This window comes from Cupriavidus gilardii (assembly GCF_017598945.1).
GTDB classification, from domain to species: Bacteria; Pseudomonadota; Gammaproteobacteria; order Burkholderiales; family Burkholderiaceae; genus Cupriavidus; species Cupriavidus gilardii_E.
The window spans coordinates 1-40,946 of sequence record NZ_JAGFTW010000040.1; the positions used below are offsets into that span (position 1 = coordinate 1).

At 67.9% G+C, this 40,946-nt stretch carries 41 protein-coding genes, 1 tRNA gene and 1 pseudogene; 27 read left to right on the forward strand and 16 right to left on the reverse strand.

From position 1 onward, the window contains the following. On the reverse strand, nucleotides 1-1,037 hold a 1,037-nt coding region (locus J5T34_RS14595), incomplete at its 3' end, for a hypothetical protein (RefSeq protein WP_208580348.1). Between the two features lie 560 nt (nucleotides 1,038-1,597). On the opposite strand from J5T34_RS14595, the gene J5T34_RS14600 reads away from it, so the two are divergent. Together J5T34_RS14600 and J5T34_RS14605 are read left to right on the forward strand one after the other, a co-directional pair. Then, nucleotides 1,598-2,851 (forward strand): allantoate amidohydrolase, encoded by a 1,254-nt coding sequence (locus tag J5T34_RS14600; protein WP_208580349.1) that lies wholly within the window; start codon nucleotides 1,598-1,600, stop codon nucleotides 2,849-2,851. Nucleotides 2,852-2,929: 78 nt separating this feature from the next. After that, complete coding sequence (locus J5T34_RS14605; RefSeq protein WP_208580350.1) at nucleotides 2,930-4,198, forward strand: M20/M25/M40 family metallo-hydrolase; 1,269 nt, start codon at nucleotides 2,930-2,932, stop codon at nucleotides 4,196-4,198. Nucleotides 4,199-4,501: 303 nt separating this feature from the next. Here J5T34_RS14605 and J5T34_RS14610 read toward each other — a convergent pair whose 3' ends face one another. Together J5T34_RS14610 and J5T34_RS14615 are read right to left on the reverse strand one after the other, a co-directional pair. Next, a complete protein-coding gene (locus tag J5T34_RS14610) occupies nucleotides 4,502-5,098 on the reverse strand; it encodes a hypothetical protein (protein WP_208580351.1) in 597 nt (198 codons plus the stop codon). Nucleotides 5,099-5,264: 166 nt separating this feature from the next. Continuing rightward, nucleotides 5,265-5,849: a GNAT family N-acetyltransferase gene (locus J5T34_RS14615; RefSeq protein ID WP_208580352.1), complete on the reverse strand. Its 585-nt coding sequence runs from the start codon at nucleotides 5,847-5,849 to the stop codon at nucleotides 5,265-5,267. Nucleotides 5,850-5,964: 115 nt separating this feature from the next. Here J5T34_RS14615 and arsC point away from each other — a divergent pair, with 115 nt between their 5' ends. After that, a complete protein-coding gene (gene arsC / locus J5T34_RS14620) occupies nucleotides 5,965-6,324 on the forward strand; it encodes an arsenate reductase (glutaredoxin) (RefSeq protein WP_208580353.1) in 360 nt (119 codons plus the stop codon). A gap of 72 nt (nucleotides 6,325-6,396) precedes the next feature. Here the strand turns inward: arsC and J5T34_RS14625 are convergent, their stop codons facing one another. The 3 genes from J5T34_RS14625 to J5T34_RS14635 form a co-directional block, all read right to left on the reverse strand. After that, a complete protein-coding gene (locus J5T34_RS14625; protein ID WP_244258915.1) occupies nucleotides 6,397-6,678 on the reverse strand; it encodes a hypothetical protein in 282 nt (93 codons plus the stop codon). A 117-nt stretch (nucleotides 6,679-6,795) separates the two neighbouring features. Continuing rightward, entirely contained in the window at nucleotides 6,796-7,464 is a 669-nt protein-coding gene (locus J5T34_RS14630) for an exonuclease (RefSeq protein WP_208580354.1), read from the reverse strand. A gap of 16 nt (nucleotides 7,465-7,480) precedes the next feature. Continuing rightward, nucleotides 7,481-8,131, reverse strand: coding sequence for an MBL fold metallo-hydrolase (locus tag J5T34_RS14635; protein ID WP_208580355.1), 651 nt, complete (start codon nucleotides 8,129-8,131; stop codon nucleotides 7,481-7,483). 298 nt (nucleotides 8,132-8,429) lie between these two features. Here J5T34_RS14635 and J5T34_RS14640 point away from each other — a divergent pair, with 298 nt between their 5' ends. Then, the gene (locus J5T34_RS14640; protein ID WP_208580357.1) at nucleotides 8,430-9,272 is read left to right on the forward strand and encodes a septal ring lytic transglycosylase RlpA family protein; all 843 of its coding nucleotides are present in this window, start codon (nucleotides 8,430-8,432) and stop codon (nucleotides 9,270-9,272) included. 199 nt (nucleotides 9,273-9,471) lie between these two features. Here the strand turns inward: J5T34_RS14640 and rsmI are convergent, their stop codons facing one another. After that, the gene (gene rsmI / locus J5T34_RS14645; protein WP_208580358.1) at nucleotides 9,472-10,371 is read right to left on the reverse strand and encodes a 16S rRNA (cytidine(1402)-2'-O)-methyltransferase; all 900 of its coding nucleotides are present in this window, start codon (nucleotides 10,369-10,371) and stop codon (nucleotides 9,472-9,474) included. A gap of 18 nt (nucleotides 10,372-10,389) precedes the next feature. On the opposite strand from rsmI, the gene J5T34_RS14650 reads away from it, so the two are divergent. From J5T34_RS14650 to J5T34_RS14665, 4 genes are all read left to right on the forward strand, one after another. Then, nucleotides 10,390-10,809 (forward strand): YraN family protein, encoded by a 420-nt coding sequence (locus J5T34_RS14650; RefSeq protein ID WP_208580359.1) that lies wholly within the window; start codon nucleotides 10,390-10,392, stop codon nucleotides 10,807-10,809. Nucleotides 10,810-10,933: 124 nt separating this feature from the next. Further along, on the forward strand, nucleotides 10,934-11,836 hold the full coding sequence (locus J5T34_RS14655) for a BON domain-containing protein (RefSeq protein ID WP_208580360.1): 903 nt from the start codon (nucleotides 10,934-10,936) through the stop codon (nucleotides 11,834-11,836). A gap of 293 nt (nucleotides 11,837-12,129) precedes the next feature. Beyond that, nucleotides 12,130-12,459 (forward strand): c-type cytochrome, encoded by a 330-nt coding sequence (locus J5T34_RS14660; RefSeq protein ID WP_208580362.1) that lies wholly within the window; start codon nucleotides 12,130-12,132, stop codon nucleotides 12,457-12,459. 28 nt (nucleotides 12,460-12,487) lie between these two features. Further along, a complete protein-coding gene (locus tag J5T34_RS14665; protein ID WP_208580363.1) occupies nucleotides 12,488-13,777 on the forward strand; it encodes an NAD(P)/FAD-dependent oxidoreductase in 1,290 nt (429 codons plus the stop codon). Between the two features lie 41 nt (nucleotides 13,778-13,818). Here J5T34_RS14665 and J5T34_RS14670 read toward each other — a convergent pair whose 3' ends face one another. After that, nucleotides 13,819-14,070, reverse strand: a complete 252-nt coding sequence (locus J5T34_RS14670; RefSeq protein WP_208580386.1) for a hypothetical protein — start codon at nucleotides 14,068-14,070, stop codon at nucleotides 13,819-13,821. A 20-nt stretch (nucleotides 14,071-14,090) separates the two neighbouring features. Here J5T34_RS14670 and J5T34_RS14675 point away from each other — a divergent pair, with 20 nt between their 5' ends. The 16 genes from J5T34_RS14675 to J5T34_RS14750 all read left to right on the forward strand — a co-directional run bounded on the left by J5T34_RS14675 (nucleotide 14,091) and on the right by J5T34_RS14750 (nucleotide 25,973). Next, entirely contained in the window at nucleotides 14,091-14,486 is a 396-nt protein-coding gene (locus J5T34_RS14675; protein ID WP_244258917.1) for an ArsR/SmtB family transcription factor, read from the forward strand. A gap of 170 nt (nucleotides 14,487-14,656) precedes the next feature. Beyond that, nucleotides 14,657-16,033, forward strand: coding sequence for a sulfite dehydrogenase (soxC, locus tag J5T34_RS14680; protein ID WP_208580382.1), 1,377 nt, complete (start codon nucleotides 14,657-14,659; stop codon nucleotides 16,031-16,033). Further along, nucleotides 16,017-17,144: a c-type cytochrome gene (locus J5T34_RS14685; protein WP_208580365.1), complete on the forward strand. Its 1,128-nt coding sequence runs from the start codon at nucleotides 16,017-16,019 to the stop codon at nucleotides 17,142-17,144. Before soxC ends, J5T34_RS14685 begins: the two co-directional genes overlap by 17 nt. Before the next feature lie 129 nt (nucleotides 17,145-17,273). Next, nucleotides 17,274-17,603, forward strand: a complete 330-nt coding sequence (locus tag J5T34_RS14690; RefSeq protein ID WP_208580366.1) for a c-type cytochrome — start codon at nucleotides 17,274-17,276, stop codon at nucleotides 17,601-17,603. A 209-nt stretch (nucleotides 17,604-17,812) separates the two neighbouring features. Further along, nucleotides 17,813-18,268, forward strand: coding sequence for a thiosulfate oxidation carrier protein SoxY (soxY, locus tag J5T34_RS14695; RefSeq protein ID WP_053823237.1), 456 nt, complete (start codon nucleotides 17,813-17,815; stop codon nucleotides 18,266-18,268). A 55-nt stretch (nucleotides 18,269-18,323) separates the two neighbouring features. Continuing rightward, complete coding sequence (soxZ, locus tag J5T34_RS14700; protein ID WP_006577471.1) at nucleotides 18,324-18,635, forward strand: thiosulfate oxidation carrier complex protein SoxZ; 312 nt, start codon at nucleotides 18,324-18,326, stop codon at nucleotides 18,633-18,635. A 105-nt stretch (nucleotides 18,636-18,740) separates the two neighbouring features. Beyond that, a complete protein-coding gene (locus J5T34_RS14705) occupies nucleotides 18,741-19,199 on the forward strand; it encodes a DsrE family protein (protein WP_053822785.1) in 459 nt (152 codons plus the stop codon). Nucleotides 19,200-19,273: 74 nt separating this feature from the next. Then, nucleotides 19,274-20,107, forward strand: coding sequence for a sulfur oxidation c-type cytochrome SoxA (gene soxA, locus J5T34_RS14710; protein ID WP_208580367.1), 834 nt, complete (start codon nucleotides 19,274-19,276; stop codon nucleotides 20,105-20,107). Nucleotides 20,108-20,126: 19 nt separating this feature from the next. Then, complete coding sequence (gene soxX, locus J5T34_RS14715) at nucleotides 20,127-20,837, forward strand: sulfur oxidation c-type cytochrome SoxX (protein ID WP_208580368.1); 711 nt, start codon at nucleotides 20,127-20,129, stop codon at nucleotides 20,835-20,837. Between the two features lie 64 nt (nucleotides 20,838-20,901). Further along, complete coding sequence (locus J5T34_RS14720; protein ID WP_208580369.1) at nucleotides 20,902-21,387, forward strand: TlpA disulfide reductase family protein; 486 nt, start codon at nucleotides 20,902-20,904, stop codon at nucleotides 21,385-21,387. A 70-nt stretch (nucleotides 21,388-21,457) separates the two neighbouring features. Continuing rightward, nucleotides 21,458-23,179, forward strand: coding sequence for a thiosulfohydrolase SoxB (gene soxB, locus J5T34_RS14725; RefSeq protein WP_208580370.1), 1,722 nt, complete (start codon nucleotides 21,458-21,460; stop codon nucleotides 23,177-23,179). Between the two features lie 74 nt (nucleotides 23,180-23,253). After that, a tRNA-Ala gene (locus J5T34_RS14730) sits at nucleotides 23,254-23,329 on the forward strand. Nucleotides 23,330-23,418: 89 nt separating this feature from the next. Then, nucleotides 23,419-24,168, forward strand: a complete 750-nt coding sequence (locus tag J5T34_RS14735) for a helix-turn-helix domain-containing protein (protein ID WP_208580371.1) — start codon at nucleotides 23,419-23,421, stop codon at nucleotides 24,166-24,168. After that, nucleotides 24,165-24,737 (forward strand): PIN domain-containing protein, encoded by a 573-nt coding sequence (locus J5T34_RS14740; RefSeq protein WP_208580372.1) that lies wholly within the window; start codon nucleotides 24,165-24,167, stop codon nucleotides 24,735-24,737. The genes J5T34_RS14735 and J5T34_RS14740 overlap by 4 nt, the downstream gene beginning before the upstream one ends. 283 nt (nucleotides 24,738-25,020) lie before the next feature. Next, nucleotides 25,021-25,200 (forward strand): hypothetical protein, encoded by a 180-nt coding sequence (locus J5T34_RS14745; RefSeq protein WP_023265082.1) that lies wholly within the window; start codon nucleotides 25,021-25,023, stop codon nucleotides 25,198-25,200. Between the two features lie 2 nt (nucleotides 25,201-25,202). Further along, nucleotides 25,203-25,973: a DUF6338 family protein gene (locus J5T34_RS14750; protein ID WP_208580373.1), complete on the forward strand. Its 771-nt coding sequence runs from the start codon at nucleotides 25,203-25,205 to the stop codon at nucleotides 25,971-25,973. A gap of 3 nt (nucleotides 25,974-25,976) precedes the next feature. On the opposite strand, the gene J5T34_RS14755 is transcribed toward J5T34_RS14750, so the two are convergent. Beyond that, the gene (locus tag J5T34_RS14755) at nucleotides 25,977-27,314 is read right to left on the reverse strand and encodes an MFS transporter (RefSeq protein ID WP_208580374.1); all 1,338 of its coding nucleotides are present in this window, start codon (nucleotides 27,312-27,314) and stop codon (nucleotides 25,977-25,979) included. Between the two features lie 296 nt (nucleotides 27,315-27,610). Continuing rightward, nucleotides 27,611-29,221: pseudogene (locus J5T34_RS14760) on the reverse strand (GMC family oxidoreductase); the annotation flags it as partial. A 154-nt stretch (nucleotides 29,222-29,375) separates the two neighbouring features. On the opposite strand from J5T34_RS14760, the gene J5T34_RS14765 reads away from it, so the two are divergent. Beyond that, nucleotides 29,376-30,224 (forward strand): IclR family transcriptional regulator, encoded by an 849-nt coding sequence (locus J5T34_RS14765; RefSeq protein ID WP_208580375.1) that lies wholly within the window; start codon nucleotides 29,376-29,378, stop codon nucleotides 30,222-30,224. A 69-nt stretch (nucleotides 30,225-30,293) separates the two neighbouring features. Here the strand turns inward: J5T34_RS14765 and J5T34_RS14770 are convergent, their stop codons facing one another. Genes J5T34_RS14770 through J5T34_RS14785 form a run of 4 tightly spaced genes read right to left on the reverse strand, consistent with a single transcriptional unit; the run spans nucleotide 30,294 to nucleotide 36,163 of the window. Continuing rightward, complete coding sequence (locus tag J5T34_RS14770; RefSeq protein WP_208580376.1) at nucleotides 30,294-31,388, reverse strand: hybrid sensor histidine kinase/response regulator; 1,095 nt, start codon at nucleotides 31,386-31,388, stop codon at nucleotides 30,294-30,296. 9 nt (nucleotides 31,389-31,397) lie between these two features. Beyond that, nucleotides 31,398-32,039, reverse strand: a complete 642-nt coding sequence (locus J5T34_RS14775; RefSeq protein ID WP_208580377.1) for a chemotaxis protein CheB — start codon at nucleotides 32,037-32,039, stop codon at nucleotides 31,398-31,400. Nucleotides 32,040-32,054: 15 nt separating this feature from the next. After that, the gene (locus J5T34_RS14780; RefSeq protein ID WP_244258921.1) at nucleotides 32,055-32,948 is read right to left on the reverse strand and encodes a CheR family methyltransferase; all 894 of its coding nucleotides are present in this window, start codon (nucleotides 32,946-32,948) and stop codon (nucleotides 32,055-32,057) included. Next, complete coding sequence (locus tag J5T34_RS14785; protein WP_208580378.1) at nucleotides 32,930-36,163, reverse strand: response regulator; 3,234 nt, start codon at nucleotides 36,161-36,163, stop codon at nucleotides 32,930-32,932. Before J5T34_RS14785 ends, J5T34_RS14780 begins: the two co-directional genes overlap by 19 nt. Before the next feature lie 304 nt (nucleotides 36,164-36,467). On the opposite strand from J5T34_RS14785, the gene J5T34_RS14790 reads away from it, so the two are divergent. Next, complete coding sequence (locus tag J5T34_RS14790; protein ID WP_208580379.1) at nucleotides 36,468-37,430, forward strand: DUF808 domain-containing protein; 963 nt, start codon at nucleotides 36,468-36,470, stop codon at nucleotides 37,428-37,430. Nucleotides 37,431-37,866: 436 nt separating this feature from the next. Here the strand turns inward: J5T34_RS14790 and J5T34_RS14795 are convergent, their stop codons facing one another. Then, nucleotides 37,867-38,514 carry a DNA-3-methyladenine glycosylase I gene (locus J5T34_RS14795; protein ID WP_208580384.1) on the reverse strand — a complete coding sequence of 216 codons (648 nt, stop codon included), beginning with the start codon at nucleotides 38,512-38,514 and terminating at the stop codon, nucleotides 37,867-37,869. 222 nt (nucleotides 38,515-38,736) lie between these two features. On the opposite strand from J5T34_RS14795, the gene J5T34_RS14800 reads away from it, so the two are divergent. Continuing rightward, the gene (locus J5T34_RS14800; protein ID WP_208580380.1) at nucleotides 38,737-39,621 is read left to right on the forward strand and encodes a DODA-type extradiol aromatic ring-opening family dioxygenase; all 885 of its coding nucleotides are present in this window, start codon (nucleotides 38,737-38,739) and stop codon (nucleotides 39,619-39,621) included. Nucleotides 39,622-39,637: 16 nt separating this feature from the next. Here the strand turns inward: J5T34_RS14800 and J5T34_RS14805 are convergent, their stop codons facing one another. After that, nucleotides 39,638-40,825: an MFS transporter gene (locus J5T34_RS14805; protein WP_208580385.1), complete on the reverse strand. Its 1,188-nt coding sequence runs from the start codon at nucleotides 40,823-40,825 to the stop codon at nucleotides 39,638-39,640. Nucleotides 40,826-40,946: the final 121 nt, after the last annotated feature.

A 40,946-nucleotide genomic window follows, 5' to 3' on the forward strand; every position in this document is an offset into this window, starting at 1 on the left:
GCGGTCAATTTCTGCAAGCCATACAGGGCGTTGCCGATTTCTTGCGCGTTCAGTTGCGGCGCCCGCGGGATGTGCGCGGCCAGGGCGGTCAGTACGGCTTCGGTGCCGGCGCTGGCGGTCAGATTCTTCAAGCCATACAGGGCGTTGCCGATTTCTTGCGCGTTCAGTTGCGGCGCCCGCGGGATGTGCGCGGCCAGGGCGGTCAGTACGGCTTCGGTGCCGACGCTGGAGGTCAATTTCTGCAAGCCATACAGAGCGTTGCCGATTCCTTGCCCGTCCAGTTGCGGCGCCTGCGGGATGTGGGCGGCCAGGGCGGTCAGTACGGCTTCGGTGCCGGCGCTGGCGGTCAGTTTCTGCAAGCCATACAGGGCGTTGCCAACTTGTTGCCCGCTCAGTTGCGGCGCCCCCGGGATGTGCGCGGCCAGGGCGGTCAGTACGGCTTCGGTGCCGGGGCTGGCAGTCAGGTTGTGCAAACCATACAGGGCGTTGCCGATTTCTTGCGCGTTCAGTTGCGGCGCCCGCGGGATGTGCGCGGCCAGGGCGGTCAGTACGGCTTCGGTGCCGGGGCTGGCAGTCAGGTTGTGCAAACCATACAGGGCGTTGCCAACTTGTTGCCCGCTCAGTTGCGGCACCCGCGGGATGTGCGCCGCCAGGGCGGTCAGTACGGCTTCGGTGCCGGCGCTGGCGGTCAGGTTTTGCAAGCCATACAGGGCGTTGCCGATGGTTTGCGCGTCGCTGATCCAGGGTCTCGACGTATCGCTGAGCAAGGCGGCTACCTTAAACAACAAGGCATCGAGTCCCGCGCTTGTCCCGGTGAATTGCTTCAGGCCGTAGAGCAGGCGCCCCATATTGATGGCCCAGTTACGCGCATTGAGTTGTCGAGCCGGGCTCGCGGCGATCACGCGCTCGAGTTGATCGACGCAGTCGTGCAGCAACGCATCGGGCCACGGATAGGCGCGCCGGACCGCTTTGCTGCTGTTCTGGAACGCCGCGGCATAGTCCATCAACGTGCTGGCGCTGGAGAGCGCTTTACGCAAACCGTCGGCCGGCGCCGAGCATGCGGTATGGGGGGATGCCGGCGGCCGTGCAAGCCCACGCCCACGTGGAGAGCGCGCCGCGTCGGCATGAAGGTAAGGCGCTGACGCACGTCCATCCAGGGCGACGCGATGGGATCGGCCTCGCACTGCAAGATGCCCGCTTGCATCCCGCGCTTGCGGTTGTGTCTGGTATCGTCCTTGCGCTCGTGAACCGGACATTTCAGGTACAGGGAACATGATTGCGCTCCAGTGTTGCCGGAATCGGCGGAAAAAAAACGGTATCGCGGTTTCCCGACGCAGTCCTGACGCTGACAGGTTGTGACTGTTGGATTTCGCCGCCGAGCGGGCGACGGCAACGAAGCAACGCCGCGGCCTGCAGAATGGGACCCCTGTGCCACACGCTGTTTTGTATGCAATTTTTGAATGCGATGTGCTACCATCGTTCGAAAGTAGCGGCGCGGCGCGCGTCATCGCATGCTCGCGCTATAACGTGATCGGGCGGCCGCAATGCGCGGACGCCAGCCGTCATCCGGGCGGCGACCGTCCTGCAGGAGACACGCATGGCAGCACTACCGATATCCGCCAGCGACGTTGGCGCGCGCATCATGAGCTGGGCCGACGCCCTCGCCGTCCATACCGAGCAGCCCGGCATGCTGACTCGCACCTATCTGACCGAAGCGCATCACGGCGCCGCCGCCCAGCTCGCGGCCTGGATGGAGGCGGCCGGCATGACGGTGCGCCGCGACGCCGCCGGCAACGTGATCGGCCGCTATGAAGGCACCGAGCCGGGAGCGCCGGCCCTGCTGACGGGCTCGCATTTCGATACCGTGCGCGATGCCGGCCGCTACGACGGCAATCTGGGCGTGATCCTGCCGATCGCCTGCGTCGCCGAATGGCACCGTCAGGGCAAGCGCTTTCCGTTCGCGATCGAGGTGGTGGGCTTCGCCGAGGAAGAGGGCGTGCGCTTCAAGGCGACGCTGCTGGGCAGCCGCGCGATCGCCGGCACCTTCGACCAGAACGTGCTCGACAACGTCGACGACAGCGGCAAGACCATGCGCGAGGTGATGCGCGCGGCCGGCTTCGATCCTTCCGGCCTGCCCGCCGCCGCGCATGCGCGCGACAAGGTGCTGGCCTTCGTCGAAGTCCATATCGAGCAGGGCCCGGTGCTGCTGAACGAGAACCTGCCGGTGGGCGTGGTCACCGCGATTTCCGGCGCGACCCGCTTCATCGTCGAGCTCGACGGCCTGGCCGGCCATGCCGGCACGGTGCCGATGGACATGCGCCGCGACGCCGCGATGGCCGCCGCCGAGATCGGCCTGTTCATCGAACGCCGCTGCAGCGGCACGCCGGGCCTCGTCGGCACTGTCGGCCAGTTCAACGTGCCTAACGGCGCCGCCAACGTGGTGCCGGGCCGCGCGGTGTTCTCGATCGATATCCGCGCCGGCGAGGATGCGCTGCGCCAGGCCGCCGTTGCCGATGTGCTGGCCGAGATCGAACGCGTCTGCGCGCGCCGCCAGGTCCGCCCGCAGGTACGCAAGACGCACGAGGCCGCCAGCGTGCCGTGCGCCCCGTGGCTGCAGCAGCAATGGGCCGCCGCGATCGAACGCCAGGGCGTGCCGGTGCGCCTGCTGCCGTCCGGCGCCGGCCACGACGCGATGGCGATCGCGGCGATCGCCGACGTGGCGATGCTGTTCGTGCGCTGCGGCAACGGCGGCATCAGCCACCATCCGACCGAGACCATGACGGTCGAGGACGCCGCGCTGGCCGCGCGCGTGTTCACCGATTTCGTCGAACACTTCGACGCGCGTCCTTGATGTCGCGGCTTGCCGCCCCGCTTTTATTCCGAACAAACTCCCGCGCCCAGCGCGCCCTCAGCCAACCAGCGAAGAGCCATGACCGCACGAGACAATATGAACCCCACGCAAACCACGCTGACCACCTTCATCGACGCGCATCGTCCGCAGCAGGAGGCATTCCTCGCCGAGTTGGTCAAGGTGCCCTCGGACAACCCCCCGGGCGACTGCGACGCCCACAGCGCCCGCGCGCGACAACTGCTGGAAGGTCTGGGCTTCCAGGTCGAGGCGCACAAGGTACCCGACGAACTGGTCAAGGCCGCGGGCATGATCAGCGCCACCAACCTGGTCGTGCGCAAGACCTTCGGCAACGGCGGCCCGACCATCGCGATGAACGCGCACGGCGACGTGGTGCCGCCGGGACTGGGCTGGACCAAGGACCCGTACGGCGGCGAGATCGCCGACAGCGAGCACGGCCCGGTGATGTACGGCCGCGGCGTGGCGGTGTCGAAGTCGGATTTCGCCACCTACACCTACGCGGTGCTGGCGCTGATGGAAGCGGAAAAGCGGGGCGCCAAGCTGAACGGTACCGTCGAGCTGCAATTCACCTACGACGAGGAAACCGGCGGCGACATCGGCCCGAAGTTCCTGCTGGATCAGGGCCTGACCAAGCCGGACTACGCGATCTCGGCCGGCTTCTCGTACGGCATCACGTCGGCGCATAACGGCTGCCTGCACGTCGAGGTCACCGTCAAGGGCAAGCAGGGCCATGCCGCGATGCCGCATACCGGGGTCGACGCGATCGAAGCGGCGACGCACATCCTGCAGGCCGTCTACGGGCTGCGCGCCGAGCTGGCCACCCGCAAGTCGAAGGTGCCGGGCATCGACACCGCGACGCTGAACGTCGGCCTGATCAAGGGCGGCATCAACACCAACGTGGTGCCGGACCTGGTGACCTTCCGCATCGACCGCCGCATGATCCCGGAAGAAATCGGCTTCGACGCGGAAGGCGAGATCCGCGCGGTGGTCGAGAAGGCCGCCAAGGACCGTCCGGGCATCGAGGTCAAGGTCGAGCGCATCATCCTGGCCGAGCCGCTGTCCGAGCTGCCGGGCGTGGAGAAGCTCATCGGCGCCCTGAAGAGCCGCGCCGAGGAAGTGTTCGGCGTCGACATCCCGGTGCACGGCGTGCCGCTGTACACCGACGCCCGCCACTACACCAGCCGCGGCATCCCGACCGTCCTGTACGGCGCCGGCCCCCGCACGCTGATGGAGGCCCGCGGCCACAACTCGGACGAGAACCTGCGTCTGAACGATCTGAACCGGGCTACCAAGGTGGTGGCGCTGGCGTTGTCGGATTTGATGTCGTGAGTTCGGTGCGGTGTTCACTGACGAGGGTGAACATCGCCCGCGGACCCGCCAACCCGAGCTCGGTATCGTGCTAATATCGGCAGATCTAAAAAGCCTTCTGCCGCTTCGGTGAAAGCCAACGGCCAGCGGAAGGTCCAGCCCGGCCTTGGGTTGGAAAGGCTTAGCAGCTAGCGGGGTGTTTGCATCAAAAGCTAAGCGCCGCCTCGGCTCTGCCGAGGTCCCACCTGGAGTGGGATAGCCAAGAGAAACCCCGCAACCATTCCTGAACGCCCCCTTTCAAAGGGGGCGTTTGCTTTTTCAGGCCTACTTCGCGCCCATGTCTTTTTTGTTCGGTTTGGGGGCCCGGTCGTTGTGGTCGCGCCCTTCCCAAGCGCAGGCGAGCAATTTGCGAAAGCTGAAAGGTTTTTTCAGCACGGGCTTGTCGTAGTACAGCAAGTCTTCGGGAAATGCGGTCTCGACCCGCACCTTGATGTGTTTGGGCTGCTCAGGCGCGGCGTGCTTCCGGATTTGCATCAAGACGTAGTAGTTGATCGTCGTGCGCCTTCCGTCTGCCTCTTCATCCACCATTTCCACTCGTACAAAATTGTTGCCGGCTACGCTCCAGACCTGGGTCTCGCCGCGGATCAACGCGTCCATGATCAGCGGCAGGTTCAAGGACAGGCGGTAACGGCGCGAGCAGAACATACGCGCTTTGGCACCATCACGAATCAGGTATCCGACAGGGATCTGCTCGTTGACCGCATGGATGGGGCGGCGACTGTAGCAGTGGTTTGTGTAGGCGATCTCGACCGGCATTCGCTTGACGTTTCCACCGCGCAGCGGGACGTCCACAACCGTGCGATACGGTGCCAGATGAGAGATGTCGAAATCAGTGCCAGCAATGTTGATATAGGTCGGCATAGGGAGGTGGCCGCTGGACCCGCTGGCCGGCCGCTAGCCTAACGGACGGCCACCCCACTTGCTGTCGCTGTTCGCCGGGAACTGAAGCTACAGGGCAAGATGTCTGAGGATCCCCGCCTGGCTCTCTGTCAGAGCGGATTCCCAGCGTAATTGCACCTCCAGCCGATCAACGCACCGCAGCCTCCCCTGGCAACGCCGTCGCCCCCGCCCCCAACGCCCTCTGCATCAGCGCCGTATCGATCCACTGTCCATGCTTGAAGCCCACCGCCTCCAGCCGCCCGATCATGCGGAAGCCCATGCGTTCGTGCAGCGCGATCGAGCCGTTGCCTTCGCCGCCGGCCGGGCATGCGATCACGGCGACCATCTGGCGCCACGGCCCGTGCTCGCAGCGGGCGAGCAGCGCGGTCAGCAGCACCGCGCCGATGCCGCGGCCGCGGTGGCGCTCGTCCAGGTAGATCGAGTCCTCGATGGTGTGGCGGTACGCGCTGCGGGTGCGATAGGACGACGCGTAGGCGTAGCCGGCCACCACCGGGCGGCCGTCGATCTGCAGTTCGGCGACCAGATAGGGCAGGCCCTTGGCGAGCACGGCGGCGCGGCGCTCGCGCATTTCGTCGAGCGTGGGCGGCGTTTCCTCGAACGAGGCGCGGCCGTGGAGCACGTGGTGGGCGTAGATCGCGTGGATTGCGGGCAGATCGTCGTCGATGGCATCGCGCACGGTCGGCGCGGCAAGGGTGGCCTGGGTCGTGGTCATGGCGTTCGGAGCGGTACCGGAAAGAGGGGGGCGGCGTATCGGTTCGCCGGCGCTGCTTGTATAGTCCGTCGTGTTCGATGATGACAAACGTTTCAGCTATCCAGGTGACGGACCGATGATCAAGATTTACCACAATCCGCGCTGCTCCAAGTCGCGCGACACGTTGGCGCTGGTACAGCAGGCAGCCGAACGTCTGGGCGAACCGGTCGAGGTGGTCGAGTATCTGAAAACCCCGCCGACACTGGCCACGCTCAAGCAGCTCCATGCGCTGCTCGACGTGCCGGTGCGGCAGATGGTGCGCGACAACGAGGCGATCTACACCGAGCTCGACCTCGCCGATCCGGGCCTGAGCGATACCGAGGTGCTGCAGGCCGTCGCCGATCATCCGATCCTGCTGCAGCGGCCCATCGTGGTGCGCGGCCAGCGCGCGGCGATCGGGCGGCCGCCCGAGAACGTGGCCGCGCTGCTGTCCTGAGCCCCAAATAGAAACCGGCCTCCGTGTGGAGGCCGGCCCGGTGCTGGAGGCGCGGTAGCTTCAGGCGGGTCGTTATTTGACACCCAGCCAGTGCATGGCCTCCTGACCGAAAGCGATGGCCGCCAGCACGATCAGCAGCAGGACCAGCGCCACGGTGCTGACGTAGACCGTGGCCTTGGCGATGTCGGCTTCATCGTCGGCGGGGTGGGAGTGGGCGACACTGTGCGCGGGCGGTGGCCGGTGCAGCCGTTCGGCCAGATGCCGCCAGTGAAGATCGGGATGGAAACGCATGATCGACACCTCCTCGACAGGAACGCGCGTCAGGCGGTCTTGACCATAGCGGTGGACCGCCATGCATGACGAGGCCGCCGCAGTTGCGCACGGCGCGGCGTCGGAACGGCCATGCACGCCTTTACTATAGGCGATGGCGGCATGGTCACCGCCCAGCGTGGCGTGGACGCGACCTAGGGGTCAACCCTGCTCGGCGAGGTCGTCGGGCCGCGTTGGGCTGGTCGCGGATTCGGCCGGGGCCGCCGGCGCGATCGAAGCCAGGGCGGCCTCGCGCTCGCGCAATGCGGCCAGCATGTTGCAGAACATCGCGCCCTGTTCGAGCGCATCGTCCAGCGCGACATGGGTATGCGGCAGCGGGTCCTTCCACGCGTCGGGCATCGTGGCCTTGACGGTGCGGCGGTAGCGCAGGCCGGTCAGCGAGAATCCCAGCGTCTTGATGTCGAGCGCGGCCCAGCCGAACGGCGAGCGGCCGGCGAAGCGCATCATGTACCAGAACATCCAGGTGAAATCGAAGCCGGCGGGGAAGGCAACAAACACGGGTTTCCCCGGCAGGCTTTCGACCCATTCGACATAGCGCACCATCGCCTGCTCCGGCGGCTGCAGATCGCGCCGGCACGCGGCCCAGGCCTCGGGCTCGGTCTCCCACCATTTCATCTGCACCGGATGGCCGACTGCGCCCGGCAGCGTTTCCAGATTCGCCGAGAAGGTGCCGAGCACGGTCTTGTCGGCCAGCATCGCCACCGAGGCGAACGACAGCATCGAGTGCGGGCCCGGGATCGGGCCATCGGCTTCGACGTCGGTGCTGACGTAGATCTCGGGGCGGGTATCGGGAGCCTGTTGTTTCGCCATGGTCGGATGCGCGGGGTTAGCCGACGTCGATCAGATGATCGGCGACGAAGGGGTTGTCGCGCCGTTCGTCGCCGAAGGTCGAGACCGGTCCGTGCCCGGGCACGAACGTCACGTCCTCGCCGAGCGGCCACAGGTTGGTACGGATCGAGCGAATCAGATCGGCGTGGTTGCCGCGGGGGAAATCGGTGCGGCCGATCGAGCCGGCGAACAGCACGTCGCCGACGATGGCCAGGCGGTGCGGGCGCGAGAAGAACACCACGTGGCCGGGCGTATGGCCGGGGCAATGGTAGACCTCGAGTGTTTCGTCGCCGAATTGCACCGTATCGCCCTGATCCAGCCAGCGATCGGGCACGAACGCCTCCGCGTGCCCGAAGCCGAAGCGCTGGGTCTGCTCGGGCAGCTGATCGATCCAGAACTGCTCGTCGCGATGCGGTCCCTCGATCGGCACGCCAAACTCGCGCGAGAGCGCCGCCGCACCGGCGCAGTGGTCCAGATGGCCGTGCGTCAGCAGGATCTTCTCCAGCGTCACGCCCTGTCCCTTCAGCGCGGCCTGGATCCGATCGAGATCGCCGCCGGGATCGCAGACCGCGGCGCGCCCGGTGCGCTCGTCGATCAGCAGGGAGCAATTCTGTTGGAAGGGCGTGACGGGAATCAGCAGGACTTTCATCGTGACGGGTGTGGGACGGTCGCGTGGCAGGCGCGGCGGCGGGATCGAATCGGCGTATTTCGCCTGTGTCGTCGCATTGTAGCGTCGGCCTATCGTTGACATCGGCAGACCTCGGCCGGGGCTTGTTATGTGACTTGTGGTGCTTTTCCGTTGTTGCGGTGCCAAAGGCAGGGAAGTCCCGGGGAATCGCCGCAATCCGTTGTCAGTTCGGGGATTGCGAGCAATTGCACGCTGTAGCCAGACATTTCGTAACAAAATCACTGTAAATCGCGCGGACGACCGATGTTAGACTCGCGCGATGCTTTGGCCGACCCACCCTCTTACCCATGCTCGCCGCGCGCTCCGCTACGGCTTTCACGCCGTCTGTGCGTTGACGCTGGCCGCCTGTGCGGTGTCGCCGAACGACGATCCCAACGGCGCTGCCGCCGACCAGAATGCGGCGCCCACGGCTGCCACGCCGGCGGCGAAACAGGCGCAGGCACGCAAGTCGAGAACCCCGAACAACGGCAATCGCGGCGACGCCCGCGACGAGCCGCAAGCCAGCGCAGCCACCGAAACGCCGGCCCCGACCAACTCGTGGCGCCTGTTCGGGTGGGGCGACAACGATAGCAACGACACCGAATCGGCCTCGCGCGGCACGCCGCGCACGTCCTCGCTGGAAGGCCTGCGCGCGGATATCGGCACCTTCGAGCAGCGCGGCACGGCGTCGTGGTACGGCAAGCAGTTCCACGGCCGCAAGACCGCCAACGGCGAGCGCTTCGACATGGGCGCGATGACGGCGGCCCACCCGTCGCTGCCGCTGGACAGCTGGGTCCTCGTGCGCAATCTGCGCAACGACAAGGTGGCGGTGCTGCGCATCAACGATCGCGGCCCGTATCACGGCAACCGCGTGCTCGACGTCTCGTATCGCGCCGCAAAGCGGCTGGGCTTCGTCGACCGCGGACATACGCAGGTCGAAATCCGCCGGCTGTCGCGCACGGAACTGGCCGCGCTGGGCCCGCTGCGCGAGCCCGGCCTGGACGATGGCGCCACCGACGGCGGCGGCGACGGTGTCGACGACGATGACGCGGCCAAGACGGTCAAGCCGAAGCGCGTGGTGCTGAAGACCCGCAAGACGGCCAGCAAGGGCCATGCTCGCTGAGGCCGGCTTCTCCTTCCTGCCGTCCTTCCTTGCCCATCGGCGCGGCTCCGGCCCCGGCGCCTTCTACGTGATCCGCTTCGCGCGCCCCTTCGCCTCCCGCTGCGTCGCCCTTCGTTCCACCCCGCATCCAGACCGGAGCGCCTGAGCGGCGCCGACCACGATGCCGGCGCGCACGGCTCCGCCTCGCATCTTCCCGGTCTTACTCCTGCTCGCGGCGCGCCAGCGCCACCGCATAGAGCGCCGCGGTATCGGCCCCGGTGATCGCCGCCGCCAGCTTGGCGGCGCGCTTGGCCGGCAACTCCTCCAGCAGCAGACCCAGTACCCGCTGCGCGTTCGCGTCGAGCGCCGCCTCGCCCTTGGCCGGTGCACCCGCACCTTCGATCACCAGCACGAACTCGCCCTTGGCCCGCGCCGGATCGGCCGCCAGCCAGGCCGGCGCATCGGCGACGGTCATGATTTCGGCCTGCTCGAACAGCTTGGTCAGTTCCCGGCCGATCAGCAGCCGGCGCGTCGGCGGCAGTTGCTGCGCCAGCGCGGCCAGCGTGTCGGCAATGCGGTGCGGCGCTTCATAGACGACCCACGCGTGCTCCAGTGTCGCCAGCGCGGCGATTGCCTCGCTGCGTGCCTTGGTCTTGCTCGGCAGGAAGCCGGCGAAGGTAAAGCGGCCCCCGCCGGTATCGAGCATGTCCCCGGCGACCGACAACGCGGTCACCGCGGCGCTCGGGCCAGGCAATGGCACCACGCGATGGCCTGCGGCGCGCACCGCTTCGACGAGCCGCGCGCCCGGGTCCGAGATGCCCGGTGTGCCCGCATCGGATACATAGGCGATGCGCTCGCCGGCGGCCAGCCGCTCGACCACGCGCACGCCGGCCTCGCGCTCGTTGTGCTCGTGGACCGCCAGCAGCGGTCGCTGCAAGCCGAGGCGCGACAGCAGCTGGCCGGTATTGCGCGTGTCCTCGCAGGCGATCGCGTCGGCCAGGCCGAGCACATGCAGCGCCCGCAGCGTCAGATCGGCGAGGTTGCCGATCGGCGTGGCGACGACGTACAGCGTGCCGGTGGGATAGGACTGGCCGGTTGCCAGCGAGATCCAGTCAGTCATGCTTGAGAACTTCCGTTGATGCGCACATTCAAAACCTCGACCCGAGATTCGGCGAAGGAACCGACGAAGGAACCGGCGAAAGACTCGGCGAAAGCGCGCGGCGAGCGCGCCGAGGCGCGGGCGCTGGCCTATCTGCAGGGCCAGGGTTTGGCGCTGGTGGTGCGCAATTATCGCTGCAAAGGCGGCGAGCTGGACCTGGTGATGCGCGCGCCGGACGGCACGCTGGTCTTCGTCGAGGTCCGTTCCCGCAGCAGCGATGCGTTCGGCGGCGCGCTGGCCAGCATCACGATGACCAAGCGCCAACGCATTCTGCAGGCCGCCAACCACTATCTGGCGACGCTGGACCACGCGCCGCGCTGCCGCCTCGACGTGGTGGCGATCGGACCGCGGCGGCTCGAATGGCTGCGCGATGCGTTCGGGGCAGGCGAGACCGAATGAGAGCGCAGTGCGTCCGTCATAATGCGCGTTGCGGCGCACGGCCGACCGGGATTGCCCGAGCGCGGCGCAGGCCGCCCTGCCGACTGCCGAACCTCTTTCGCATTACCGCTACAGCAAGGAACGCATGAAGACTTCGCTTTTTTCGCGCGACGCGCACGCTGAACCGACGCCGGTGCGCGCCCCCGCCAAGGCCCTCCGTGCCGGACGGCTTGCCGCCGTTGCCCGCGCCGCCGCCACCGCCACGCTGATGCTGACCGCCGCCACCCAGTTGAGCGGCTGCTTCCCGGTGATCGCCGGCGCCATGGGGGCCGGCGTGATGAGCGCCACCGACCGCCGCCCGACCTCGATCCAGGCGGTCGACCGCGGCCTGCAGCTCGAGATCGAGAACACGCTGGCCACGCGCTACAGCGGCGCGGCGCGCGTGAACGTCACGGTCTTCAACAAGAAGGTGCTGCTGACCGGCGAGGTCAAGGACGCCAATCTGCGCCAGCAGATCGAGCAGTATGTGCGCGGGCTGCCGAACGCCCGCGAGGTCGTCAACGAGCTGGAGGTGGTGTCGTCGCCGTCGTTCGCCGCGCAGAGCCAGGACGCCTTCGTGACGAGCAAGGTCAAGACGATGCTGATGACCGCCGAAGGCGTGCCGTCGAATTCCACCAAGGTCACCACCGAACGCGGCGTGGTCTACCTGATGGGCCTGGTGACCCGTCCCGAGGGCGATCGCGCCACCGAGACGGCGCGCAATGTCGGCGGCGTCAGCAAGGTGGTCAAGGTGTTCGACTACATCGACGAGGCCGAGCGGGCCCGCCTGGACGCGGCCGCGTCGTCGCAGAACGCGGCGCCGGGCGAACCGGTCGGCGGCACGCCGGCGCCGGTGCAGGGCACGCCGGGCACCTCGGCGCCGACCTCCTCCACCCCCGCCCCGGTCGGCGCCGACCTGTCTTCGCCGGCCACGGCGCCGACGACAGCACCGACCACAGCGCCGGTCCCCGGCCCGGTCGGCCTGCCTCCGGGCCGCAACCTGCCCTGATCGTCTCCCACCTCTGAAGCGCGCCGGCGATCCGGTCCGGCGCGCCTTCTCCGCTCTCTCCGCCGTTCGGCTGCTCCCACCCAGTCTCTGGCTGATCTACGCTGGTGTTGCGGCGGACCATTTGCGTTTGCCGTCCGACCATCTGCGAAAACCGCAGTACGCCCGCACGGGCCGATGTGATAGGGTTGCCCTGCCTTGCGCGTCACACGCGCGCCCCGGCCGGTCGCCCGGTCCGGTCCCATTCCGCGGCCGACCGATGCGCCGATGTGCCGATCCCAGCGAGGAGCGAGACCATGAACAACAACAATCCCCTGCGAGCCATACCGGCGAGCCTGGCCGCGCTGGCGATGCTCGCCATCGCGCCGGCCAGCGCCGCCGAACCCACCATCGAGCAGGCACGCGATTGGGCGGCTGCCTGCGCCAACTGCCACGGACCGTCCGGCCGGGCGCCGGCCGGCAGCCCGGTGCCCGGACTGGCGGGCCGTCCGCAGTCTTATCTGGTCGAACAGATGCAGGCGTTCAAGACCGGCAAGCGGGAGGCCACGGTGATGCACCAGATCGCCAAGGGCTATACCGACGAGCAGATCGCCGCGATGGCCAAGTGGTTCGCCGCGGTCAAATAACGCGCTCAATCCAGCGAGGGAGGCTGACATGCAACGACGCGATTTTCTGGGCGCGGCCGCAGCGACCGCCGGTTCTGCGGTCCTGGGCACCCTGCTCGCCGGCTGCGCCAGCGGCGGTACGGCGCGCGCGGGTGGGGCGAAGGTGGTGGTGGTCGGCGGCGGCTACGGCGGCGCGACCGCCGCGCGCTATCTGCGCGAATGGAGCGACAACACGATCGACGTGACGCTGGTCGAGCCGAACCCGACCTTCATCTCCTGCCCGCTGTCGAACCTGGTCCTCGGCGGCAGCAAGCGGATCGAAGACCTGACGATCTCCTACGATGCGCTGAGCCGGCGCCACGGGGTCAAGGTCGTGCGCGACACCGTTACCGCGATCGACCCGTCGAAGCGCCAGGTACGCCTGGCAAGCGGCGGCACGCTGCCGTACGACCGGCTGGTGCTGTCCCCCGGCGTCGATTTCATGCCCGACGACGTGCCAGGCCTGAAGCGGCCCGGCGGCGATCAGATCCTGCACGCCTGGAAGGCCGGCCCGCAGACGGTGGCGCTGCGCCGTCAGCTGGAAGCGATGCGTGACGGCGGCACCTATGCGCTTACGGTGCCGCTGGCGCCCTATCGCTGCCCGCCCGGACCCTACGAACGCGCCTGCCAGATTGCGCACTATTTCAGCCAGGCCAAGCCGCGCAGCAAGGTGCTGATCCTCGACGCCAATCCCGACGTGACCTCGAAGGCCGCGCTGTTCAAACAGGTGTGGGCCAGCAAGTACAAGGGCATCGTCGAATACCGCCCGCAATACCGGACCGTCGATATCGACCCCGCCACGCGCACGCTGAAGTTCGAGATCCAGGACGACGAGCGGGTCGACGTCGCCAACGTGGTGCCGGCCCAGCGCGCCGGCGCAATCGCCGTCAACACCGGACTGGCGACCGCCAATGGCCGCTGGTGCGAGGTCGACTTCCTGAGCTTCGAATCGAAGGCCGTGCCGAACATCCACGTGCTGGGCGACGCGATCCAGATCGCGCCGCTGATGCCCAAGTCCGGCCACATGGCAAACCAGCACGGCAAGATCGCGGCGGCCGCGATCGTCGCGCTGCTGTCGGGCCGGCAGCCCAACCCGGAGCCGCTGTACAACAACACCTGCTACAGCTTCACGTCGGACCGCGAGGTCATCCACGTCGCCAGCGTGCATCGCTACGATCCGCAGAAAAAGACCATGGTGACCGTGCCGGACTCGGGCGGCGTGTCCACCGCGCCCAACACGCTGGAGGGCACCTACGCCTTTGCCTGGGCCAACGCGATCTGGGCGGACGCCCTCGGTTGATCGCACGGCGGCTCGATCGGAGACTGGCCAGCGCGCCGTGATCAGCGCCTGGCCTTTTCCGCTGCGGCTGCGACGTAGGTGGCTCCTATATCCGGCCAATTGGCCATGCAACGGGTCCAGGCGAGCATGTCCTGGATGGCGTTCGCCGCCTGTTGCGGTTCCTGCGGCGCCTGTTCCTCGATCGCCTTGCGGTACGCGCGTATCGCCGTGGCATACCGTTCTTCTATGGCCCAGAACGCCCGCAGTTCCGGCCTGCATCGGGCCGGGTAAACCTTATATGCGTCCTCACGCATATACGCATATAGTGAATCGCATGAACGAACTGGACCGCGTCTTCGAACAGGTGTCGCACTACTTCGCGCTGCTCGCCGAGCCGACGCGGCTGAAGATCCTGCACGCGCTGTGCGACGGCGAGAAGCCGGTCGGCGCGGTGGTCGAGACGGTCGGGTCTTCGCAGGCCAATGTGTCGCGGCATCTGAATGCGATGTTCCGCTCCGGCGTGCTGACGCGGCGCAAGGAAGCGAACCTCGTGTACTACACGATCGCCGATCCGAGCGTCGTGGAGTTGTGCCGCACGGTGTGCGTGCAGGTTGCCGCGCGGATGGAGGACGAGGCCCAGCAGGTGGCGCTGGTGGATCGCTTCATGCCCACCGAGCCGCAGCGGCGCGCCGCGTCGCGCAAGGCGGGACGCGCCGGCGCCTCCCGCTGAGATCGAAGACGCAGTGCCGGCACCGGTGTCGGACACCGGCGCGCGGGCGCAGTACGAACAGTCCAATACGAACTGCTCAATACGAACTGCTCAATACGAACTACCCAATACGAACAGGCATGCCGACCGCGCCCGCACGGGAGCGCGGCGAGCCGCCGGAGGAGACCGACGTGCCGGAACGTAGCCGCCCGGGTCGCATCGTGCCCGCGCCGGAACACTTCGTCAGCGCCGAGCTGCGGCAGGACATCGGTCGCCACGGTATCGACAGCCGTCGACGCGATCTGCTGCGCGGCAGCCTGCTCGCGGCGGCCGGGGCCACCGCGGCGGCGGTGGGCCTCGGCAAGCCGGCGCGCGCCGCAGCGACCCATGACGCGGCGACCGCCGACGGCGATCCCGCCATCCTGAAGCCGCAGCCCTGGGCCACCTCGCTCGGCCAACCGGTCGCCGCGCGCCCCTACGGCCAGCCCTCCAGCCACGAAACCGCGTTGATGCGGCGCGAGTCGCCGGGTTTGACGCGCGTGTCGGCGGCCTCGGTCAGCTTCGCGCCGCTGCAGGGCCTGTTCGGCATCATCACGCCGAACGGCCTGCACTTCGAGCGGCATCACCAAGGCTGGCACGACATCGATCCGACGCGCCACCGGCTGATGATCAACGGCCTGGTCAAGGCGCCGCGCGTCTATACGATGGACGAGCTGATGCGGCTGCCGTCGGTCTCGCGCATGCACTTCATCGAGTGCGGCGCCAATACCGGCATGGAGTGGGGCAATGTCGCGGTGCCGACGGTGCAATACACCCACGGCATGCTGTCCTGCTGCGAGTTCACCGGCGTGCCGCTGCGCGTGCTGCTCGACGATGCCGGTGCGGACCAGCGTCGTGGCCGCTATCTGCTGGCCGAGGGCGGCGACGGTTCGGCGATGACGCGCACGATTCCGATGGAGCTGGCCGACGAGATCGTCGTCGCCTGGGGCATGAACGGCGAAATGCTGCGGCCCGAGAACGGCTATCCATTGCGGCTGGTGGTGCCGGGCGTGCAGGGCGTGTCGTGGGTCAAATGGCTGCGCCGGCTGGAGCTGGGCGACCGGCCCTGGAACACCAAGGACGAGACGCTGCACTACGTCGACATGATGCCGGACGGCATGCTGCGGCAGTACACCTCGATCCAGGAATGCAAGTCGGTGATCACCACGCCGTCCGGCGGCCAGCGGCTGACCGGCAAGGGCTTCTACAACGTCAGCGGCCTGGCGTGGTCGGGCCGCGGCAAGGTTCGCCGCGTCGACGTCTCGGTCGATGGCGGGCGCAACTGGCGCACCGCAAGGCTGGAAACGCCGGTGCTGTCCAAATGCCTGACCCGCTTCAATCTCGACTGGGTCTGGGACGGTTCGCCGGCGATCCTGCAGAGCCGGGCGATCGACGAGACCGGCTACGTGCAGCCGGCCATCGCGCAGCTGCGCGCGGTGCGCGGCACCCGTTCGATCTACCACAACAACGCGATCCAGAGCTGGCTGGTCGCGGCCAGTGGCGAGGTGTCCAATGTCCAGGTGCGATAGCGTCCGGGCGGGCTGGCGCCATCGCGCCGTGCTCGGCTGCCTGCTGATCGGTCTTGTCGGCGCGGCATGTCTGACGACGGCGACGCGTGCCGCGCAGGGCGAGGCGAGCGCGGTCCCCAAGGACGCCAGAGCCGCCCGTGCCCAACTGGGCCGTACCGCCACGACCGCCGAACTGAAGGCCTGGGACATCGACGTGCGGCCCGACTTCCAGGGCTTGCCGCCGGGACGGGGCACGGTGGCGCAAGGACAGAAGGTCTGGGATGCGCGTTGCGCCTCCTGTCACGGCGACTTCGGCGAGTCCAACGCGGTCTTCACGCCGATCGCCGGCGGCACCACGGCGGCCGATATCGCTAGCGGGCGCGTTGCGGCGATGACAGGCGCCCAGCCCTACCGCACCTCGCTGATGAAGCTGAGCACCGTCAGCACGCTCTGGGACTACATCCGCCGGGCGATGCCGTGGGATGCCCCCAAGAGCCTGACCGTCGACGAGGTCTACGCGGTGACCGCCTACATCCTGAACCTGGGCGACATCGTGCCGGCCGACTTCACGCTGTCGGACGCCAATATCGACGAGGTCCAGCGCAAGCTGCCGAACCGCAACGGCATGACGACGGCGCACGGCCTGTGGCCGGGCCGCGGCAAGCCGGACACGCGCAACACCGCCTGCATGGCCAACTGCGCCGACAAGGTCGAGGTGACCTCGCTGATCCCGGAATACGCCCGCGGCGCGCACGGCGACCTGGCGGCACAGCAGCGCGGCTTCGGCCCGGTGCGCGGCATCGCGACCGGCTCGCCGGAGGACGCTCCCCAGCCCGGCGACAAGGGGCAGGGCAAGGCCGAGGCGACGACCGCCGCCGCTCAGCCCGTCGGCGCGAAGCTGACCGGCCAGTACCAATGCCTGGCCTGCCATGCGCAGGACCGCAAGATGGTCGGGCCGTCGTTCCACGAGATCGCCCAGCGCTATCAGGGCAAGGACGCGCACGGTGCGCTGGTGCAGAAAATCCGTAGCGGCGGGCAGGGGGCGTGGGGGCCGGTGCCGATGCCGCCGCAACCGCAGGTTCCAGAATCGGATATTCAAGCCATGGTGAAGTGGATACTTGAGGCAAAATAGCGTATTGGGCCGCCCTGGCGCCCCCGCGCGAAGGGGCCGGGACGGGCCAATATGCCGCCGTGCCGGACAGCTTCGCTGCCGCGCGGCCGTGCCGTCCCCACGGCTCATTCCAGTTTGGAGAGGAGAACAATGAAGCAGTTCGTGATCGCAGCCATGATGCTGGCCGGTGCGGCCTCCGCCCACGCCGCCGTCGACGCGGCCAAGGCCCAGGAGATCGCCACCAAGAACGCCTGCATGGGCTGCCACCAGGTGGACAAGAAGCTGGTCGGGCCGTCCTACAAGGAAGTCGCCGCCAAGTACAAGGGCGACAAGGGCGCGATGGCCAAGCTGACCGACAAGGTCAAGAAGGGCGGTTCGGGCGTCTGGGGCCCGGTGCCGATGCCGGCCAACCCGAATATCAGCGATGCCGACGTGAAGACGGTGCTGGAGTGGGTGCTGGCAGGTTCGCCGGCCAAGTAATTGCCTGGTGACGGGGCCGACGGCTCGACGGCAAACGCCATCGCGCAGTCGTAGTCGGCCCCCGGCGAGCGCCACAGCAGCAACGACGGAACCAACAACGTAACCAACAACGGCAATAACGGGCGGCGATGCACCGCCCGCGCCATGCCTGCCGGCGTGGCGACCAAACGAATACCGCGGGGCGGGTAGAAGCAGGAGTGCAGGACACCATGAACATCACAAGACGAGAGATGCTGCGGGTCAGCGCCGTCGTGTCGCTGATGGCCGCCGCTGGCCTGATCGGCGAGGCGCAGGCGGCCGAATGGAACAAGGCCGCCTTCGAGGGCAAGAGCGTCAACGACGTGATCAAGGCCCTGGGCGGCGGCGCGCCGGAGAAGAGCGGCGCGATCGCCTTCAACGCGCCCGATATCGCCGAGAACGGCGCCGTGGTGCCGGTGGCGGTGACCAGCAATCTGCCCGACACCGAGCAGATCGCGATCCTGGTCGAAAAGAATCCCAATACGTTGGCCGCGGATTTCGTGATCCCGGCCGGCACCGAGCCGTTCGTCTCCACGCGCGTGAAGATGGGCCAGACCTCCGTGGTGCATGCGGCCGTCAAGGCCGGCGGCAAGTGGTATGTCGCCTCCAAGGAGATCAAGGTGACGCTGGGCGGCTGCGGCGGCTGACACGCCGTTCGCAGGTCCCGCTTTCCCACACTGCCCATCGCAACAGGAGAACGTCATGGCAGACCCGATGCGCGTACGCGCCACCGAGAACGGCGGCGTGGTCGACGTCAAGATTCTGATGAAACACGATATGGAAACCGGCCAGCGCAAGGACGCGTCCGGCAAGACCATCCCGGCCTGGCACATCCAGACCGTCAGCGCCCAGTGCAAGGGCAAGGAGGTCTTCCACGCCAACTTCGGCCCGGCGGTGTCCAAGGACCCGTTCCTGAACTTCAAGTTCAAGGGCGGCGCCAAGGGCGACAAGGTCACGGTGACCTGGGTCGACAATCGCGGCGACAAGCGGACCGACGAGGCCACCATCTCGTGATGCCGGCGCGGACGGCACGTTGCCGGCCGCTCTGGTAAGGTGCCCCTTCGGTAGCCGGGTCGGCGGCCGCGCACGAGGCGCGGCGGACACGGCGGAAGGAAGATCATGCGTCGAGCATTCTTTGCAAAGGCCGCCGCCGCGCTGGCGGCGGTCGGACTCGGAAGCCGGGCCGCGGCCCAGACCGCGGCCGCTCCCCGCAGCGGGGGCGGGCGCCACCGGGTGGTGTACCAGCTGTCGGAAGGCAACGACCAGGCGGTGCGCGCGATCGGCAATCTGCGCAATCACCTGGCCGGCGCACCCAATACGAAGATCGTCGTGGTCGCGCTCGGCTATGGCGTGGATTTCCTGGTCGAGGGTGCCCGCGATGCGCGCGGCAATACCTTCGACGCCGCGGTCGGCGCGCTGGCCGGCATGGGCGTCGAGTTTCGCGTCTGCCGCAACACGCTGACCGCGCGCCAGATTCCCGAGAACAAGCTGCTGCTCGAAACGAAGATCGTGCAGGCCGGCGTGGTCGAGATCGCGCGGCTGCAGCAGGACGAAGGCTACGCCTATATCAAGCCGTAGCGCGGTGCGCGGGGCGATCCGCGCCTAAAACAACATCGGCCCGCCTGGTCGGCGAGACCGAGAGGAGAAACCCCATGAGACCGAACCGACGCCGCCTTGGCTGGGCCGCGCTCGCGGCCGCCGGCGCCGTCGCGCTGACCGGCGCGATGACCGTACAGGCGCAGGGCGAGAGCAATACCACCGACGAAATCGCCAAGTACCGGCAGATGCTGGCCGAGGGCAATCCGGCCGAGCTGTGGGAGGCCGCCGGCGAGGAGCTGTGGAAAAAGCCCGCCGGGCCGAAGAACGTATCGCTCGAGCGCTGCGACCTCGGCAAGGGCCCCGGCGTGACCAAGGGCGCCTACGCCGAGCTGCCGCGCTATTTCGCCGATGCCGGCAAGGTGATGGACCTGGAGCAGCGCCTGGTGTGGTGCCGCATGACGCTGCAGGGCCTGACCGAGGAGCAGGCCAAGGCGACGCCGTTCTCGTCCTCGGGCAAGCGCTCCGATATCGAGCGGCTGGTGGCCTTCGTCACCGGCGAGTCGCGCGGCGTCAGGATGAACGTCAAGCTCGACCATCCGGAAGAGAAGCAGGTCTACGCGCTCGGCAAGAAGATGTTCTATTACCGCGGCGGCGCCTACGACTTCGCCTGCGCGACCTGCCATGCGGTCGACGGCCAGCGCATCCGCCTGCAGGACCTGCCCAACCTGCTGACCGACAAGGGCGCCCAGGCGGCCTACACCACCTGGCCGGCCTACCGCGTGTCGCAGGGCGAGGTTCGCACCATGCAGCACCGGCTCTATGACTGCCTGCGCCAGCAGCGCTTCCCCGAGCCCGCCTACGGCTCCGATGTGATCACCGCGCTCACGATGTTCCTGGCGCGCAATGCCAACGGCGGCACCTACGACGGCCCCGGCCTGAAGCGCTGAACCAGGGGGACAGCACAGAATGATCCAGACAGAACAATCGCGCCTGCATGTCGTGCGGACTGGCGCCGCGGCCGTGGCGCTTTGCGGCGCGCTGGCGATGCTGGCCGCGCCAGCGATGGCGCAGGACAACGCGGCATCGAAGGGCAAGGGCACGTCTAAAGCAGCGGCCAACATCCCGCCCGTTTCCGACGGCGACATGAAACGCCTGATCGCCAATTCGTTCAGCTCCAAGGGCCCGGCCACGCTGCAGGGCGTGCTCGAGCGCGACGAGATGCAGCAGCTGTGCAGCGACTATCCGGACCGCAGCAAGGTCCCGGCCGCGGTCGCGAAGAAGATCGAGGCCGCCGAGCAGCAGAAGATCCGCTACCCGGCCGACAACCGCTGGCTCGGCGACTGGAAGGAAGGCGAGAAGGTGGCCCAGCTCGGCCGCGGCATGCAGTTCTCCGACCCGCCCGGCGGCGTCAACGGCGGCAACTGCTATGCCTGCCACCAGATGACCAAGGCCGAGATCTCGTTCGGCAACATCGGTCCGTCGCTGTATCAGTACGGCAAGCTGCGCGGCAACTCCGAGGCGGTGCTCAAGTACACCTGGGGCAAGATCTGGGACTCGAACGCCTTCGCCGCCTGCTCCAACATGCCGCGCTTCGGCCACAAGGGCATCCTGACCGAGCAGCAGATCCGCGATGTGATGGCGCTGCTGCTGGACCCGGCCTCGCCGGTCAACCAGTAAGGGGCGCGCGATGCGGGCCGCGGGGGCGGTGGCGTTCGGTCCATGGCACGCATGGCGGGCGGCGATGCGCGCCGTCGTGCCGGCCATCCCGCTTGCGTTGGTGATGACGTTCGCCACGCCGGCCGCCGCGCTCGAAGTCGGCGACACCGTCCGCCTGCCGGCGGTCCAGCTGCTCGACGGCCGCACCGTGCCGCCCGAGCACTGGGCCGGCAAGCCGCTGGTGGTGCAGATCTGGGCGTCGTGGTGTCCGTTCTGCGCGCTGCAGAACCCGCGGCTGCAGAAGCTCTACGACAGCACGCGCGGCACGCCGCTGCAGGTGCTGACCATCAGCATCGACAAGGACGCGAAGGATGCCGTCGGCTATCTGCGCCAGCGCGGCTATACCTTCCCCGCGGCGATGGACACGCCGGCGCTGCGCGCCGCGATCGGTCCGCGCAAGGGCCTGCCCGAGCTGTACGTGATCGACGCCAGGGGCAAGGTCGTGCAGAAGGAAGTCGGCGAGATGCTGGAGGAGGAAGTCGCCGCGCTGGCGAAGTACGCCAGGCCCTAGGCGCGGCGGCAAAGCGGCCCGTCCCGGTCTTGCACCGGCCGGCGCGGCCGCCATCGAGAGGAAGACGACAATGAACCGACGCGAGTTCCTGCAGGTGCTGGCCATCGCCAGCGCCGCGGGCATGGCTTTCCCCACGCGCGACGCGCAGGCGGCCCAGGCCGCGGCCCGGCTGTACGACGTGCCGCGCTTCGGCAACGTGCACCTGCTGCATTTCACCGACTGCCATGCGCAACTGCTGCCGGTCCATTTCCGCGAGCCCAGCGTCAATCTGGGCATCGGCGACTATGCCGGCAAGCCGCCGCACCTGGTCGGCCAGGCGCTGCTGAAGCACTACAAGATCGCGCCGGGCAGCGCCGAGGCGCACGCCTTCACGTATCTGGACTTCACCGAGGCCGCGCGCCGCTACGGCAAGGTCGGCGGCTTCGCGCACCTCGCCACGCTAGTCAGGCAGCTGAAGGCCAGTCGCCCCGGCGCGCTGCTGCTCGACGGCGGCGATACCTGGCAGGGCTCGGCGACCGCGCTGTGGACGCGCGGCCAGGACATGGTCGACGCCGCGCTGACCCTTGGTGTCGACGTGATGACGGCCCACTGGGAAATGACGCTGGGTGCGGAGCGCGTGCGCGAGGTGGTCGACCGCGACTTCAAGGGCAAGGTCGCCTTCCTGGCGCAGAACATCAAGACCAGGGACTTCGAGGACCCGGTCTTCGAGGCCTACACACTGCGCGAGATGAACGGCGTGCCGGTCGCGATCATCGGCCAGGCCTTCCCCTACACGCCGATCGCCAACCCGGGCTACCTGGTGCCCGACTGGACCTTTGGCATCCAGGAAGAGAACCTGCAGCGCATCATCGACGAGGCCCGCGCCAAGGGCGCGCAAGCGGTCGTGCTGCTGTCGCACAACGGCATGGACGTCGACCTGAAGCTCGCCTCGCGCGTGCGCGGACTCGACGCCATCCTCGGCGGGCACACCCATGACGGCGTGCCGGCCCCGGTGCACGTGCGCAACGCGGGCGGCACCACGCTGGTCACCAACGCCGGCTCGAACGGCAAGTTCCTCGGCGTGCTCGACTTCGACGTGCGCGGCGGCAAGGTCGCCGACTTCCGCTATCGGTTGCTGCCGGTGTTCGCCGACTACCTGCCGGCCGATCCGGCGATGGAAGCGCTGATCCGCAAGGTACGCGCGCCCTACGAGCAGAAGCTGGGCGAGGTGCTGGCCGTCAACAAGGAACTGCTCTACCGCCGCGGCAACTTCAACGGGACCTTCGATCAGCTGATTCTGGACGGACTGATGGACGTGCAAGGCGCCGAGATGGCGTTCTCGCCCGGCTTCCGCTGGGGCACCACGCTGCTGCCCGGCGAGGGCATCACGATGGAACGGCTGATGGACCAGACCGCGATCACCTACCCGTACACCACGGTGACGCAGATGAGCGGCGAGACCATCAAGACGGTGCTCGAGGACGTGGCCGACAACCTGTTCAACCCCGATCCCTACTACCAGCAGGGCGGCGACATGGTGCGCGTCGGCGGCCTGCAGTACACCATCGACCCGGCCGCGCCGATGGGCAAGCGCATCACCGAGATGCGCCTGAAGGGCAAGCCGCTCGAGGCCGGCAAGACCTACAAGGTCGCCGGCTGGGCCCCGGTCGCCGAGGAAGCCCGCCAGAATGGCGGCCCGCCGATCTGGGACCTGATGGCCGGCTGGCTGCGCCAGCGCAAGGAAGTGGCCGCCGCTCCGCTGAACCTGCCGTCGGTCAAGGGGATGGGCGGGAATCCGGGCATGGCGGCTTGAGTCGTTCGCCGCGCCGCTCCGTGGGCGCCATGGCTTGAAATCGTCGGAAAGCTCACGCTATAATCGCCAGCTACGGGCCGATAGCTCAGCTGGGAGAGCGCTGCGTTCGCAATGCAGAGGTCGGGAGTTCGATCCTCCTTCGGTCCACCAAAATTCAAAGGCCAGAGCGTGCGCTCTGGCCTTTTTGCATTTGGGCCGGCGGCCGCCGTGTACGCCAAAACCTAAACTGCACTGCGGCGTTGAAGTCGACGCTGTGGGATAGGCATGGTCATATTCGGGCGATGGAACGTGGCCATTTCCAGCAGCCCGCATCGGCGCTCCTGCCAAACACCAACGAAACCCGCCAATGCTATGCGCACATGCGTACCCTCAAACCGACGGGTTACTTTGTTGCGCATGGGTGCCTGGCACAGCCGAGAATGGATATTCCGGTCTCGCCCACCGCGGGCGGGCTTCGTTTCGTTTGTTTCGATTGTTCGTTTGTTTCGTTTATACTGGCTCGCACTGAACAGGAGAACGAAATGGCGACGAACACCCCCTTGGCGACTCCCTTGCCTTCTCCCGAAGAAGCCGTACTTGCGCGCGAATCCGGGCGCACCCTGTCGGCCGTCCTTGCCACGCGGGCCGATACGCAGCGAATCCAGATCATCGATGACAAGGGTTCGTCGCATGCCGTACGGCTGCCGGTATCTGCGCTTCGATTGCTGATCGATGTGCTGACGGAGATTGGCGAAGGGAACGCGGTCAGCATCATCCCGATCCATGCCGAATTGACCACGCAGGAAGCCGCCGATGTGCTGAACGTTTCCCGCCCGTTCCTCGTTCAATTGCTCGAGCGCGGGGAGATTCCGTTTCACAGGATTGGTACGCATCGGCGGGTGCGCTATCAGGACGTGCTCGACTACAAGGAACGCATCGACGGGCAGCGCCGACGTTCTTTGGAGGCTCTGGCCGAGCAGGCGCAGAAACTGAACATGGGATATGAATGAGCTCCCACTTCACCGTCGTGTACGACGCCTGCGTCCTCTATTCGGCACCGCTGCGCGACTTCCTGATGTGGCTGGCGATGACCGACCTGTTCCGGGCGCGCTGGACCAACCTGATACACGACGAGTGGATGCGCGCTGTCCTGCGCGACCGTCCCGACCTAAGCGGGGAAGTTCTGGAGCGAACACGCGAGCTGATGAACGCCAATGTACGAGACTGCCTTGTGTCCAACTTCGAGCATCTGATTCCCTCCATCAGCGTGCCGGATACCAACGACAGGCACGTCGTCGCGGCTGCCATCCAGGCCGGCGCGAGCCTGATCGTCACGTTCAACCTCAAGGATTTCCCCGCCGAGAGCCTGCGGCCCTACCAGATTTGCGCGCAGCATCCGGACGACTTCATCTTCGACCTGCTCGATCTGCATCCCTCTCTCGTCTGCCAGGCTGCGGCGAATCATCGGCGCTCTTTAAGAAATCCGCCAAAGAGCGCCGATGAGTACCTCGATGTCCTCCTCAGGCAAGGGCTGACACAAACGGTAGGTGTACTACGGCAGTGGAAGATGGCACTTTGAAGCCGCCCAGACTCTTCCAGGGAGACAGGTTCATCGCCTCTGCCGCGCCGACGCTGTTGGCACGCTTGCCACCGACCCCGGAAGTAGGCGCGGGTGCGGCCGATCCGGTCCGACAAGTGGCCGAAGAACGGGATGAAGAAACACATGACGATGGCCGCGGCCATCACGCCGGTCAGCGCTTCGGTGCGGCTGAGTCTGTTTCTAGGGGCTGATTTCCACGTCCGCTGATCTCCGATGCCGTCCACGGCACGTCGACTATACTTTTCCCATTGGAGGGCAAGCGATGAAAGCCACTGTCAGGACCACGGTCAAGCTGATCCGCAACGATCCCGAGAGCGACAAGGCGCTGCGCGAGTTCATTGCCACCGGGAAGCTGAACTCCACCAGGACGTTCAAGATCCGGGACGCCGCCAAGGGCGTTGAGCGCGAGGTCAAGCTGAAGCTGATTCCCGCGCAGGGCTGATCTTGAACATCGCGCTGCCCGCGATCCTGCTGTTTTTCCTGGTCGCGCCGGGCTTTCTTTACCACCACTACAGTCAAGCCCGAGAGGCGCGCGAAGCCGACATGACGCCCTTCGGGGCGACGGCCATCAAGTCCATCGTGCTGGCGCTGATCGTCGATGCCGCGGTCGGGCTCGCCGCCACCGAATATTTCGGCTACCAGCTTTATCTCGGCGACGCCTTGCGCATGCTGTCAGGCGGTACCGCGGCAGCCAGCGTCCCGCCGCACCGTTATGAATGGCTGAACGAACATCCCTGGCCGGTGTTCGGTTACTTCGCTGGGACGTTCGGCCTCGCCTTCGTGCTGGCCATGCTGCGCCGAGGGCTGGTCAGCCGATTCCAGCTGGACCATCCGAACAGCTGGGCGAGCGGTTTTTTCCGGCAGCAGGCGCCCTGGTACTACCTCTTCAGCGGCATCGATTCCGGCATCAGCGACGGCGCCATGGTGGTCGTCAGCGCCGTCGTACCGATGAAGGACCAGTCGTATCTCTACACCGGCCTGCTGGAAGATTTCGAGTTCAAGAGCGATGGGGAGCTGGAGCGGATCATCCTGTCGGCCGCGTCCCGGCGCAAATTGACCGATGACCGTGGGCGCGGGCTGGAGGAGCACGGGCGCTTCTACCCGATCGAGGGCAATCGGCTGGTGATCCGGTCCAGCGAGTGGACGACCTTGAACGTCAAGTTCCTGGTGGAAGAAAAGGCCGAAGCTGCGGCTCCGGCCCTGGTCGACGATTAACGTTTAACGCATCGGCCTGGCAGGCGCCGCGGCCACCCCTGACGCCTCGCGTACCTCCCCAGACCCCGACGACCGCCCAATCAACGCCGCCGACACCGCCGACACCAACCCGGCAAACATCACGTAAGCACAGATCTGCCACGGCTTGCCTTCGCCCGACTTCAGCAGCGCGGTGGCAATGATCGGCGTGATCCCCGACGCAAAGATCCCCGAGAACTGGTAGACGAACGAGATGCCGGTGTAGCGGACCTTGGCGTCGAACAGCTCGCAGAACAGCGCCGCCTCGGGCCCGTAGACCGCGGCGTAGAAGATGCCGAACGGCACGATGATGGCCAGCCACAGCAGCATCACGTTGCCGCCGCCGTTGAGCATCAGCCAGAACGCGGGGAAGGCCGAGCAAGCGGTGACCAGCGAGCCCCAGAAGTAGACCCGCGTGCGGCCGATGCGGTCCGACAGGTGGCCGAAGAACGGGATGAAGAAACACATCACGATGGCGGCGGCCATCACCCCGGTCAGCGCTTCGGTGCGGGTGATCTTGACGGTCTGGGTCAGATAGCTGATCGAGAAGACGCCGAAGACGTTGAAGAAGACGCCGTCGATATAGCGCGCGCCCATGCCCTTGAGGATATTGCCGGGGTAGCGCCGCATCATGTCGACGAAGGGAATGCGCGTCTCGGCGTTGCGCTGCTTGACCGCGGTGAACTCGGGCGTTTCCTTGATCGATAGCCGGATATACATGCCGACGAAGACCATGCCGGCGGAGATCAGGAAGGCCACGCGCCAGCCCCAGCTGAGGAACTGCGCGTCGGTCAGCGTCAGCGACAGCAGCGCGACCACGCCGGAGGCCAGGCACAGGCCCAGCGACAGCCCGATCTGCGGCAGCGACGCATAGAAGCCCTTGCGGCCCGGCGGCGCGTATTCGTAGGCCATCAGCACCGCGCCGCCCCATTCGCCGCCGAGCCCGATGCCCTGCAGCACGCGCAGCAACAGCAGCAGGATCGGCGCCCACAGGCCGATGCTGTCGTAGGTCGGCACCAGGCCGATCAGGAAGGTCGAGACGCCCATGATCATCAGCGTGATCACCAGCATGCTCTTGCGGCCGATGCGGTCGCCGAAGTGGCCGAAGATGACGCCGCCGAGCGGCCGCGTGATGAAGCCCACCGCGAAGGTGGTGTAGGCGAGCATGGTGGCGACCACCGGATCGCCCGCCGGGAAATACAGCTTGTTGAACACGATGCCGGCGACGACGCCGTACAGGAAGAAGTCGTACCACTCGATGGTGGCGCCGATCACCGACGCCATCGCCACCTTGCGTACCGCCTGCTCATTGGGGCTTGCCATGCTTGTCTCCTTTGGATTGACGGCGCCCTTGGTGGAACGAGTATGCGGGCGCTCTCGCTGCTGGGGCTCGGCCTTCGGTGACGCAGCGAACCGAGCCCGGGTTCGCTGCACAGTTGCGTCGGCGATGCCGTGATGTCGATGGCGGGGCGGCCGAATCAGACGGGTTCGGCAATGCCGCGGGCGGTCTCGCGCTCGGGTTCGGGCTCTGGCTTTGGCTCTGGCTCTGGCTCTGGCTCTGGCTCTGGCTCGCATAGGTTCGCACCGCCCGCCGCTCCACCGACGATCTCGCTGACCGTTTCCGTCCGCGCATCCTCGCGGATAAAGTCTGCCGCGCGCTCGGCCATCATCACCACCGGCACATTGGTATTGCCCGACACCAGCGTCGGCATCACCGAGCAATCGACCACGCGCAGGCCCGCCACGCCATGCACGCGCAGCCGGTGGTCGACCACCGCGAGCGGATCGCTGGCCGGGCCCATCTTGGCGGTGCCCGACGGATGGAAGATGGTGGCGCCGTACTCGCGGCAGAAATGCAGGATCTCGTCGTCCGACTGCACCGCGTCGCCGGGCCGGAATTCCGCCTGCATCAGCGTGCGCATCGGCTCGGTCTGCGCCACGCGGCGCGCGAAGCGGACCGCGGCGATGGCGCTGCGCCGGTCGAGCTCGGCCGACAGATAGTTGGGCTGCATCGACGGCGGCGTGAGCGGATCGATCGAGCGGATCCGCACGGTGCCGCGCGAGTCGGGCCGCAGCTGGCACACCGAATAGGTGCAGCCCGAGAACGGATGGACCTGGCCGCCCGCCATGTCGGCCGACAGCGTGGCGAAGTGGAATTGCGTATCGGGCGTGGCGCTTTCCTGCGGCAGCACGCGGCAGAACATCGCGCCCTGATTGATGCCGATCGCCAGCGGCCCCTGCCGCCACAACAGCCATTCGAGCCCCATGCGCGCCTTGCCGAACAGCGAGCGCAGCTGGTCGTTGGTGGTAATCGGCTTGGCCACCCGATAGATCAGCCGGATCTGCAAATGGTCCTGCAGGTTCTCGCCGACGCCCGGCAGCGCGTGCACCACCGGCACGCCGAATTCGCGCAGCAGGCCCGATGGTCCGATGCCGGACAGCTGCAGCAGCTGCGGCGACTGCAGCGCGCCCGCGCACAGCAGCACCTCGCGGCGCGCGCGCAGCACGTGCTGGCGGCCATTCTGCATATACCGCACGCCGACCGCGCGCCGCCCTTCGAACAGGATCGCGGTGGTATGCGCGCCGGTCTCGATGCGCAGGTTCGGGCGCGACTGCGCCGGCCGCAGATACGCCACCGCGGTCGAGCAGCGCCAGCCCTTGCGCGTGGTCAGCTGGTAGTAGCCGACGCCTTCCTGGTCGCCGGTATTGAAATCGGCCTTGCGCGGCAGGCCCAGCGCCTCGCCGGCTTCGATGAAGGCATCGACCAGCGGATGGCGCCGATCGATCGAGGTCGCGTTCAGCGGGCCATCGGTGCCGCGCGTCGGCCCGGGGCCAAGGTCGTTGTTCTCGAGCTTGCGGAAGTAGGGCAGGCAGTCGTCCCAGCTCCAGCCGCGATTGCCGAGCGCGGCCCAGTGGTCGTAATCCTGGCGCTGCCCGCGCACGTAGATCAGGCCGTTGATCGCGCTGCTGCCGCCGAGCGTGCGCCCACGCGGCCAGTAGATCCGGCGGTTCAGCATGTTGGGATCGGGGTCGGTGTGGAAGCCCCAGTTGACCTGCTTGTGGAACATCGTCTTGCCGTAGCCGATCGGGATATGGATCCACGGATAGCGGTCCGGCGGTCCCGCTTCGAGCAGGCATACCGCATGGCGGCCGTCCTCGCTGAGCCGGTTGGCCAGCACGCAGCCGGCCGAGCCGGCGCCCACCACGATGTAGTCAACGGTTTGCGACATCGTCGCTGTCTCCTGATCGGGTGTTGCCGGCAGGGTTTGCCCGGGGCGGATTGGCCCCGAGGTCTGCCGGCAACGTTCTTATAATGGAACGACTTGTCCCGATTTTATTTGTCGACCCGCAAATGGAAAGGCAATACGCGTGGAGGCGCGGAAAGTGAAACAGAACGTGCAAATTCCGTTTCAGAATCGCAGCGCAGCAGAGGCCGGGGCGGCCGATGAGGACGCGCGCAGCCTGCGCGTGCTGATGGTGCTCGACGCGCTCGCCCGCGCGCAGCATCCGCAGACGTTGGCGCAGCTGTCGCAGCGCCTGCACGTGCCGAAGACCACGCTGATGCGCCTGCTGGCGGCGATGGAGCGCGCCGGCTTCGTGCTGCAGATGCCGGCCGAACGCGGCTTCGTGCCGGGGCCGAGGGCGGCGGGGCTGGCGCTGCAGACCTTGCGCAGTCCGCCGCTGCTGCGCGAATGCCGCGCGATTCTGGGCCGGCTGGTGGCGGCATTGGGCGAGACCTGCAATCTGACCGCGCTGGACGGCGATCGTGTGCTCTACGTCGAGCGCGTGGAAACACACGAGCCGCTGCGGCTGCAGCTGTCGCCGGGCATCCATGTGCCGCTGCATTGCACCGCCAGCGGCAAGCTGTTCCTGTCGGCGATGAGCCGGCTCGAACGGCAGCAGACGCTGCAGCGTTTGGTGCTGACGCGCAATACGCCGCGCACGCTGGCGGATCTGTCGCTGCTGGAGGCCGAGCTCGACCGGCTCGGCGCGCGCGGCATCGGCGTCGACAACGAGGAGTTCGTGCGGGGCATGACGGCGGTGGCGGTGCCGGTGCGCGAGTTTGCGCCGGAGGGAGCCAACGGCACGGCGGGCACGGCCGCGCGTCCGGTGCTGGCCGCGATCGCCTGCCACGCGCCTACGGCCCGCGTGCCGCTGGAAGGCCTGCTGCGCGCGGTGCCGGTGCTGCAGGAGGCCGCGCAGCAGATGGCGCGCGTGCTGCGCGCCGAATGACGGCGCAACCGAAGCCACCCGACAAACGGGGCAGCCGAAAAACGAGGCGGCCGAAGACCGGAAGACCGGCTACGCGGCGCCCTGACGCGGCACCCACACCGTGAAGGTCGTCCCCATGCCTTCGCGCGACACCACCTCGATATCCCCGCCATGCAGCATCGCGAGTTCCCGCGCGATATGCAGGCCCAGGCCGAGCCCCTCCGATTCCGACGCCGAGCGCCCCGAGCGGAAGGCGTCGAACAGATGCGGCAGCAGCTCGGGCGGAATGGTGCCGCCATTGCTGACCGCCACCGTCACACGTCCGTCCGCGCCTTCGATGCGCACGCGCACCGGCACCGCGGCGTCGCCGTGCTGCAGCGCGTTGCCGATCAGATTGGCCAGCACCTGCGACAGCAGCCCCGGATCGACCGATGCCACCGTATCGCCGACGCGCTCCAGCAGCAGCCGGCCCTTGCCGTGCCGGGTCTCGTGTTCGTCGACGATCGCCGCGCACAACGCATGCAGGTCCTCGCGCTGCAGCGCGGGCTGCATGCGGCCGCCGTGCAGCCGCGCCACGTCGAGCAGCTGATCGACCATCCGCACCATGCGGGTGCCGCTGCGGCGGATGCGCTCGACGGCGGGCGCGGTCTTCTGGTCGTGGCAGAAGCGTTCGAGGAACGAGGTCGAGGCGAGGATCGCGGACAGCGGCGTGCGCAGGTCGTGCGCCAGCACCGCCATCAGCATCTCGTTGGCCTTCAGCAGGCGCTGCGTGGTGGCGAGCTGCTCGGCCAGCTGCTGCTTCTGCCGCGCCAGCTGCACGAACACATCGACCTTGGCGGCGAGGATGTTGGCGTCGAGCGGCTTGTAGAGGAAATCGACGGCGCCGGTGGCATACCCCTTGAACGTGCGCTGGCTGTCGTAGCCGGCCGCGGTCAGGAACAGGATCGGGATATGGTTGGTACGGGTGCTGCCGCGCATCAGCTCGGCCAGCTCGAAGCCGTCCATGCCCGGCATATGCACGTCGAGGATGGCCAGGCCGAACTCGTGTTCCAGCAGCAGGTCGAGCGCCTGCGGGCCCGAGTTGGCGTGCACCAGCTCGACGTCGGGCCGCGCCAGCACCGCATCGAGCGCAGTCAGATTGCTGGCGATGTCGTCGACGGTCAGGATCTTGATGGGAGCGGACATGGCAAGGTTTCAGTGGACGGCGAGCCGCAGCCGGCTGCCGATCGCTTCCAGGGTCAGTACCTCGTCGACCGCGCCGCGCGCGATCGCTTCTGCCGGCATGGTTTCCGCCGACGCGGTATCCGGGGCCTGCACCCAGGTTCGTCCGCCGCATTGGCGGATGGTCTCGAGCCCGCGCGCGCCATCGTCGTTGGCGCCGCTGAGCAGGATGCCGAGCAACGCATCGCGCCAGGCATGCGCGGCGGACTCGAACAGCACGTCGATCGACGGGCGGGAAAAGCGCTCGGGCGGATCGACCGACAGCGCGAGCCGCACGCCCTCGGCATGATCTCCGCGAGGGTCGCCATGAAGGCTGTCGCGCTCGACCAGCAGGTGATAGTCCGGGGGCGCGAGATACAGGTGGCCGTGCCGCACGGGCATCTTGTCCTCGGCCTCGCAGACCGGCAGCGCGCAGCGCAGCGAGAACAGCTGCGGCAGCAGGCTGGGCTTATCGGGCCGCAGATGCAGCACCACGATCAGCGCGGGGTGGAAGGCCGCCGGCAACATCGGCAGCAGCACGTTGAGCGCCTCGATGCCGCCGGCCGAGCCGCCGATGACGACGGCTTCGGGCGAACGCGGCGGCGATGCGGTCGGGTGGGCTTGCGCTGCGTTCATGGCGCCTTCATCCGGTCATCGCTTCCGGTACAGCCGGTCCGAAGGCATCACGGCCTCGAACGCCTCGGCGTGCGCGCTGAACTGCAGCGTCTCCTTGCTGCCCAGCCCAAGAAAGCCGTGGCGCACCAGCGCGTCGCGGAACAGGCCGAGCGCGCGGTCCTGCAGCGCGCGGTCGAAGTAGATCAGCACGTTGCGGCACGAGATCAGCTGCGCTTCCTGGAACACGCTGTCGGTCGCCAGGCTGTGGTCGGCGAACACCGCGCGCGACACCAGGCTGGCGTCGAACTTGGCCTTGCCATAGGCGGCGTGATAGTAGTCGCCGAGCGAATGCCGGCCTCCCGCGGCCAGGTAGTTGCGGCCGAAGCCGCGCAGCCGCCCGGCATCGTAGACCCCGGCGCGAGCCTCGGCCAGCGCCGCTGGATTGATGTCGGTCGCATAGAAGGTGGTGCGCTCGTGCAGGCCTTCCTCGGCGAACAGGATCGCCAGCGACCACAGCTCCTCGCCGCTGCTGCAGCCGGCCACCCACACGGTGATCGACGGATAGGTCTTGAGCACCGGCGCCACGTGCTCCCGGATCGCGCGGAAGTACGACGGGTCGCGGAACATCTCGCTGACCTGCACCGTCAGGTACTGGAACAGCCGGGCGAACAGCGCCGGATCGCGCAGCATGCGGTCCTGCAGTTGCGACAGCGTGTCGAGCTTCAGGTCGCGCAGCGCCTGCGACAGCCGGCGCCGCAGCGAGGCGCGCGAATAGCCGCGGAAATCGTGCTGGTACTTGCGAAAGATCCCCTCGAGCAGCAGTTCGAGCTCGATGTCGAAATCGTCCACGGGCACGGCCGCGAAGGCATCGTCGGCCGGTGCCGAGCCGGTCGAAGGCGCGGCGGGAGGGGTCAGCGTCCGTGCAGCCATACCCGGCACAGCGACAGCAGCTTGTCGATATCGATCGGCTTGGCGATGTAGTCGTTGGCGCCGGCGAGCAGGCAGGCCTCGCGATCGGACGACATCGCCTTGGCGGTCAGGGCGATGATCGGCAACTGCGCGTGGCGGCCATCCTGGCGGATGTGGCGCATCGCGGTCAGCCCATCCATCTCCGGCATCATGATGTCCATCAGCACCAGGTCGATATCGTCGCGGCCGTCGAGAATTTCAAGGGCCTGGCGGCCGTTGCGCGCGATCTCGACCTGCGCGCCGAGCGGTTCGATCACCTTCGACAGCGCGAAGATATTGCGCGCGTCGTCTTCCACCAGCAGCAGCCTGCGGCCCTCGAAGGCGTCGTCGCGGCTGCGCACCGCCCGCAGCATGCGCTGGTGTTCCGGCGGCAGCGCCGATTCCACGCTGTGCAGGAACAGCGTGACCTCGTCGAGCAGCCGCTCGGGCGAGCGCGCGCCCTTGATGATGATCGACTTCGAATGGCGGCGCAGCTGCTGCTCGTCCTCGGCCGACAGCTGCCGGCCGGTGTAGACGATCACCGGCGGCATCGAGTACGAGGCGTCGGCCGCCATCTGCTCGAGCAGGTCGTGGCCCGAGCCGTCCGGCAGCGCCAGGTCCATCACCACGCAATCGAAGCGGCGTTCCGACAGCCGCGCCAGCGCCGCGGACACGGTGTCGGCGGTGACGATGTCGATGTCGGCCGATTGCAGCAGCGCGCGGATGCTCTCGCGCAGCGTGGCGTCGTCCTCGACCACCAGCACCGTGCGCATGCCGCCGCGCGCCATGCGCGCTTCCAGTTCGCGAATCACGCTGGCCAGATCGTCGCGGCCGCTGGGCTTGAGCGTGTAGCCGATCGCGCCGCGATGCAGCGCCGCCTCGGCATGGTCGCTGATCGACACCAGATGGGTCGGAATATGCCGCGTGGCCGGGTCGCGCTTGAGCCAGTCCAGCAGCGTCAGGCCCGAATGGTCGGGCAGCGCGACATCGAGCAGGATGCCGCAGGGCTGGTGTTCGCGCGCCAGTTCCAGCCCCTGCTGCGCGGTGGTCGCATGCAGGCAGTCGAAGTCCAGCTCGTGCGCGAGGTCGTAGAGGATTTGCGCGAAGGCGACATCGTCCTCGATCACCAGGATCAGGCGATTGCCGCGCGAGCGGCGCCCGCGATCATCGTCGATCGGCGCCGGGCCGAGCATGGTATGGAGCGGGGGCGCGCTGATGGTGATCGGCGTGGACGGCGTCGCGGGCCTTGGCGCGGGTACCGGCGCGGCGGCGACTGCGTCGGGCACCGGAGCCGGCTGCGGCGCGGTAAGCGCTTCGGTCACGTCGATGCCGCCCTCGGCCGCCATTTGCGCCGCGGCCTCCAGCACCGCCGCGGGCGCCGGTGGCACCGAGGACACCGCGGCCGTCGGCGCGGCCGGGCCGACGAATTCGAGCGGCAGCGTCAGCGTGAACGTGCTGCCGATGCCCGGGTCGCTGTCGACCGCCAGCGTGCCGTTGAGCAGCTGCGCCAGCTGGCGCGAGATCGACAGGCCCAGGCCGGTGCCGCCATAGCGCCGGCTGGTGGTGCCGTCGGCCTGCTGGAACGCCTCGAAGATGATCGCCTGCTTGTCCTTCGGGATGCCGATGCCGGTATCGCGCACCGAGAAACGCACGCCGTCGCTGCCGTCGCGGGCGATCGACAGCGCTACCTCGCCGCGCTCGGTGAACTTGAATGCGTTGGACAGCAGGTTGCGCAGGATCTGCTGTAGCCGCACGTTGTCGGTGACCAGCGTCGCCGGCAGATCGGCGGCGCGCTCGATGCGGAACTGCACCGACTTCTGCGCGGCGATCGGGGCGAACCCTTGCGCAAGGCCGCCGACCACCGCCTCGATATCGACCGGCTCGGGCTGCACGGTCAGATGGCCGGCTTCGATCTTCGACAGGTCGAGGATGTCGTTGATCAGGTTCAGCAGGTCGGTGTTCGCCGAATGGATGGTGGCGGCATAGCGCACCTGCTCCGGCGTCATGTTGCCTTCCTTGTTGTCCTGCAGCAGCTTGGCCAGGATCAGCGCGCTGTTCAGCGGCGTCCGCAGCTCGTGCGACATGTTGGCCAGGAACTCGGACTTGTACTGGTTGGCACGCTCCAGCGCCCGCGCGCCGGCCGCGAGCTCGGCCTGGTATTGCAGCAGGTCGCGCTTCTGCGCCTCCAGCAGCTGGGTGTGCTCCTCCAGCTGGACGTTGCTCTGTTCGAGCTCGGCCTGCTGCGTTTCCAGCCGTGCCTGCGATTCCATCAGCGCGCGCCCGCGCTCCTCCAGTTCCTCGTTGGAGACGCGCAGCTCTTCCTGCTGGACCTGCAGTTCCTCGGCCTGCCGCTGGGTCTGCGCCAGCAGCGCTTCGAGCCGTGCGCGATACGCGGACGCGGTCAGCGCCACGCCGGCGGCCTCGGCGATGCGGCCGATCAGCTCGACGGTGTCGTCCAGCTTCTGCTGCGCGGCGGCGAAGCCGAGCTCCACCACGCCGATCACATGGCCGTCCGAGGTCAACGGCGCGGCCAGCACCGCCTGCGGCACGTCGCGTCCGAGCGCGGAGCCCAGGCGCAGATAGTGCGAGGACAGCCCGCGAGCCATCAGCGGCCGGTTCTCGCTCGCTGCCTGCCCCGCCAGGGTTTCGCCCAGCGCCAGGCGCTCGGGTGTGTCCGCCGGCGCGGCCCAGCCGGCGATGCGCTTCAGGCTGCCATCCTCGAGCTGGTAGACCACGCCGGCCTGGGCCTGCGCCAGCGGTACCAGCGCGCGCAGCAGCGCGCTGCCAACTTCGGCAGGGGTATCGAGGCCGCGGGTCTGCTGCACCACGCGCACCTGGCCTTCGTGCAGCCAGACGAAGCGGCGCATCTGCAGCTGGCTGGCGATATAGCGGTAGATCGCCGCGGCCAGGAACCACATCACCACGACGCCGCACAGGCGGTTGATCAGACCGACGGTCGGGTCGCCGCCGCCCGGCGAGAAGATATAACCGGCGGCGATCAGCAGGGTCGCGCCGGCCGCAGTCCACAGCGGCATCATGGGCCGGTCGACGAACACGCACAGGCAGATCGGCAGCAGATAGAAGATCCATTCGGCCACGCCGAGCGGTGTCAGCAGGTCCGCGACCAGCAGGGCGGCCAGCAGCAGGGGAATGACGAGCGTACGCAGCAGATCGCTGCGCGCAAGGGATAGAGGCATGGGCGACCGGGTGGATGGGAGGGGCGGGGGCGCCGGCGCAAAAGCCGCCCGGTGCCTGCGCATGACGTCCGATGCTAGCAGACCCAAGTGACGTAAAAAAATCAGACAAAATCCGACATGGCCGGCATGCTGGAAGCCCCGCCGGCTATGGCAGTATGGCGCGATGGCGGCGCCACCTCGCATCCGTTGGCGGCTGCCGGCGCAGCGCCCGCCTCGCCGTTTCTCCATCCATATCAGGAGTCCGAACCATGCCGAGTTTCGATCGCCGTGCCGTTGCCGGCCAGTTGCCGCGGGGAGGTCGCTGATGGCCGGTGCCAGCCTGCTTGCGCTGCTCGACGATATTTCGACGATCCTCGACGACGTCGCCACCATGAGCAAGGTCGCCGCGCGCAAGACCGCCGGCGTGCTCGGCGACGACCTCGCGCTGAACGCGCAGCAGGTAACCGGCCTGAAGGCCGAGCGCGAGCTGCCGGTGGTGTGGGCGGTGGCACTCGGTTCGCTGCGCAACAAGGTGATCCTGGTGCCGGCAGCGCTGGCGATCAGCGCCTTCGCGCCATGGGCGGTGACGCCGCTGCTGATGATCGGCGGCGCGTTTCTGTGCTACGAGGGCTTCGAGAAGCTCGCGCACCGCTTCCTGCCCGCCCACGCCGAGCCGACCGAGCGGGCCAGGGAGGCGGTCGAGCGGGTGGCACTGCGGCAGGCTGCCGCCAATCCCGCGGTCGATCTGGTGGCGCTGGAGAAGGACAAGATCAAGGGTGCGGTCCGTACCGACTTCATCCTGTCGGCCGAAATCATCGTGATCTCGCTGGGCACGGTGGCCAACGCGCCGTTCGGCACCCGCCTGGCCGTGCTGACCGCGATCGCGCTGCTGATGACGGTGGGCGTCTACGGCCTGGTGGCCGGCATCGTCAAGCTCGACGATGCCGGGCTCTATCTGAGCGGCCGCGCCAACGGCTTCGCCCGCCGCATCGGCGACGGCCTGCTGCGGCTGGCGCCGATGCTGATGAAGACGCTGTCGGTGGCGGGCACCATCGCGATGTTCCTGGTCGGCGGCGGCATCCTGGTCCACGGTCTGCCGTGGGCCCACCATCTGGAGGAGAGCGCCGCGCAATGGCTCGCAGGGATACCGGGCGTCGGTCCCTTCCTGTCCTGGCTTGGGCCATTGCTGATCAATCTGGTGGGCGGCGTGATCGCCGGAGCCATCGTGCTGGCCGGCGTGATGCTGGTGCAGCGGGGCCGGCGGGCGTTGCGGCCCAGCTCCCACTGAAGGCCACTGAACCATACAGGGTGATACAGGGCCGCCGCAACGGCGACCTGGGGATAACTCCGGGGACAACCCTGTGCCTGTCCTGTGCGTCGCACAAGGGACAAGCGCTGGGCAGCGTGTGGGGCGCCTGTGGACCGCGGGCGGACAAGTCCAGCGCGCATCGAACCCGTTTACCGGAAGGCATCGGGTTATCCCGTATACGTCGGGTTTTCCCCTGGGGCTTATCCCGTCCGCCAGCGCTTGTGCCGCAAGGGCGCGGCGCCCTTATCCACTGCCGAGGGCGCCGTTTACCTACTACTACTATCTACGTATACGTAAACAATCATTAAAGATGATGGGGAACCGTTGCGTCGAGCGGGACCCGGGCGTGCGTTTACGCACGTAATGCGCGCCGCATCGCATCCGGGGCGTCCGCTTGTCCGTTCGCCCGCGTGCTTTAGCGTGGCACCTTGAACGCCGCCCGTCGTCGCTGCGCTTCCTCGCGGGCCCAGCAGCCTTGCTGGTGGTCGTTGACCATGCCCATCGCCTGCATCAGCGCATACATCGTGGTCGGCCCGACGAAGCGCCAGCCGCGCTTCTTCAGGTCCTTGGACAGCGCGGTCGCCTCCGGGCAGGTTGTCATCGTGCGCAGCACTTCGGGCGTCAGCACCGCGGGCCGGCTCCTGGGATCGGGCTCGTAGCGCCACAGATAGGCGGCCAGCGACGATTCCGTCTCCAGCAGTTCGAGCGCGCGCTGGGCGTTGTTGATCGCGGCCTCGATCTTGCCGCGATGGCGCACGATGCCGGCATCGCCCAGCAGGCGCTCGATGTCGCGCTCGCCGAAGCGCGCCACCTTCTCGACGTCGAAGTTGGCGAACGCCTTGCGGAAGGCCTCGCGCTTGCGCAGGATCGTCAGCCAGCTCAGGCCGGCCTGGAAGCCCTCGAGGCACAGCTTCTCGAACAGGCGGCGGTCGTCGTCGACCGGGTAGCCCCACTCGTTGTCGTGATAGTGGCAATAGTCCTCGAGGGTGCCGCACCAGCCGCAGCGCGTCAGCGGCGTGTCGGGCGCCGGTGCGGCTTGCTTTGGCTTGGCGGTGGCGGGCATGGCGGTCATCGTGTCTCCATTGTTTCGGTAGGCGGGCCCAGTTGGCCGCGACAGGCAGCCGCCATGTTAGTGCGAGTTCGCCTCGCTTGGAGGGGGACATCGCCGCAACGCTGAATTTCAAAATTTTTGACTGAGGCGTCCGCAACGCTTCACGCCCGCGCGGTGGGGATTTGTCAAACTACCGCGGTATTCCACGAATCCGCGTTGTCGAAAGGACTCCCCATGCTGCCCGCGCTCTATGTCTCCCACGGTTCGCCGATGCTGGCGATCGAACCCGGTCCGGTAGGGCCGGTGTTCGATGCGCTGGGAGCGCGGCTGCGGGCCTTGCAGCCGCGTGCGGTGCTGGTGATCTCGGCGCACTGGATCTACAGCACGCTGGCCGTGACCGCGGCCGAGCGGCAGCAAGCCTGGCACGACTTCGGCGGCTTCCCGCAGCAGCTCTATGCGCTGCGCTACGATGCGCCCGGTTCGCCGGCGCTGGCGGGGCGCGTGAAGGCGCTGGTCGAGGCGGCCGGCATTCCCGGCGCGGGCTTTGTCGCGCTGGACGAGACCAGGCCGCTGGACCACGGTGCCTGGCTGCCGATGCGGTATTTCTTCCCCGATGCCGACGTGCCGGTGGTGCAGCTGGCGCTGAACCCCTACCTGGACCCGGCCGTGCAGATCGCGATCGGCCGCGCGCTGGCGCCGCTGCGCGACGAGGGCGTGCTGGTGGTCGGCTCGGGCAGCTTCACGCATAACCTGCGCGAGGTGTTCGGCGACGAACGGCCCAGTCAGCACGGCGGCGCGGCCGAGCCCTATGTCGAGGCGTTTCGCGGCTGGATGGCCGACGCGCTGGACGAGGCGCTGCGCACCGGCGATACCGCGCGCATTGCGCGCTATCGCAGCGAGGCCCCGCATGCGCGCCGGGCGCATCCGACCGACGAGCATCTGCTGCCGTTCTTCGTCGCGCTGGGCGCCGCGCTGGGTCCCGCAGACCCCGCAGACCGCGCAGAGCGCACCGCGCCCGCCAGGCCGGCCGAGGTCGCCCGCGCGACCGACGCGGTGACCTACGGCGTGCTGGCGATGGACACCTTCGTCTTCGAGGGCATGGGCGCCGCCGCCGCGTGAGTCTTGGGCGGGCCGGCTAGGCGGCGGCCGGCGGCGCGCCCAGCATGCCGCGCCGGCGCAGCGCGTAGGCGAATGCGCCGAGCGCCGCCAGTGCCAGCGCCACCATCACCCACAACATCAGCCAATAGCCGCCGGCCGCGCTCCACAGCAGCGCGCCCAGCCACGGCGCGATCGCCTGCATCAGCAGCACCGGCGTCATCATCAGCCCGTTCAGCGTCGCATAGTGATGGCGCGAGATTAGCTCGGGCATCGCCATCGCGCGTAGCATCGTGTTGATGCCGTTGGCGCAGCCGTACAGTACCGCCGCCAGCATCAGCCATTTGCCGTGCCCGAGCGCCAGCGTCAGCAGGCCCAGGCCCATCACCACATAGACCGGCAAGGCGATCCGCACCGGCTGCCGCGACGGCATGCGCGCCATCGCCAGCCGGCCGATCACCTGCGCGGGCCCGATCAGCGCGGCGACCATCAGCTGCTCGCCGACCGGCAGGCCCTTCTCGTTGAGCATCGGGATCAGATGCGCGCCCAGCAGCGAGGCCACCACGGCCAGCGCCGTGAAGGCCAGCACCACCGACCAGAACACCGGATCGCGCAGCGCCAGCGTAGCGATGCCGGGCGAGCCGCCGCCCAGCGGCGCGACCGGCTGCACGCTGGCATAGGTCGGATGCGGCGTGAAGCGCAGCCGCGCATGCAGCGGCGCGCAGACCAGCAGGTTCAGCGCGGCGAAGATCAGCAGCGTGCCGCGCCAGCCGATATGCAACACCAGCCATTGCGCCAGCGGAATGAAGATCGTGCTGGCAAAGCCCGCCACCAGCGTCACGATGACGATCGACTTCTGGTAGCCGTCGCCGTAGGCCTGGCGCAGCACCACGAAGGCCGGCTCGTACAGCGTGGTGGCCATCGCCAGCCCGAGCGGCACCCACATCAGCAGGAACAGCGTCGGGTTGGGACTCCATGCCCACAGCATCAGGCCGAGCCCCGCCAGTACCGAGCCGGTCCCCATCACCCATCGCGCCGGCGCGCGATCGAGCAGCCGCCCGACCGCAAACGAGCACAGCGCCCACACCAGCAGGCCCAGCGAATAGCCGCCCGCCAGGAACGGCTTGCCGTAGCCTAGCGTTTGGCTCATCGGCTCGATGAAGACCGTGAAGGTGAAGTACAGCGTGCCCCACGAAATGGTCTCGGTCAGCCCGAGCACCCAGGCCAGATGGCGGGGCGGTTCGGGCCCCGTCTCTTATACACATCCGACCCTGCCGGCGAAGAGGGTAGAGCAGGTCTCGGGGTGGTCCCCGTTGATCAAAAAAAAAGACATGTAGTACGAGTGGGGG

Excerpts from the sequence above, each read along its gene's own strand:
- J5T34_RS14705 (WP_053822785.1), top strand. The coding sequence starts at position 18,741 with ATGCGTCGAGCATTCTTTGCAAAGGCCGCCGCCGCGCTGGCGGCGGTC.
- J5T34_RS14665 (WP_208580363.1), top strand. The coding sequence starts at position 12,488 with ATGCAACGACGCGATTTTCTGGGCGCGGCCGCAGCGACCGCCGGTTCT.
- J5T34_RS14670 (WP_208580386.1), bottom strand. The coding sequence starts at position 14,070 with ATGCGTGAGGACGCATATAAGGTTTACCCGGCCCGATGCAGGCCGGAA.
- J5T34_RS14690 (WP_208580366.1), top strand. The coding sequence starts at position 17,274 with ATGAAGCAGTTCGTGATCGCAGCCATGATGCTGGCCGGTGCGGCCTCC.
- soxA (WP_208580367.1), top strand. The coding sequence starts at position 19,274 with ATGAGACCGAACCGACGCCGCCTTGGCTGGGCCGCGCTCGCGGCCGCC.
- rsmI (WP_208580358.1), bottom strand. The coding sequence starts at position 10,371 with ATGACTGACTGGATCTCGCTGGCAACCGGCCAGTCCTATCCCACCGGC.
- J5T34_RS14635 (WP_208580355.1), bottom strand. The coding sequence starts at position 8,131 with ATGAAAGTCCTGCTGATTCCCGTCACGCCCTTCCAACAGAATTGCTCC.
- J5T34_RS14675 (WP_244258917.1), top strand. The coding sequence starts at position 14,091 with ATGAACGAACTGGACCGCGTCTTCGAACAGGTGTCGCACTACTTCGCG.
- soxB (WP_208580370.1), top strand. The coding sequence starts at position 21,458 with ATGAACCGACGCGAGTTCCTGCAGGTGCTGGCCATCGCCAGCGCCGCG.
- J5T34_RS14755 (WP_208580374.1), bottom strand. The coding sequence starts at position 27,314 with ATGGCAAGCCCCAATGAGCAGGCGGTACGCAAGGTGGCGATGGCGTCG.
- J5T34_RS14605 (WP_208580350.1), top strand. The coding sequence starts at position 2,930 with ATGACCGCACGAGACAATATGAACCCCACGCAAACCACGCTGACCACC.
- soxY (WP_053823237.1), top strand. The coding sequence starts at position 17,813 with ATGAACATCACAAGACGAGAGATGCTGCGGGTCAGCGCCGTCGTGTCG.
- J5T34_RS14770 (WP_208580376.1), bottom strand. The coding sequence starts at position 31,388 with ATGTCCGCTCCCATCAAGATCCTGACCGTCGACGACATCGCCAGCAAT.
- J5T34_RS14630 (WP_208580354.1), bottom strand. The coding sequence starts at position 7,464 with ATGGCGAAACAACAGGCTCCCGATACCCGCCCCGAGATCTACGTCAGC.
- soxX (WP_208580368.1), top strand. The coding sequence starts at position 20,127 with ATGATCCAGACAGAACAATCGCGCCTGCATGTCGTGCGGACTGGCGCC.
- J5T34_RS14785 (WP_208580378.1), bottom strand. The coding sequence starts at position 36,163 with ATGCCTCTATCCCTTGCGCGCAGCGATCTGCTGCGTACGCTCGTCATT.
- J5T34_RS14660 (WP_208580362.1), top strand. The coding sequence starts at position 12,130 with ATGAACAACAACAATCCCCTGCGAGCCATACCGGCGAGCCTGGCCGCG.
- J5T34_RS14685 (WP_208580365.1), top strand. The coding sequence starts at position 16,017 with ATGTCCAGGTGCGATAGCGTCCGGGCGGGCTGGCGCCATCGCGCCGTG.
- J5T34_RS14650 (WP_208580359.1), top strand. The coding sequence starts at position 10,390 with ATGCGCACATTCAAAACCTCGACCCGAGATTCGGCGAAGGAACCGACG.
- J5T34_RS14740 (WP_208580372.1), top strand. The coding sequence starts at position 24,165 with ATGAGCTCCCACTTCACCGTCGTGTACGACGCCTGCGTCCTCTATTCG.
- J5T34_RS14720 (WP_208580369.1), top strand. The coding sequence starts at position 20,902 with ATGCGCGCCGTCGTGCCGGCCATCCCGCTTGCGTTGGTGATGACGTTC.
- arsC (WP_208580353.1), top strand. The coding sequence starts at position 5,965 with ATGATCAAGATTTACCACAATCCGCGCTGCTCCAAGTCGCGCGACACG.
- J5T34_RS14615 (WP_208580352.1), bottom strand. The coding sequence starts at position 5,849 with ATGACCACGACCCAGGCCACCCTTGCCGCGCCGACCGTGCGCGATGCC.
- J5T34_RS14610 (WP_208580351.1), bottom strand. The coding sequence starts at position 5,098 with ATGCCGACCTATATCAACATTGCTGGCACTGATTTCGACATCTCTCAT.
- J5T34_RS14640 (WP_208580357.1), top strand. The coding sequence starts at position 8,430 with ATGCTTTGGCCGACCCACCCTCTTACCCATGCTCGCCGCGCGCTCCGC.
- J5T34_RS14600 (WP_208580349.1), top strand. The coding sequence starts at position 1,598 with ATGGCAGCACTACCGATATCCGCCAGCGACGTTGGCGCGCGCATCATG.
- soxZ (WP_006577471.1), top strand. The coding sequence starts at position 18,324 with ATGGCAGACCCGATGCGCGTACGCGCCACCGAGAACGGCGGCGTGGTC.
- J5T34_RS14745 (WP_023265082.1), top strand. The coding sequence starts at position 25,021 with ATGAAAGCCACTGTCAGGACCACGGTCAAGCTGATCCGCAACGATCCC.
- J5T34_RS14775 (WP_208580377.1), bottom strand. The coding sequence starts at position 32,039 with ATGAACGCAGCGCAAGCCCACCCGACCGCATCGCCGCCGCGTTCGCCC.
- J5T34_RS14780 (WP_244258921.1), bottom strand. The coding sequence starts at position 32,948 with ATGGCTGCACGGACGCTGACCCCTCCCGCCGCGCCTTCGACCGGCTCG.
- J5T34_RS14790 (WP_208580379.1), top strand. The coding sequence starts at position 36,468 with ATGGCCGGTGCCAGCCTGCTTGCGCTGCTCGACGATATTTCGACGATC.
- J5T34_RS14625 (WP_244258915.1), bottom strand. The coding sequence starts at position 6,678 with ATGGCGGTCCACCGCTATGGTCAAGACCGCCTGACGCGCGTTCCTGTC.
- J5T34_RS14795 (WP_208580384.1), bottom strand. The coding sequence starts at position 38,514 with ATGCCCGCCACCGCCAAGCCAAAGCAAGCCGCACCGGCGCCCGACACG.
- J5T34_RS14655 (WP_208580360.1), top strand. The coding sequence starts at position 10,934 with ATGAAGACTTCGCTTTTTTCGCGCGACGCGCACGCTGAACCGACGCCG.
- J5T34_RS14800 (WP_208580380.1), top strand. The coding sequence starts at position 38,737 with ATGCTGCCCGCGCTCTATGTCTCCCACGGTTCGCCGATGCTGGCGATC.